General features: G+C 50.3%; 56 protein-coding genes (1 of these 56 running past the window's edge). 24 read left to right on the top strand and 32 right to left on the bottom strand.

What is annotated here, in order from left to right:
• Together gap and ABNT34_RS02120 are read left to right on the top strand one after the other, a co-directional pair.
• Positions 1–173: the 3' end of a type I glyceraldehyde-3-phosphate dehydrogenase gene (gene gap, locus ABNT34_RS02125; protein ID WP_348728393.1), read on the top strand. The gene continues 835 nt to the left of window position 1, outside the view; only the last 173 of its 1,008 coding nucleotides appear in the window; the start codon falls outside the window, past its left edge; the stop codon is at positions 171–173.
• 165 nt (positions 174–338) lie between these two features.
• A complete protein-coding gene (locus tag ABNT34_RS02120; protein ID WP_348728391.1) occupies positions 339–1,160 on the top strand; it encodes a D-hexose-6-phosphate mutarotase in 822 nt (273 codons plus the stop codon).
• A 13-nt stretch (positions 1,161–1,173) separates the two neighbouring features.
• Here ABNT34_RS02120 and ABNT34_RS02115 read toward each other — a convergent pair whose 3' ends face one another.
• The gene (locus ABNT34_RS02115; RefSeq protein ID WP_348728389.1) at positions 1,174–1,614 is read right to left on the bottom strand and encodes a hypothetical protein; all 441 of its coding nucleotides are present in this window, start codon (positions 1,612–1,614) and stop codon (positions 1,174–1,176) included.
• Between the two features lie 288 nt (positions 1,615–1,902).
• Between ABNT34_RS02115 and ccoN the strand changes: the two genes are divergently transcribed.
• The 11 genes from ccoN to ttcA all read left to right on the top strand — a co-directional run bounded on the left by ccoN (position 1,903) and on the right by ttcA (position 11,881).
• Positions 1,903–3,330, top strand: coding sequence for a cytochrome-c oxidase, cbb3-type subunit I (ccoN, locus tag ABNT34_RS02110; RefSeq protein WP_348728387.1), 1,428 nt, complete (start codon positions 1,903–1,905; stop codon positions 3,328–3,330).
• Between the two features lie 10 nt (positions 3,331–3,340).
• Entirely contained in the window at positions 3,341–3,982 is a 642-nt protein-coding gene (gene ccoO, locus ABNT34_RS02105) for a cytochrome-c oxidase, cbb3-type subunit II (protein WP_348728385.1), read from the top strand.
• 5 nt (positions 3,983–3,987) lie between these two features.
• Positions 3,988–4,167 carry a CcoQ/FixQ family Cbb3-type cytochrome c oxidase assembly chaperone gene (locus ABNT34_RS02100; RefSeq protein ID WP_348728383.1) on the top strand — a complete coding sequence of 60 codons (180 nt, stop codon included), beginning with the start codon at positions 3,988–3,990 and terminating at the stop codon, positions 4,165–4,167.
• Positions 4,160–5,134: a cytochrome-c oxidase, cbb3-type subunit III gene (ccoP, locus tag ABNT34_RS02095; RefSeq protein WP_348728381.1), complete on the top strand. Its 975-nt coding sequence runs from the start codon at positions 4,160–4,162 to the stop codon at positions 5,132–5,134. The genes ABNT34_RS02100 and ccoP overlap by 8 nt, the downstream gene beginning before the upstream one ends.
• An 83-nt stretch (positions 5,135–5,217) precedes the next feature.
• Positions 5,218–5,694 (top strand): FixH family protein, encoded by a 477-nt coding sequence (locus ABNT34_RS02090; protein ID WP_348728379.1) that lies wholly within the window; start codon positions 5,218–5,220, stop codon positions 5,692–5,694.
• 16 nt (positions 5,695–5,710) lie between these two features.
• Positions 5,711–8,104: a heavy metal translocating P-type ATPase gene (locus ABNT34_RS02085; RefSeq protein WP_348728377.1), complete on the top strand. Its 2,394-nt coding sequence runs from the start codon at positions 5,711–5,713 to the stop codon at positions 8,102–8,104.
• The gene (gene ccoS, locus ABNT34_RS02080; protein ID WP_348728375.1) at positions 8,101–8,295 is read left to right on the top strand and encodes a cbb3-type cytochrome oxidase assembly protein CcoS; all 195 of its coding nucleotides are present in this window, start codon (positions 8,101–8,103) and stop codon (positions 8,293–8,295) included. Before ABNT34_RS02085 ends, ccoS begins: the two co-directional genes overlap by 4 nt.
• A complete protein-coding gene (locus ABNT34_RS02075; protein ID WP_348728373.1) occupies positions 8,285–8,956 on the top strand; it encodes a sulfite exporter TauE/SafE family protein in 672 nt (223 codons plus the stop codon). The genes ccoS and ABNT34_RS02075 overlap by 11 nt, the downstream gene beginning before the upstream one ends.
• A gap of 36 nt (positions 8,957–8,992) precedes the next feature.
• Positions 8,993–9,712, top strand: a complete 720-nt coding sequence (gene fnr / locus ABNT34_RS02070; RefSeq protein ID WP_348728371.1) for a fumarate/nitrate reduction transcriptional regulator Fnr — start codon at positions 8,993–8,995, stop codon at positions 9,710–9,712.
• Positions 9,713–9,946: 234 nt separating this feature from the next.
• Positions 9,947–10,855 carry a universal stress protein UspE gene (gene uspE / locus ABNT34_RS02065; RefSeq protein ID WP_348728369.1) on the top strand — a complete coding sequence of 303 codons (909 nt, stop codon included), beginning with the start codon at positions 9,947–9,949 and terminating at the stop codon, positions 10,853–10,855.
• A gap of 96 nt (positions 10,856–10,951) precedes the next feature.
• On the top strand, positions 10,952–11,881 hold the full coding sequence (gene ttcA / locus ABNT34_RS02060; RefSeq protein WP_348728367.1) for a tRNA 2-thiocytidine(32) synthetase TtcA: 930 nt from the start codon (positions 10,952–10,954) through the stop codon (positions 11,879–11,881).
• A 52-nt stretch (positions 11,882–11,933) separates the two neighbouring features.
• On the opposite strand, the gene ABNT34_RS02055 is transcribed toward ttcA, so the two are convergent.
• From ABNT34_RS02055 to ABNT34_RS02000, 12 genes are all read right to left on the bottom strand, one after another.
• Entirely contained in the window at positions 11,934–12,338 is a 405-nt protein-coding gene (locus ABNT34_RS02055) for a 3-phosphoshikimate 1-carboxyvinyltransferase (protein WP_348728365.1), read from the bottom strand.
• Positions 12,339–12,343: 5 nt separating this feature from the next.
• Complete coding sequence (locus tag ABNT34_RS02050; protein ID WP_348728363.1) at positions 12,344–13,714, bottom strand: phosphomannomutase CpsG; 1,371 nt, start codon at positions 13,712–13,714, stop codon at positions 12,344–12,346.
• Position 13,715: 1 nt separating this feature from the next.
• The gene (locus tag ABNT34_RS02045; RefSeq protein WP_348728362.1) at positions 13,716–15,134 is read right to left on the bottom strand and encodes a mannose-1-phosphate guanylyltransferase/mannose-6-phosphate isomerase; all 1,419 of its coding nucleotides are present in this window, start codon (positions 15,132–15,134) and stop codon (positions 13,716–13,718) included.
• Between the two features lie 96 nt (positions 15,135–15,230).
• A complete protein-coding gene (locus ABNT34_RS02040; protein WP_348728361.1) occupies positions 15,231–16,247 on the bottom strand; it encodes a GDP-L-fucose synthase in 1,017 nt (338 codons plus the stop codon).
• The gene (gene gmd / locus ABNT34_RS02035) at positions 16,237–17,337 is read right to left on the bottom strand and encodes a GDP-mannose 4,6-dehydratase (protein ID WP_348728359.1); all 1,101 of its coding nucleotides are present in this window, start codon (positions 17,335–17,337) and stop codon (positions 16,237–16,239) included. Before gmd ends, ABNT34_RS02040 begins: the two co-directional genes overlap by 11 nt.
• Before the next feature lie 22 nt (positions 17,338–17,359).
• Entirely contained in the window at positions 17,360–18,172 is an 813-nt protein-coding gene (locus tag ABNT34_RS02030) for a WecB/TagA/CpsF family glycosyltransferase (RefSeq protein WP_348728357.1), read from the bottom strand.
• Positions 18,121–18,822 (bottom strand): hypothetical protein, encoded by a 702-nt coding sequence (locus ABNT34_RS02025; RefSeq protein WP_348728355.1) that lies wholly within the window; start codon positions 18,820–18,822, stop codon positions 18,121–18,123. The genes ABNT34_RS02030 and ABNT34_RS02025 overlap by 52 nt, the downstream gene beginning before the upstream one ends.
• Entirely contained in the window at positions 18,819–19,556 is a 738-nt protein-coding gene (locus ABNT34_RS02020) for a CpsB/CapC family capsule biosynthesis tyrosine phosphatase (RefSeq protein ID WP_348728353.1), read from the bottom strand. The genes ABNT34_RS02025 and ABNT34_RS02020 overlap by 4 nt, the downstream gene beginning before the upstream one ends.
• Positions 19,557–19,558: 2 nt before the next feature.
• Positions 19,559–21,736 (bottom strand): polysaccharide biosynthesis tyrosine autokinase, encoded by a 2,178-nt coding sequence (locus ABNT34_RS02015; RefSeq protein WP_348728351.1) that lies wholly within the window; start codon positions 21,734–21,736, stop codon positions 19,559–19,561.
• Complete coding sequence (locus ABNT34_RS02010; RefSeq protein ID WP_348728349.1) at positions 21,736–22,302, bottom strand: polysaccharide biosynthesis/export family protein; 567 nt, start codon at positions 22,300–22,302, stop codon at positions 21,736–21,738. Before ABNT34_RS02010 ends, ABNT34_RS02015 begins: the two co-directional genes overlap by 1 nt.
• 10 nt (positions 22,303–22,312) lie before the next feature.
• Positions 22,313–23,539 (bottom strand): outer membrane beta-barrel protein, encoded by a 1,227-nt coding sequence (locus tag ABNT34_RS02005; RefSeq protein WP_348728347.1) that lies wholly within the window; start codon positions 23,537–23,539, stop codon positions 22,313–22,315.
• A gap of 16 nt (positions 23,540–23,555) precedes the next feature.
• Positions 23,556–24,956, bottom strand: coding sequence for an undecaprenyl-phosphate glucose phosphotransferase (locus ABNT34_RS02000; RefSeq protein ID WP_348728345.1), 1,401 nt, complete (start codon positions 24,954–24,956; stop codon positions 23,556–23,558).
• Between the two features lie 184 nt (positions 24,957–25,140).
• Between ABNT34_RS02000 and ABNT34_RS01995 the strand changes: the two genes are divergently transcribed.
• Entirely contained in the window at positions 25,141–26,034 is an 894-nt protein-coding gene (locus tag ABNT34_RS01995; RefSeq protein WP_348728343.1) for a hypothetical protein, read from the top strand.
• Positions 26,035–26,266: 232 nt separating this feature from the next.
• Entirely contained in the window at positions 26,267–27,061 is a 795-nt protein-coding gene (locus ABNT34_RS01990) for a DUF642 domain-containing protein (protein ID WP_348728341.1), read from the top strand.
• A gap of 106 nt (positions 27,062–27,167) precedes the next feature.
• On the opposite strand, the gene ABNT34_RS01985 is transcribed toward ABNT34_RS01990, so the two are convergent.
• Positions 27,168–30,353 carry a glycosyltransferase gene (locus ABNT34_RS01985; RefSeq protein WP_348728339.1) on the bottom strand — a complete coding sequence of 1,062 codons (3,186 nt, stop codon included), beginning with the start codon at positions 30,351–30,353 and terminating at the stop codon, positions 27,168–27,170.
• A gap of 49 nt (positions 30,354–30,402) precedes the next feature.
• Complete coding sequence (locus tag ABNT34_RS01980) at positions 30,403–31,641, bottom strand: hypothetical protein (RefSeq protein ID WP_348728337.1); 1,239 nt, start codon at positions 31,639–31,641, stop codon at positions 30,403–30,405.
• 142 nt (positions 31,642–31,783) lie between these two features.
• On the opposite strand from ABNT34_RS01980, the gene ABNT34_RS01975 reads away from it, so the two are divergent.
• Positions 31,784–32,818 carry an acyltransferase family protein gene (locus ABNT34_RS01975; RefSeq protein WP_348728335.1) on the top strand — a complete coding sequence of 345 codons (1,035 nt, stop codon included), beginning with the start codon at positions 31,784–31,786 and terminating at the stop codon, positions 32,816–32,818.
• Positions 32,819–32,846: 28 nt separating this feature from the next.
• On the opposite strand, the gene ABNT34_RS01970 is transcribed toward ABNT34_RS01975, so the two are convergent.
• The 11 genes from ABNT34_RS01970 to galU all read right to left on the bottom strand — a co-directional run bounded on the left by ABNT34_RS01970 (position 32,847) and on the right by galU (position 42,719).
• Positions 32,847–33,236, bottom strand: a complete 390-nt coding sequence (locus tag ABNT34_RS01970; RefSeq protein ID WP_348728333.1) for a hypothetical protein — start codon at positions 33,234–33,236, stop codon at positions 32,847–32,849.
• Positions 33,236–33,784, bottom strand: coding sequence for a hypothetical protein (locus tag ABNT34_RS01965; RefSeq protein WP_348728331.1), 549 nt, complete (start codon positions 33,782–33,784; stop codon positions 33,236–33,238). Before ABNT34_RS01965 ends, ABNT34_RS01970 begins: the two co-directional genes overlap by 1 nt.
• Positions 33,785–33,975: 191 nt before the next feature.
• Positions 33,976–34,662 (bottom strand): WecB/TagA/CpsF family glycosyltransferase, encoded by a 687-nt coding sequence (locus ABNT34_RS01960; RefSeq protein WP_348728329.1) that lies wholly within the window; start codon positions 34,660–34,662, stop codon positions 33,976–33,978.
• Positions 34,662–35,531, bottom strand: a complete 870-nt coding sequence (locus tag ABNT34_RS01955) for a glycosyltransferase (protein ID WP_348728327.1) — start codon at positions 35,529–35,531, stop codon at positions 34,662–34,664. Before ABNT34_RS01955 ends, ABNT34_RS01960 begins: the two co-directional genes overlap by 1 nt.
• Entirely contained in the window at positions 35,524–36,585 is a 1,062-nt protein-coding gene (locus ABNT34_RS01950) for an O-antigen ligase family protein (RefSeq protein WP_348728422.1), read from the bottom strand. Before ABNT34_RS01950 ends, ABNT34_RS01955 begins: the two co-directional genes overlap by 8 nt.
• Entirely contained in the window at positions 36,582–37,553 is a 972-nt protein-coding gene (locus ABNT34_RS01945) for a glycosyltransferase family 4 protein (RefSeq protein ID WP_348728325.1), read from the bottom strand. Before ABNT34_RS01945 ends, ABNT34_RS01950 begins: the two co-directional genes overlap by 4 nt.
• Positions 37,554–37,631: 78 nt before the next feature.
• The gene (locus ABNT34_RS01940; protein ID WP_348728323.1) at positions 37,632–38,801 is read right to left on the bottom strand and encodes a hypothetical protein; all 1,170 of its coding nucleotides are present in this window, start codon (positions 38,799–38,801) and stop codon (positions 37,632–37,634) included.
• The gene (locus ABNT34_RS01935) at positions 38,794–39,312 is read right to left on the bottom strand and encodes a serine O-acetyltransferase (RefSeq protein WP_348728321.1); all 519 of its coding nucleotides are present in this window, start codon (positions 39,310–39,312) and stop codon (positions 38,794–38,796) included. Before ABNT34_RS01935 ends, ABNT34_RS01940 begins: the two co-directional genes overlap by 8 nt.
• Entirely contained in the window at positions 39,309–40,331 is a 1,023-nt protein-coding gene (locus ABNT34_RS01930; RefSeq protein ID WP_348728319.1) for an NAD-dependent epimerase, read from the bottom strand. Before ABNT34_RS01930 ends, ABNT34_RS01935 begins: the two co-directional genes overlap by 4 nt.
• 105 nt (positions 40,332–40,436) lie before the next feature.
• Positions 40,437–41,777, bottom strand: coding sequence for a UDP-glucose/GDP-mannose dehydrogenase family protein (locus ABNT34_RS01925; RefSeq protein ID WP_348728317.1), 1,341 nt, complete (start codon positions 41,775–41,777; stop codon positions 40,437–40,439).
• Between the two features lie 3 nt (positions 41,778–41,780).
• Positions 41,781–42,719 (bottom strand): UTP--glucose-1-phosphate uridylyltransferase GalU, encoded by a 939-nt coding sequence (galU, locus tag ABNT34_RS01920; protein WP_348728315.1) that lies wholly within the window; start codon positions 42,717–42,719, stop codon positions 41,781–41,783.
• A gap of 466 nt (positions 42,720–43,185) precedes the next feature.
• Between galU and ABNT34_RS01915 the strand changes: the two genes are divergently transcribed.
• The 4 genes from ABNT34_RS01915 to ABNT34_RS01900 all read left to right on the top strand — a co-directional run bounded on the left by ABNT34_RS01915 (position 43,186) and on the right by ABNT34_RS01900 (position 47,850).
• Positions 43,186–43,758 (top strand): transglutaminase-like cysteine peptidase, encoded by a 573-nt coding sequence (locus ABNT34_RS01915; RefSeq protein ID WP_348728313.1) that lies wholly within the window; start codon positions 43,186–43,188, stop codon positions 43,756–43,758.
• 81 nt (positions 43,759–43,839) lie between these two features.
• Entirely contained in the window at positions 43,840–45,930 is a 2,091-nt protein-coding gene (locus ABNT34_RS01910; RefSeq protein ID WP_348728311.1) for an EAL domain-containing protein, read from the top strand.
• Between the two features lie 37 nt (positions 45,931–45,967).
• Positions 45,968–46,432 carry a hypothetical protein gene (locus tag ABNT34_RS01905; RefSeq protein WP_348728309.1) on the top strand — a complete coding sequence of 155 codons (465 nt, stop codon included), beginning with the start codon at positions 45,968–45,970 and terminating at the stop codon, positions 46,430–46,432.
• A 299-nt stretch (positions 46,433–46,731) separates the two neighbouring features.
• A complete protein-coding gene (locus ABNT34_RS01900; protein WP_348728307.1) occupies positions 46,732–47,850 on the top strand; it encodes an O-antigen ligase family protein in 1,119 nt (372 codons plus the stop codon).
• A gap of 25 nt (positions 47,851–47,875) precedes the next feature.
• On the opposite strand, the gene ABNT34_RS01895 is transcribed toward ABNT34_RS01900, so the two are convergent.
• From ABNT34_RS01895 to ABNT34_RS01880, 4 genes are all read right to left on the bottom strand, one after another.
• A complete protein-coding gene (locus ABNT34_RS01895) occupies positions 47,876–48,421 on the bottom strand; it encodes a tRNA-uridine aminocarboxypropyltransferase (protein ID WP_348728305.1) in 546 nt (181 codons plus the stop codon).
• 12 nt (positions 48,422–48,433) lie between these two features.
• Positions 48,434–49,105: a DUF2987 domain-containing protein gene (locus tag ABNT34_RS01890; protein ID WP_348728303.1), complete on the bottom strand. Its 672-nt coding sequence runs from the start codon at positions 49,103–49,105 to the stop codon at positions 48,434–48,436.
• Positions 49,105–49,977: a glucosaminidase domain-containing protein gene (locus tag ABNT34_RS01885; protein WP_348728301.1), complete on the bottom strand. Its 873-nt coding sequence runs from the start codon at positions 49,975–49,977 to the stop codon at positions 49,105–49,107. The genes ABNT34_RS01890 and ABNT34_RS01885 overlap by 1 nt, the downstream gene beginning before the upstream one ends.
• A gap of 266 nt (positions 49,978–50,243) precedes the next feature.
• Positions 50,244–50,672, bottom strand: coding sequence for a lecithin retinol acyltransferase family protein (locus ABNT34_RS01880; protein WP_348728300.1), 429 nt, complete (start codon positions 50,670–50,672; stop codon positions 50,244–50,246).
• Between the two features lie 126 nt (positions 50,673–50,798).
• On the opposite strand from ABNT34_RS01880, the gene ABNT34_RS01875 reads away from it, so the two are divergent.
• Both ABNT34_RS01875 and yfbR read left to right on the top strand, forming a co-directional pair.
• Positions 50,799–52,016, top strand: a complete 1,218-nt coding sequence (locus tag ABNT34_RS01875; protein WP_348728298.1) for a pyridoxal phosphate-dependent aminotransferase — start codon at positions 50,799–50,801, stop codon at positions 52,014–52,016.
• A 25-nt stretch (positions 52,017–52,041) separates the two neighbouring features.
• Positions 52,042–52,650, top strand: coding sequence for a 5'-deoxynucleotidase (yfbR, locus tag ABNT34_RS01870; RefSeq protein ID WP_348728296.1), 609 nt, complete (start codon positions 52,042–52,044; stop codon positions 52,648–52,650).
• 76 nt (positions 52,651–52,726) lie between these two features.
• Here the strand turns inward: yfbR and ABNT34_RS01865 are convergent, their stop codons facing one another.
• A complete protein-coding gene (locus tag ABNT34_RS01865) occupies positions 52,727–53,692 on the bottom strand; it encodes a cation diffusion facilitator family transporter (RefSeq protein WP_348728294.1) in 966 nt (321 codons plus the stop codon).
• A gap of 195 nt (positions 53,693–53,887) precedes the next feature.
• Between ABNT34_RS01865 and ABNT34_RS01860 the strand changes: the two genes are divergently transcribed.
• Together ABNT34_RS01860 and ABNT34_RS01855 are read left to right on the top strand one after the other, a co-directional pair.
• Complete coding sequence (locus ABNT34_RS01860; protein WP_348728292.1) at positions 53,888–55,021, top strand: hypothetical protein; 1,134 nt, start codon at positions 53,888–53,890, stop codon at positions 55,019–55,021.
• A 23-nt stretch (positions 55,022–55,044) separates the two neighbouring features.
• Entirely contained in the window at positions 55,045–55,716 is a 672-nt protein-coding gene (locus tag ABNT34_RS01855; RefSeq protein ID WP_348728290.1) for a transglycosylase SLT domain-containing protein, read from the top strand.
• Here the strand turns inward: ABNT34_RS01855 and ABNT34_RS01850 are convergent.
• Positions 55,667–57,124 (bottom strand): alpha/beta fold hydrolase, encoded by a 1,458-nt coding sequence (locus ABNT34_RS01850; RefSeq protein ID WP_348728288.1) that lies wholly within the window; start codon positions 57,122–57,124, stop codon positions 55,667–55,669. The genes ABNT34_RS01855 and ABNT34_RS01850 overlap by 50 nt on opposite strands.
• Positions 57,125–57,671: the final 547 nt, after the last annotated feature.

Here is a 57,671-nt window from a genome sequence, read left to right as displayed (position 1 = left end):
ACGACCTGCCGCTGGTATCAGTTGACTTCAATCACAACCCGATGTCATCGATTTTTGATGCGACCGAAACGCGCGTGAACGGTCGTCTGGTCAAAGTGATGGCCTGGTACGACAACGAGTGGGGTTTCTCTAACCGTATGCTCGACAACACCGTAGAATTGATGAAGTCTTAAGCAGACTTTCACAAACACAAGGCGACCGCGGTCGCCTTTGTTGTTTCTACAGACTCACAAATTTCTCAGCAGCACCGACCAGTGGAATTCTGCAAACCTGCGCTTGCTTAAGCTGAATGTACAGCACACAATCAAAGCGCATTTCACTTCTAAGAGCTTCAATTTATGGCCAATTTTATCCATCTGGACGGTTACGCTCATCTCAGTGCTTTACCCTGCATTCGTTTTACTTTTGCCGACTACAGCGCTGTTGTCTCGCTATACGGCGGACAAGTACTGTCGCTGCAAAAAGCCGGTGAAGAATTACTCTGGTTATCCCCAACCACAAACTGGCAACAGCAGCAGCCCATTCGTGGCGGCGTGCCGATTTGCTGGCCCTGGTTTGGCCCGGCGCACCCGGAATTGACAACACAAGCGGTGCCAAATCACGGGCTGGCGCGCACGGCCATGTGGCAGCAAGTGGCTGATGAAAGCTGCAGCGACCATGCCTTGCTGATTCTGCAGGCTGAATTTGACAATATTCCCTGGCATAGCGGTAAAGTGCGGCTGCAGTGTCAGTATCTGCTCAGTCACAACGGCCTGCACCTGCATCTGCACTGCGCTGATTTAACCGCACAACAGGCGGCGCTGCACACTTACTTTGCCTGCGACGATGTCCGTCAGGCCACTGTGGCGCCATTACCGGCCACATTTATTAATAAAGTGCTGCCGGAAGACAGTAACTCCGCACTGCAATTTGGCTTAGAAATGGATCGTATTTATCAACACACCGCGGCCTTATTAACAGTGCAGACGCCGGCAACTATTTTGTTGCAGCAAGCTGGCCATGATGCTTCGGTGATTTGGAATCCGGGACAGGCCAAAGGCAGTGCTGCGAAAGAGGTAGGCCCGGACCAGTGGTCGAAGTTTATTTGTGCTGAAACCGCGCGGTTGGCGCTCACGGACCAAAGCGCACTGAATTTACAAATGACGATCGCCAGAAGTTGACGGCATACCCGGCTTAGCGCCGGTGCACCTGAAACTCATCAGACAGGCGCTGCACAGCGCCTTTTTCGTCTTTAAATATTAACTCCAGCCGCCAGGTCATCTGTTCATCAGCGCAGGCGCCCAGTAAAAACTGCGTCTGCCAGCGGGCAACAGTGACTGCTGTCGCATTTGTTTTAGTAAAAAACATTGGTAATACAGGCATCTCCATACTGATGCCGACCAATCGCGCTGATTGCAGCTGCCATTCAGCAGGCGTCTGCACATCCAGGGCAAGCGGTGATTCTGTCAGCATCCGCGCGGGCTGGTAGATGAGTTCAATATTTTCTTGAATTTGCTTCTGAACGCTGGTCGTTTGCTTGATCACAGTGCGCTGACTGTCGTCTGCCGGCGACTGTGGCGTACAGGCATGGCAACAGCAAAACAGCAACATCAGCACAACAATTTTCAAATCCATCAGGAATCACCTTTACAGCGTGGACCATTATTCTATCCTAATTCCGACGTGCCGGAAATTGTTGCTTCAATTGAATATTTTCTGAGCAGCAACATTGTTCTAAATCATAAAACCGGCGCATTCGCCTATCTTTTTAGGGGTAAAGCTCGTATGATCCGGCGCAAAGATGGGCTGTGAAAGCGAGCTGAGTCAGTGGTTTGGCGGCAGTTACGGCAAATCTAAAATAAGAAAGGTCGCCCTCGGGTGTTTTCATTTACTAACTAGCAAAAAACTGCAGCGGAACTCAACATGAGCCATACACAATCGTTAAATGTTGACTACAACTACACAGTTGTCCGCCTATTTGCACTCACAACAGTGTTGTGGGGCATAGTCGGCATGAGCGTGGGTGTTTTAATTGCGGCACAACTTTACTGGCCAGCACTGAACTTTGATACTGCCTGGTTAACTTATAGCCGTCTTCGTCCTCTTCACACCAACGCGGTAATTTTCGCGTTTGGTACCAGCGCCTTATTCGCCACGTCGTATTACGTGGTGCAGCGGACCTGCCAGGTTCGTTTGTTTGCTGAAAAGCTTGCCATGTTTACTTTTATCGGCTGGCAGGTTGTGATTATCGCTGCAGCTATCACTCTGCCGCAGGGCATCAGCCAAAGCAAAGAGTATGCAGAACTGGAATGGCCAATCGACTTACTGATTGCTGTCGTCTGGATCAGCTACGCGGTGGTGTTCTTTGGCACTCTGGTGAAACGCAAAACCAGTCACATTTACGTGGCAAACTGGTTCTATGGCGGTTTTATTATCACTGTGGCGGCGCTGCACATCGTCAACAGCATGGTGATCCCGGTATCACTGACCAAATCTTATTCCATTTACGCCGGTGCCATCGATGCGATGGTGCAATGGTGGTACGGTCACAATGCAGTAGGTTTCCTGTTAACGGCTGGTTTTCTGGGGATGATGTACTACTTCGTACCTAAACAAGCTGGCCGTCCGGTGTATTCTTACCGCTTGTCTGTGGTGCACTTCTGGGCCTTGATCGCGCTTTACATCTGGGCGGGTTCACACCACTTACACTACACCGCTCTGCCTGACTGGACTCAGTCTGTCGGTATGGTGATGTCGGTGATTCTGTTTGTTCCAAGCTGGGGTGGCATGATCAACGGTATCATGACGCTGTCTGGTGCCTGGCATAAGCTGAAAACTGACCCTATCTTACGTTTCCTGATTGTCTCTCTGTCTTTCTACGGCATGTCAACTTTTGAAGGCCCGATGATGGCAATCAAATCAGTAAACGCGCTGTCTCACTACACAGACTGGACTGTTGGTCACGTTCACTCCGGTGCTTTAGGTTGGGTTGCGATGGTCTCAATCGGCGCGCTGTATCACCTGATCCCGGCAGTATTTGCGCAAGGCCGCATGTACAGCATCAAACTGATTAACACCCACTTCTGGTTACACACCACCGGCGTAGTTCTGTACATCGTTGCGCTGTGGATCAGCGGTATTATGCAAGGCATGATGTGGCGTGCAGTCAATACTGACGGCACTCTGACATACAGCTTTGTCCAGTCACTGGAAGCTTCTTATCCGTTCTACCTGATGCGCTTCATCGGTGGTTGTTTCGTCGTCGCCGGCATGCTGGTTATGGCCTACAACGTGATTAAAACTGTACGTGCCAAACAAGGTACGTTAGAGCCAATCGCAGAAGCGGCATAAGGAGTCGGTCATGTCTAAGAATTATCACGATAAAGTAGAAAAGAACGTTGGCTGGCTCGGTATTCTGACCGTCGTCGCGATTAGCTTCGGCACTATGGTCGAGATCACACCGCTGATGTTTATCAGCGAAACCAACGAACCTGTGGATGGCCTCAAACCTTACACTGCCCTGCAGCTGGAAGGTCGTGATGTGTTTATCCGCGAGGGTTGTACCAACTGCCACAGTCAGATGATCCGCCCGTTCCGTCATGAGACTGAACGCTACGGTCACTACTCTGTTGCCGGTGAAAGTGTGTGGGAACACCCGTTCCTGTGGGGCTCAAAACGGACAGGTCCTGACCTGGCCCGTGTTGGTGGCCGTTACAGTGATGACTGGCATTATGCCCACTTGATGGACCCACGTTCTGTAGTGCCTCAGTCCAATATGCCTGGTTATCCGTGGTTGGATAGCACAGTGTTGGATGGTCAACTGACCGCGAAAAAAATGGCAACATTTAACGTGCTGACCAAAGGCAAAATGCACAAGGACGATGCCGACGGCGTGATGTACTCAGCAGAAGAAATTGCTGCTGCGCAAGAAGCCGTGAAAGGTAAAACTGAAATGCAGGCCCTGATTGCCTATCTGCAATCACTGGGCACAGCACTGAAGTAATTACCATGGACTTCGTCACTTTACACAGCATTTTCACCGTGATTATTTTTGTGGCTTTTATCGCCTTGGTGTTCTGGCTTTTTGTGTTAAAACGCAAACCAGATTTTGACCAGGCCGCCAATGCAATTTTTGCTGACGAACAAAAGCCACAACAAAAACAACAACAGGAGTCGGATCATGAGTAGCTTTTGGAGTGCTTGGATCATTGTATTAACACTGGCATGTCTGGTTGTATGCTTCGTGTTGCTGACATGGAACCTGAAGAACCATGTTGGCGTTGCAGAAAACGAAACCACCGGTCATGAATTTGACGGGATTTCCGAAATCAATAACCCGCTGCCAAAGTGGTGGACCATTATGTTCTACGCCACCTTCGCCTGGTCGGTGTATTACTTTGCCGCCTACCCTGGTCTTGGCAACTGGAAAGGCCTGTTTGGCTGGACCAGCTCAAACCAGGGTGTCAAATCTCTGGCTGAGTCCAAAGCTGCGGTTGAAGCGAACAAAGCTGCTGGCACTCCGTCACAGCTGGACGCCGAATACGTCAAAGCTGAAGGCACTTTTGCCAAAGAGTTTGGCAAGTACACCAGCCGTCCAATCGAAGAACTGGCATTTGATAAAGATGCACTGAAAGTTGGTCAACGTCTGTTCCTGCAAAACTGTGCCCAGTGTCACGGTTCAGATGCCCGTGGTCAGCGTGGCTTCCCGAACCTGACCGATAACGATTGGTTATATGGCGGCACTGCCGACAAGATCGTCGAAACTCTGCGTCATGGCCGTAAAGCCGCGATGCCTGCCTGGGGCGAAGCCTTAGGTGAGCAAGGCGTGAAAGAGATGACCGCTTATGTACTGAGTCTGTCAGGCCGTAAAGTCAACGACAAAGACGCAGCTGCAGGTAAAGCCAAGTTTGGTATGTGTGCGGCCTGTCACGGCATGGATGGTAAAGGCTCGCTGGCCCATAACCTGCCATTTGGTGCACCAAACCTGACCGACAGCACCTGGTTATACGGTGGTTCAGCCGGTACTATCGAACAAACGCTGCAGCACGGCCGCAATGGTCAGATGCCAGCCTTTGGCGAGCGTCTGGGTGAAGATAAAATCCACGTGATCGCGGCATACGTCTATCGGTTGTCACGTCCGGATGAAGCAAAATAATTTGCTGAGCCCGGCACTGTATTGAAGCCCCCTCGCGGGGCTTCGTTTTATCTGCCTGAAGTTAGATGAGGAAAGAAGTTGTGATGTCAAAACCTTGGTATAAACAAGTCTGGCCCTGGATCCTGATCAGTCTGCCAGTGTTTTCAATCCTCAAAGCCGTCCATACTGTTTATATCATGAACCAGCAAAGCCCGGATTTAGTCGTCGACGACTATTACGCCGAAGGTAAAGCAATTAACCAGAATTTGTCACGCTACCGTGAAGCGGCCGCACGTAATTTGCACGCCAAAGTACTGTTAGCTGGCAATAAAGCCGTGTTGACCTTTGAAGCCAGTAGCGTGCTGGATAAACAACTTGCGTTGGATTTTGTGCATAACACCATCGCCAGTAAAGATTTTAAAGTCATCGCCGAACGCAGCGGTGAATCCATGTACATCGCCGAGCTGCCGGTGACACCGACCGGCAAATGGAACCTGGTTGTACACGACCAGGCAAACCAATGGAAGCTGCGGGCTTCGTTAAGTCTGCCGGCAACAGATGCCATTAAACTGACCTATTGAGAATTCAGACAGTCTCATGCTGCAACAGCGTTGTTTTCATTGTCACGAACCTGTACCGGCCGGTACCGATTATCACTGTGAAGTACTGTCTCAGCCGCAGGTGTTTTGCTGTGCCGGCTGCCAGGCTGTGGCCGAAACTATCGTCGCACAAGGTTTAAGTGATTATTACAAGTTCCGCAGTAAAGCCGCCAACAAGGCCAATGCTGTCCCTGCTGAACTGAAAGCCAAGCTACAAAGTTATGACAGCACAGAAGTGCTGCAGGAACTGACTGAACAAATCGGCGATGCCCAGCGCATTGAACTGTCTGTCAATGGCATGAGCTGCGCGGCTTGTGCCTGGCTGATCGAACGTCAGCTGCAACAAAACCCTGCTGTGAAAAGGGTCAGCGTTAATTCCGGCACCGCCCGCTGCGAGCTGGTCTGGGATGCCAATATCACCCCATTGAGTCTGTTATTAAGCCAAATCACTGAACTGGGTTATCAGGCAAGTCCCTTCGTCGCCGATTTAGAAGAACAGAACTTCCGCCAGGAAATGAACGCTTATCTGAAGCGTCTGGCAGTCTCCGGCATTATGACGATGCAAGTAATGATGCTGGCCTTTGGCCTGTACTTTGGCGAATTCAGCGGCATTGAAGCCCAGTATGAAGGTTACCTGCGCTGGGTCAGTCTGCTAATGACTTTACCTGTGATGGCCTACGCCGCCCTGCCGTTTAGTAGCAGCGCCTGGCGCGCATTAAAAGCCCGCCAGCTTAATATGGATGTGCCTATCACACTGGCTCTTTATTACACCTTTATTGCGTCTTTGTACGCCACAGTGTTTGATACCGGCGAAGTGTATTTTGAGTCGGTCTGTATGTTTGTGTTTCTGCTGCAGCTCGGCAAATTTTTTGAATTTCGTGCGCGCAAACAGGCGCGTGACGCCACCAGTAATTTGCTCAAAGTGATGCCGGTCAGCGCGACGCTGTGGGACGGCGAACATGGCACAGCCACGTCAGCGCGGCGCTTACAAAGCGGTGACCACATCCTGGTCAAAGCCGGTGAAACCATTCCGGCCGACGGCGTGGTCGAAAGTGGCGTCAGCTCAGTGGATGAGTCGATGCTGACCGGTGAATATAAAGCTGTCAGTAAACAAAGCGGCGACATGGTGCTGGCCGGCAGTATCAATCACGACGGCATTCTGGTGGTGCGGGTACGCAGCGCATTGACCGAATCCCGGCTTGGCCAGATCATTGCGCTGCAGCAACAAACTTTGCATCAAAAACCGGCGCTGCTGGAAAAAACTGACCGCATCGCGCGATTTTTTGTGCAGCGCCTGCTGGTAATCGCCACTGTCACATTTTGTGCCTGGTATTTCTGGATTGATGCCGACCGCGCCTTCTGGGTCACATTATCAGTGCTGGTCGCCACCTGCCCTTGCGCGCTGAGCCTCGCCACTCCGACTGCCGTCACTTGTGCTTTGGCCCAGTTAAACCGCAAAGGCATTCTGATTAAAAACCAACATGTGCTCGATGTATTGCCAAGACTCAGCAAAATCTTCTTCGATAAAACCGGCACTTTAACCCAAGGCCGTTTTAGTCTGACTGCGGTGCAAAGCTTCAGCCAGCACTATCAGCAAACCGAGCTGCTGAATCTGATGGCCAATCTGGAACAACAATCCGAACATCCGATAGCCAGAGCTTTTAGCCCATATTTCCAACAGCCTGTTGCCCTGGAACAGGTTAATCTTACAGTCGGTGCAGGTTTGTCTGCCTGGTATCAGCAGCAACTACTACGGATTGGCCGGCCGGAATTTTGTGGTCTGGACCCACAAGACCCACGCTTTGCCGGCGCTCAGGTCTGTTTCAGTATCGATGGCGAGTTGGCTGCCACAGTGCAGCTGGCTGACCAGCTACGGCCTGAAGTCGAGCCGCTGGTCACTGCACTTAAGCAACGCCAGTTAAAGCTCGCCATCCTGACCGGTGATGGCTCTGCCGCAGCGCCGGCTGTTGCAAGCCAGCTCGGCATCACAGAACTGTGGCAAGGCTGCAGCCCGGAGCAAAAAGTTGAAGCCATTCAACAGTCGGTGCAAGCGGGCGAAACCGTGTTGATGGTAGGCGACGGCATTAATGACAGCCCCTGTTTCCACGCCGCTCATGTGTCGGTGGCGCTGGATAGCGGCACTGAATTGTCAAAAAATCAGGCTGATGTGGTGCTGCTGCACAACGATTTGCAACAACTGCAAATGTTGATTGACGGCGCGCGCCGTGCCCGCACGGTAGTGAAGCAGAATCTGTGGTGGGCAGCCGGGTACAATCTGGTTATTATTCCGCTGGCGGTCTGCGGCTTTGTGTCGCCTTATGTCGCAGTGATCGGCATGTCCTGCAGTTCATTGCTGGTGGTGTCTAATTCATTACGGTTGCTCAAAGCATGAGTATTATCTACGTCCTGATCCCTATCGCCATTATCTTCGTGATGATCGGCATCGCAGTGTTTTTTTGGGCGGTACGCTCCAAACAGTTTGATGACCTCGATAAAGAAGGCTTCAGTATTCTGTTTAACGAGAAACCAGCTGCTTCCGCCAAGCCTGACGAACAACAGCCCCCGCAGTCCCGTGAATCCTGAGCTTTTCGCCGCATTTTTTGTCGGTTTGTTTGGCAGCGCGCATTGCCTGCTGATGTGCGGTGGCATGGCCGGCGCCCTGCAAATGCTGATGCCGCCCTCGCGCGCCAGACGGAGCCTGTTACAGCTGACGCTTGGGCTTGGCCGTATCAGTAGTTATGCCCTGGCCGGTGCTTTGTTCGGTGGTGTTGGCGCAGCTATGGTCGGCAGCACCGGCCTGCTGCCGCAATATTTGCAGCTGTTTGCCGGCCTGATGCTGTTAGCGATGGCGCTTTATATCAGCCGCTTGTGGTTTGGCTTACTCAAACTGGAACAAGCCGGTAAACGGCTATGGCGCCTGGTACAGCCGATCAGTCAAAAGTTATTACCGCTGGATTCGCCGCTGAAGGCCTATGCCTATGGCCTATGCTGGGGTTATTTGCCCTGTGGTCTGGTCTATTCGGCGCTGAGCTGGAGCCTTGGCAGCGGCTCAGCGGTCAACGGCGCACTGTGGATGGCACTGTTTGGCCTTGGCACTTTACCGGCGGTATTATTGGCCGGCCAGGCAGCAGACCTGCTACGCCGGTTACAGCAACAGCAGTGGCTGCGTTTTATCCTTGCCGCCCTGCTCGCCGCTTACGCATTTCAGACAATTTACCTTGCACTTCGTGCTGTGGTTTTTTAAGCTGGGCGTACTTTGGATGGAGTTTGGAAACCTGCGATGAGTTCACCTTCAAGTATTAACTGTCAGCACTGTGGCTTCAGCCAGCTGTGTCTGCCATTCACACTCAACGACTCTGAACTGGATAAGCTGGACCAAATCATCCAGCGCAAACGCCCGTCACATAAAGGTGACCATTTATTTGAAGCCGGCAAACCCTTGCAGGCTTTGTACGCGGTGCGCACCGGTTCATTCAAAACCTATACACTGACCGAACAGGGTGAAGAACAAATCACCGGCTTTCACTTACCAGGCGATGTGATTGGCTTTGACGCTATTGGCGATCAACAACATCCAAGCTATGCGCAGGCGCTGGAAACCGCCATGGTCTGCGAAATCCCATTTAATAACCTCGACCAGCTGTTAGATCAGGTGCCTAAACTACGTCAGCAATTGATGCGCCTGATGAGTCAGGATATCCACGGTGATCAGCAGATGATGCTGTTACTGAACCGCAAAACTGCCGAAGAAAAACTAGCTGCATTTATCACCAATCTGGCACAACGTTTTGGCAGCCGCGGCTTTTCCCGTAAAGAATTCCGTCTGACCATGACCCGCGGCGAAATTGGCAACTACCTGGGTTTAACCGTTGAAACCATCAGCCGCCTGCTTGGTCGTTTTCACAAAGACGAATTGATCCATGTGGATGGCAAACTTATCAGCATTACAAATTTCGAAGAACTCAGCCGCGTCGCCGGTATGGCACAAATAGGCCGCTAAGCCGCCATTTCTGAAAAACCGCCGTTTGGCGGTTTTTTTATTCGCTGCCGTCCATGGCACTCACCTTCTAAGGCCAACGCAGTATGTAGTCCCTGCTTTTATTTCCAGATTTTGCTTTGTGTTCAGCATCGGGAACCAATCGCCACCGTATTGATCCAACACAACATCGGCAGTTCCGAACCGGTTTAACTTAGCTACACTGAATCAGATCTGTGAATGCAAAGGAGAATGACGATGGCAACTTATCAGGATGTACTGGTCGTGCTGGACCCCGGCACTGAACAGCAAAAAGCCCTGGCCCGGGCCATTGAACTGGCGGAACATACCGCCTGTAAACTTACCGCCTTTTTATCCATCTATGACTTTTCCTATGAAATGACCACGATGTTATCCGGCGAAGAGCGGGAGTCGATGCGTCAGGCCGTGATCACTGACCGGGAGATCTGGATCCAGGAATTGCTGCAGCAGGCGCGGAGTAAGGGCATCGCCTGCAGTGTCAAAGTGGTCTGGCATAACCGCCCGTTTGAAGCCATAGTGCAAACTGTGACCGAACATGGCTACGACCTGGTTATTAAAGGCACGCACGACCACGATGTACTCAAGTCAATGATCTTCACCCCAACTGACTGGCATATTCTGCGCAAATGCCCTTGCCCGGTGTTGCTGGTGAAAGAACATGCCTGGCCGGAACAGGGCAACATCCTGGCGGCCGTAAATGCCGGCAGTGAAAAAGCCCATCATAAGGCGTTGAATCAACTGATTATCCGCCAGGCTAAAGCCATGGCCGCCATGCTGAAGGCCAAAGTCCATCTCGTCAACGCTTACCCCGGCACACCTATTCACGTGGCGATTGAGATCCCCGAATTTAACCCGGTCGAATACAACGACAGCATGCGCCATCATCATGTGGAAGCGGCCAACGCACTGGCCGGGCAATTTGATATCACCAGCGACGCTGTGCATGTGCTTGAAGGCATGCCGGAAGATGTGATCCCACGCATAGCCAGAGAACTCGATGCTGAGATGGTGCTGATTGGCACTATAGGCCGCACCGGTCTGTCAGCGGCTATTATTGGCAACACTGCCGAACACGTAATAGACCGGCTGGACTGTGACGTACTGGCGCTGAAAACAGAACACTAGATTTGGCAGAAAAACCAGGCCCGCTTGCTGCAAAGGGAATTGGCAAGCGGCGCTGATCCGCTATAATGTGCGCCTTTTTATAGCCTGGGTCCCACCATGTCACATTCTGCCGAAGCCAAAGCGCAATACAATCTGAACAAACTGCATAAAAGACTGCGTCGTGGCGTTGGCCAGGCCATTGCTGATTTTGGCATGATTGAGGAAGGTGACAAAATCATGGTCTGCCTGTCCGGCGGCAAAGACAGCTATACCTTACTCGACATTCTGCTGAACCTGCAGCAATCTGCGCCGATTAATTTCAGCATTGTGGCGGTTAATCTGGACCAGAAACAACCCGGTTTCCCGGCGGAAGTGCTGCCCAACTATTTAAGCGGCATTGGCGTAGATTTTAAAATCGTCACTGAAGACACCTACTCCATCGTCAAAGAAAAGATCCCCGAAGGCAAAACCACTTGTTCTTTGTGTAGCCGGCTGCGCCGTGGCATTTTGTACCGCACTGCTAATGAGCTCGGCGCCACCAAAATCGCGCTGGGTCATCATCGAGATGACATGATTGAAACTATGTTTCTGAACATGTTCTACGGCGGCAAAATGAAATCAATGCCACCGAAGCTGATTAGCGACAACGGCGAACATATCGTGATCCGGCCTTTGGCGTACTGCCGGGAAAAAGACATCGAAAAATACTCGACCGCCCGCGAATTCCCAATCATCCCATGTAACCTCTGTGGTTCGCAGGACGGTTTACAACGCCAGGTGGTGAAAGAAATGCTGCAGGACTGGGATAAACGTTTTCCGGGTCGCATCGAAACCATGTTCCAGGCCATGCAAAACATTGTGCCTTCACACATGGTCGATAAAAACCTGTTTGATTTCGCTGCTGTCAGTAAAGAGCGCGCCGCAGAATTTGCCGGCGACATGGCGTTTGACAAAGAAGCGGTACCGGCCAAACCTGTTGGTTTACTGGCAGAAGACGATGAAGAACAAGATAGCGTGGTGGTACAGCGGCTGGAAATCAGCCTCTAAACCTTTATTCGGTGTCGATGCAACAGAAAAGCGCTGTTGCATCGCCGCACAACTACAAAGACTGAAACCAGCCCCAGATCCCCAGCGAAAAATCGGCAAACAGGTCAATCCCGAGCGCCGACTTTAATAGATACAGCACCAGCAGCCCCAATACGCTACTCAGGATCAACAAAACGCTGAGAAACACCGCTTTGACCAATAATCCGGTTTTATGGCTGCGATACTCACTACGTTTATTACGCCCTGCCACCAGCACATAATAATAACGCCAGCTGCCAAGCCCCAGCGTACCGCGCACGTCCAGCTTGTGTTTGCCCCACTGCCGCGCCCCCAACGCCACCCGTAAGTAGCTCAGCTGCGCCTCAGTGAAGCTTTGCTGCACCTCAGCGGGCATCCGCTCCAGCAACTTTTGGATAGCCGGGTCCTGGCGGATGTCGTCCACAGGTGCGTCAGTCATCTGGCTTAGCCTTGTTGCAACAACGCCGAGAGTTCGGCGGTTTTTGCCTGCATCAGCACCACATCGCCGCGGCTTTCAACATTCAGCCGCACCAAAGGCTCAGTGTTGGAACTGCGCAGGTTAAAGCGCCAGTCGGAAAATTCCAGACTGATACCGTCGGTGGTATCTAGCTTGTCAGCCAAAGGCTGATAGCGCGCCAGGATCTCCGCGAGCTTAGCTTTGGGATCGGCAATAGTGAAATTGATTTCGCCGCTGGAAGGAAAAGCGGCGATGCGTTCAGCAACTAACGCAGACAGTGGCTGTTGTTTCACACACATCAGCTCAGCCACCAACAGCCAGGGGATCATGCCACTGTCACAGTACGCAAAATCACGGAAATAGTGGTGTGCGCTCATCTCGCCGCCATAGACAGCATCTTCGAGCCGCATCCGTTCTTTGATAAAAGCATGACCGGTTTTCGACTGAATGGCTTCACCGCCGGCCTGCTTCACTAAATCGATAGTGTTCCAGGTCAGGCGCGGGTCGTGAATAATGCGTGCGCCCTGATGCTGTTGCAAAAAGGCCTCCGCCAGCAGCCCAACGATATAATAACCTTCGATAAACTGGCCCTGCTCATCAAACAGGAAACAGCGGTCAAAATCGCCATCCCAGGCCACGCCAAAATCGGCCTGATGTGCCAGCACCGCGTTAGAGGTATCAGCGCGGTTTTCTGGCAACAATGGATTTGGGATACCGTTTGGAAAGGTTGCATCCGGCTCGTGATGCACTTTGATAAACTGCAGCGGTAAGCCCAAAGCCCCGCAACGCGCTTCCAGCGCATCCACCACATGACCGGCCGCGCCATTGCCAGAATTCACCACAATTTTCAGCGGCCGGATTAGCGCCGGACGTACATAACCGAGCAAATGCGTGACAAAATCCGCTAACACCGACTGCTGCCGGTACTGGCCGCGTGTGGCGACCGGCGTAAATTCGCCTTGCTCGGCAATGGCTTTGATCTCAAACAAGCCGCTGTCGCCACTGATAGGCCTCGCGCCCTGTTGCACCAGCTTCATGCCGTTGTAATCGAGCGGATTGTGACTGGCGGTCACTTCAATACCGCCGCACACGCCTAAATGGAAAGTGGCGAAATAAACTTCTTCAGTGCCGGTCATGCCGATGTCAATGACATCCACGCCGGCGTCCATCAGGCCATTGGCCAGCGCCAATTTCAGGCTTTCGGAGGTCGCCCGAACATCGCCGCCAACCACCACAGTTTTGGCCTGCTGATATTGACCAAAGGCGCGGCCAATGCGGTAGGCCACATCTTCGTCTAATTCATCACCGAGCCGGCCGCGGATGTCGTACGCTTTGACACAACTAATTTTCCGGTACATGTCAGGCCCGCCCATATCTGTCTTCAAACCGCACTATATCGTCTTCACCGAGGTAAGAGCCGGACTGCACCTCAATCAGCTCCAGCGGCACTTTGCCCGGGTTTTCCAGCGCATGCACGGCAGTGATCGGGATATAAACCGACTGGTTTTCCGTCAGATACTGATCAACCCCATCGATAGTGACTTTGGCGGTACCGGACACCACAATCCAGTGCTCTGCGCGGTGGTGATGCATCTGCACCGATAACTTCGCGCCAGGTTTAACCGTAATGCGTTTGACCTGAAAACGCTCACCGTTATCGACTGAATCGTATTTGCCCCATGGCCGGTATACTTCGCGGTGGAAAGTCACTTCCGGCCGCTGCTTGGCTTTGAGCTGCGCGACAATGTGTTTGACATCCTGCGCCTGATCTTTGTGCGCCACCAGCACTGCGTCTTTGGTGCTGATCACCACAAGATCCTGCACACCAACAGTCGCCACCAGCTGTTGTTCGCTGCGCACGTAACAGTTCTGACTATTCTGCGACCAGACATCCCCCTGATGGCAATTGCCGTCGCTGTCTTTGCCACTGACCTGCCACAGCGCAGCAAAGCCACCCACGTCGTTCCAGCCAGCCGCTAACGGCACCACCACGACGCTCTCTGGCTCATCCCGGCTCAGCGGTTCCATAATGGCGTAATCAATCGAATTGTCCGGACAGGCTTCAAAGGCGGCTTTTTTCACCCGGACAAAATCTAAATCCGGACTCAGTTCCGCCATTGCTGCAGTACAGGCGGCCAGCATCGCACTCTGATATTGCCCCAGTAACGCCAGGTAACGGTCGGCGCGGAACATAAACATACCGCTGTTCCAGTAATATTCGCCGCTCGAGAGATACTGCTGTGCGGTCGGCAGATTGGGTTTCTCGACAAACGCATCCACCTGATAGGCGCTGCCCGTGCTGACGCCACGGCGGATATAGCCATAACCGGTTTCCGGCGTTGTCGGCACTATACCAAAGGTGACCAGTTTACCGCTGGCTGCCAGCGGTTCTGCCTGTTGTACCGCAGCGCGAAACGCTGCCTCATCTTCAATCACATGGTCGGCGGCCAGCACCAGTAGCAATGCATCCGGATCTGTATCCGTGGCCTGTAACGCTGCCAGCGCAATAGCCGGCGCGGTATTACGGCCAACCGGCTCCAGAAGAATCGACGCACCGCTGATGCCTAACTGCCGAACTTGCTCAGCAGCAATAAAACGATGGTCTTCATTACAAATCAGTAAAGGTGCCTGATGTGCCAGGCCTTTTAACCGCAGCAGGGTCTGTTGCAGCATTGTGGTTGTGCCGGTCAGCGCCAAAAATTGCTTCGGATAATTGCCGCGAGAAAGTGGCCATAAACGTGTCCCTGAGCCACCGGCCATAATTACGGGTGTAAACATTGTTGAAATCCTGTCAAAACACTGCGTTAGGGTAGTCTGATGGAGCACAGAATAACTGTCAATTATCCTGGCGTTGTGTCCCATTTTTAAGTTAAATCAACGACTGGAACTGGCGGCGCCCCGGAGTTGCTGCTGATGCTGCTCATACCAATGCCAGGTTTGTGTGAGTCCTTGTCGCAGCGAAATCTGCGGTGTCCATCCCAGTTGACGCAGACGGCTGCTGTCCAGCAGTTTACGCGGTGTGCCGTCGGGCTTCGTCAGGTCAAAGCCAAGTGGCTGGGTATAACCGATAATACCGCAAAGCAGTTCCGCCAGCGCACCAATACTAATCTCTTCCCCGCTGCCGACATTCAAAAAGCCCGGAGTGTCGGCACACGCACGCCAATACTCGGCCGCAGATAATTCGACCACCAGCCGGCAAGCTCGGGCTAAATCTTCCACATGCAAAAACTCTCTCAGGGCCTGACCACTGCCCCAGATTTGCAGTGATCGCTGACTGTCTCTGGCCAACTGCATCCGGCGCATTAACGCCGGCACCACATGAGCCTGTTGAATATCAAAATTATCACCGGGCCCATATAAGTTAGTCGGCATCAAAGCGCGAAAGTCACAACCATACTGGCGATGGAAACTGCTGCAAAGCTTTAAGCCGGCAATTTTTGCAACAGCATAGGCTTCATTAGTGGGCTCAAGCACACCGCCTAACAAATCAGTTTCGTTAATTGGCTGGGGCGCAAATTTCGGATAAATACAACTAGAGCCAAGATACAACACTCGCGATACACCGCTTTGATGTGCTGCTGCCAATATATTTGTCGCGATTTGCAGGTTTTGCAGTAAAAAATCAGCTGGATATTGTCTGTTGGCTGCGATACCACCTACTCTGGCAGCAGCAACCAGGATCCAATCTGGTCGCTGTTGCTGAAGAAAGTTTTCGACATCTGTCTGACGTGTTAAATCCAGTGTGGTCCGGTCTGCGGTAATCAATTGATATTGGCTGCTACTGGCAAACTCCTGATGCAGCGCCTGACCAACCATGCCGCGATGACCGGCAATAAACACCCTCAACGGTTTTTGACCTGCCTGACTGACAGATGTAGCTTCAGCGGGCATAACCATTGGCCTCCAGCAGTGCCTGACGTCTGGCCAGTTCCAGATCATGCGCCATCATCATCTGACAGAGCGCGGCAAAATCTGTTGCTGGTCGCCAGTCAAGCGCGGTTCTGGCCCGCGTGGCATCCCCACATAACGATGGCACTTCGCTCGGGCGCAGATACCGCGGGTCGATTCGCAAAATTACATCCCCCGGCTTTAATCCAGGTGTGCGTGTTGGATCACAACTCAGGACTGTAGCGACTTCTGTCAGGCCACTGCCGCTAAAGCTCAGGCTGATGCCGAGGCTTGCCGCGCAGCTCTGCAAAAATTCGCGCACAGTATGCTGTACGCCTGTCGCAATGACATAGTCATTGGGTGTGTCTTGCTGCAACATGCGCCAGGCTGCATCCATATAATCGGCAGCAAACCCCCAGTCCCGCCGGGCATCCAGATTTCCCAGGTACAGACATTGTTGCTGACCCAGCGCAATCGCTGCCAGGCCCCGGGTAATTTTACGGGTGACAAAAGTCTCGCCGCGTCGTGGTGATTCATGGTTAAACATAATGCCGTTCACGGCGAACAGACCATAAGCTTCGCGGTAATTGACAGTGGTCCAATATGCGCCGACTTTGGCGATCGCGTACGGCGAACAGGGCCGGAATGGCGTATCTTCGTTTTGCACCAGGCTGGTGACATTGCCATACATCTCGGACGTCGCAGCCTGAAAAAACCGACAAGTCAGGCCTGCTAAACGCACTGCCTCTAACAACCGGATAGTGCCAAGCGCGACCACATTGGCTGTGTACTCGGCCGCTTCAAACGACACTGCAACATGGCTTTGTGCGGCCAGATGATAGATTTCGTCAGGCTGAATTTTTTGCAGCAAGCTACACAAGGCAAGACTGTCAGTCATATCGCCATAATGCAAAAATAATGGCAGGTCCTGCTGATGCGGATCCTGATAAATATGATCTATCCGGCTGGTATTCAGTGAAGAGGCTCGACGCTTCAGGCCGTGCACCTGATAACCTTTGGCGAGCAACAACTCCGCAAGATAAGACCCATCTTGCCCGGTGATCCCGGTAATAAACGCCACTTTTTTGTTCAAACACTGCTCTCCAGACACTTATTCACCGGCTGCGTTGCTGCCACCAGGCCCGGCACAAACTGATTAAAAATCGCGGATTATGCCGCAGGTATCGGGGCGCCAGCCGACGTGGTTCCTGCAACCAACGAAACAACCACTCCAGAGCCAACAGTTGCACCCAGCGCGGCGCCTGCCGACGGCGGCCGCTTAGAAAATCGATCACAGCACCCATACCCAACTGAATGGGTGGCAGTTGCGAACTGTACTGATCAATCCAGACTTCTTGTTTTGGACAGCCTAAGGCGACCAGTAAAATATCAAGATCTGCGGCCTGCATTGTGGCAAGTTGCTGGGGATCAGCGCTGGCCGGTAAAGGTTGCCATATCGGAGCGTGCTGATAATAGATTGTAAGCCCCGGCACGACTTGCTTCAATCTGCTGACGGCTCGCTGAACATCTGCCGCATCATGACCACCATAAATTCCGACACGAAGTTCTTCAGCAGCCGCACGTCGGCATAGCGCCAATACCAGATCAATTCCCCGTATCTGCGGGCATACCTCACCATTGACTAAACGCTGCCACCAACACACTGGTTTTCCATCAGCCAAGACAAATTCGCTGCGGGCCAGCACTGCCGCAAAATCTGCGTTGTCATTGGCTTCCATTAACATATGCACATTAGACAAATACAGCCGTGTCGGCTGGCGGCGCTTTGCCCGACTCACCAGCTCGTTTAATAACGACGGTAAGGACTGGATACGAACCTGAGTGGCGAGCACCTTCCCCCAGCCTGAAAGCCCCGTCATGATGCCGGCTTCGCCTCTGAGCACAATCTGGACTGAAGTTGTGGCCACTCATTACGCTCTGCCACCCGACGGCTCAGATATATACAAACCTGCCGCTGCAGCTGAAACTGAGTGACCAGACGAATCGTCTGACCACCAAGCTCACCAAACACTGTTCGCTGCAGGTAGCGAAACACCTCTGCTTTTTGTCCGGCTGACAAATATTGCCAGTACTGAAAACTCAGACTTAGAAACTTCTGATGAACCTGCGGCAAATAAGCGCCGTACCGCAGTGCTAATTGCATTTGCGTCCATGCTTCCGTCAGGCGGAACTGCGTAAATCCGAGATAATAGCCATAGTCCGCATAAGCCACCGGCCAGTCAGGTCTCAGTGCAATGGCCTGCAGATACAGGCTTTCGTTCTTGGCAAGCGCATCGGTGTTCAGATAACCAGTGTGCCAGCCCCATTCGTTTATTTTGGCTTGCATTAACAAATAATGTGGATTGCCCGGCTGTAGTTCTGCGGCTGCAGCGATAGCAGCGGCGGCATGCTGATATTGTGCTGCATCCGGTTTATCCTGCTGCCAGCGTTCCAACGCAAAAGCAGCCTGAAAATAATGCAGACTAGCAACACCTGCCTGAACTGCCAGCCCCATCAGTGCAGCAACAGACACGGCCAGCCCGCAGAGCCACAACCGGCGCCATAGCAGCGCACTCACAGCTCACCGCCGAAATCCAGCGTCGCGGTAATTTGTGCCGGATGACCGCATACCAAAGCTTCGGCATAGTCGTCGTCAGTGAGTTGGGCCAGTGTTTGGCGCGCCAGTCGCAGTTTTGGCGGCCGGCGTTGTAAGTTGTGGCAGTCGGTCGCCATGACCTGATATATCCGCTGGCGAACGAGGAACTCTGCACATTGCTGATGACGATCGCCTAAGTCTCCTAACAATGAACTTGCAGTCAGTTGAAACAGACAGCCGGCATTTTTCAGACTTTGCAGTAATGCAGGGTTCGTTTGAATGTCGCGGTTTCGCTCCGGATGCGCGATCATGGCGATAATTTGCTGACGACCGAGCCATTTTAATAATTTATCCGTGCCGGCGGGCACATGGCTATGTGGCAGCTCTAATAACAATACCCGCTGTGACTGCCAAAGCCCAAGAAATGGCATTTGCTGCTGTTCAATCGCAGGAATGAGCTGTTCGGTCAGGCGGACTTCGGCGGCCGCCGCCAGTTGCAACGGGATCTGATGCTGATGTATTAGTGCACGCGCACTGGCTAATGCAGTGTTGATAGTCAGCTTATTGTTATCAAAATAACCCGGGTTTATATGCGGCGTCGCCACCATCTGCCTTATACCATCGGCAGCAGCAAGACGCAGCAGCGCCAGCGTCTCACTCTCATCTGCAGCACCGTCATCGATATTGGGCAGGATGTGACTATGCAGGTCAATCATGTCTATTCTGACGACTGCGCATAATATTGGTAATAACCGTAGCTCCCGTAACGCTCTGCATTTTTCAAATCCAGGTCGTTCAACACTACCCCCACAACACGGGCATGCGCATTGATCAGTTTCGACAGGGACAACTGCACCAGACCAGAACGGGTATGATCCGCTTTAACAACCATCACGACAGCATCTGACAAGCGGGATAATACCAGCGCGTCACTGACTGCGTGTACTGGCGGCGTATCGATAATAATTTTCTGGTAGCGTCCACGCAGTTCCGTCAACAGTGCCACCAAACGCGGGCTCGATAACAATTCCAGTGGATTCAGCGGGATGGTGCCGGCTGACATAATGTCGATGCCGCTTTGCTCATCTCTGACAATACAATCGTCCAATGTCTCTGTTTCCGCCAGATAATTGGCGAGGCCAGGTTGAAATGCCGGCAGACCAAAACGTTTCGCAATAGTTGGTTTACGCATATCCGCATCAATCAGCAACACAGTTTCAAGCTGGCGACAGGCAAAAGCCAGGTTACTGGAGACCGTTGATTTGCCCTCTTCGGGAATGGAAGAGGTCACCGATAACACCTGCATCGGACGGTCTAAACCAAGCAGCGACAAACTGGTACGTACCGAACGCACCGACTCACTGAACAATCGTGCTTCGGTGGCAAAAAAAGTACGGTTTATTTGTGCCAGCTGTTGTTTACCAACAATTCTGGGTACCACGCCCAAGGCTCGTTGTTGTAGAACTACTTCGACTTCCTGGGTGGTTTTTATAGTGTCGTTCAGCGATTCCATGACAAATGCCACAATAATGCCAAAGCCAATGGCTGCGACAAAAGCCAGTATCACAATCAATTTCCGTTTGGGTTTAATTGGATCAACCGCCGGCATCGCGCGGTCGGTAAAACGGGCCACAGCTGAGTTAAAATCGCCGGTGACTTCAGTTTCTTTTTGACGCGCCATAAATGTATCAAACAACTGGCGATTGGTTTCCACGTCACGCTGTAAGCGCTGATACTCAGCTTCTTTTCCGCTTAAATCCTGATACTGACCTTTGGCGCGCTGCATTTCAGCTTCCAGCGCGGCCAGATTTTGCGACAATGTGTCAGCTTCATTGCTGATGCCAGACAACAGTTTGCGGATTTGTTCGCGCAGGCTCTCCTGAACAGAAGCAAGTTCAGATTTAGCCGCAAGTAATTTGGGATGCTTAGGCCCGTATATTTTACTGAGTTCTGAGACCTTACGTTCCGCTGAAACAGCTTCCATCTTGACGCTTTGCACACCGGGATGCGCGGTGATTTCTGGCAGGCTTTCCAGTTTTGCTATCTGATCAGTGCCATATTGTTTAACAACCCGGACGAATCCGTCGATTTGCGCTTTTTTTGATCTGGCTTGGGTGATTTGCTCACCTAACCGTTCCAGTTCCTGACTGCCGAGACTCCGGACGCCGGCCACATCGACCAGCCCTTCACGTAAACGGAACTCCTGTAATGACTGTTCGGACTGGTCCAGTTTTAACCGCAACTCACCCAGGCGGCCCCCCAGCCAGGTACTGGCTTTTTGTGTGATCCCCATTTTGGCGGCCAGCTGGCCATCTATGTACGCCTCACCAATTGCATTAGCGACGTCCGCCGCCAGTTTCGGATCCTGAGCTTCAAACACAATGCTGACCAGTTGCGTTTTACGCACTGGTTCTATCGACAAGCGTTCAATAAACGCCTGAATCAACTTTTCCCGTTCACGCGCAGCCTGACCTTCTGCTGAAGTCTGTTGCGTCCCGGCAGTTAAGAATGGCAATAACCTGCGCAAGTCATCAAGCAAGCCGGGCTGTGGTACAAATTCGGCATGGCTGGCAATCTGCAGCCGGTCGATAACAGATTCAGCAATAGTCCGTGACTTGAGTATCTCAAATTGCGTCAGGTAATATTCCTGTTGCGCTGAATTGATCCCGTACACTTCATCTATTTTGACCGCTTTGGCTTGTTGAGCTTCGATCAATAACGTCGCTTTGCTGCTGTAAATCTGTTTCATATTCAGCACAACAAAAACAGTCAACGCCGATACGAGTATAGCCAGCAACAAGATCCGCCATTTCGAGCGGTTAATCACCATAAAATACTTACGTAAATCAATCACTTCATCAGCAGTTGCTGCGGTGTTCTCAGCTGAAATCGCCATCAGAAAAATCTCTGCTCAATTGTGATTGTATCGCCGGCACTGATTTGGGTGTTCAGATTGCCTTTTTGTTTAGTGGCTTTGTCGCCCTCCCGCGAAATAATGATGTCTTCGCGAGACGCCCGCTCGGTCATACCGCCGGCTAATGCGACGGCCTGATCCACTGTCATACCGGGCTGATAAGGATAACCGCCTGGTTTTTTTACTTCGCCGTGAATATAAAACGGCCGGTATTGCACCATGCCAACAAATACATTGGGCTCAACAAAATAATCGCCTTTGAGCCCCTGATACAGATGCTGTTCGACCTGCTTCAGCGTCATGCCGGTGACCTTGATCGTTCCAAGAAATGGGTAATTCAATGTACCGCTGTTGGTCAGCTGGGTTTCCAAATCTAGCTCAGGCTCACCAAATACTTTGATTTTGATAATATCGCCCGGCCCCAACACATAATCATCAGCACTTTGCGGCGTCGACGCTGTTGTGGTTTGCGCCATCACACCGAAGCATAACAACAATGAGATGGCGAAAAATCTGCCGATAAATCTGCCCAAGCCTTTGCCCAACATCTGTTTATCCTTACAACGTCACTTTGAATTCAACACCATAGACTGTGCGGTCAAACTCAATGATGCCCAAGGTGGAACTGCGATCTTCCAAATTAACAAAACCGGTGACCTGCAACCAACGCTTTGGTTTTGCAGTTAATTCTGCAGTGATCACCTTATTCGTATCTTCACGGCGAAGCAAACTATTCGCGCTGGTCTGTAACAGGTTGTACGCGTTAGTCTGATATTCATAAGCCAGTTTTGACGTCAGAGTTTCTGACCACTGGTGATTCCAGCCAATGCTGTAACTGGTTTCAACGATATAGTCCGAGTTGATATTGAGCGCATCGACATCTTTGGCGCGGCGACCAGCAGCAAAATCAAAACCAGAATAGGTCAGTGGCTGCCATTGCACTATGGTCTCCCAGGCAAAACCACTGAAATTCTCCCGCTGATCCAGTTCAAAGTCTTTTTTCTGGTACCCAAGCTTCAGAATCCCGGTCGTAATGGCACTCAGCTCCCATTCGGTACCGAGCCGATAATTCGTGTCCTGGTTATCCCGCGCACCACTCAAATCAACAGACTTATAATTGATATCTGCACTGGTAACTTCCGCGACCAGCTTAAAAGCGCCGCCGGTTTGATACACAAAACCACCGCCAAGCTGACGCAGGTCAAAATCCCGATACTGAGTAACTTCGCGGAAATTGTCATAGTCCTTATTAAAGAACTTCGCATTGGCCCGCAGTTTTCCGGTCGACCCCGGACTACCGTATTCATACTCGGTTTCAGCACTCTGGCTGTTATAGCGTGTCACTTCATCCTGCACCAGGCCACGGCCTTCCGACACACCAGTACCCCGATCTTCATGCAACCAGTTGCCGGTCACCTGAAGATTCAACTGGTGTGCACTGCCTGGCGACAACCGGGCTTCGGCATCAACGTAACCGTCAGTGTAATTATCCGCATCGCTGCTGAAATACTTACCATTGCGCAGTGCACTGCTTAGCGTATAACTGTTGGCACCATCGACAAGATTGGCTTTTAATGAAGGTGCTATTGTTGTCAGCCAACTAGACACCGTTTTTGCTTTATCCCTGATCACGTTGTCATCATGGCGCAATGACGTTACCAGTCCCGGAATAAAGTCCACGCCTGATTCAGTCCGGATCACGCCTTCAGGCTCTTGCGCCTGAGCTGCCGTAACGACACCGCATATCAGCATCCCAGTCAGGTGCGTTAACTTTAGCTTCCCCATGCTATTGCTTTCCTTTTTAATACACATGTTTGCCACTGAATCCTTTAAAAATTGTTTTCACGATTATTTTGATATCAAACCACAACGACCAGTGACGGATGTAATACAGATCAAATTCAACCCGCTTCGCCATTTTATCCAAAGTATCAGTTTCACCACGCCAGCCATTGACTTGTGCCCAACCTGTGATCCCTGGTTTTACTTTGTGTCTGAGCATATAAAAAGCCACCTGATTGCGGTACTGCTCATTGTGCGCAACCGCATGTGGTCTGGGCCCGACTACTGACATTTCGCCATGTAACACATTAAAAAACTGCGGTAATTCATCGAGAGATGTCCGCCGCAGAAATGCGCCAAACCAAGTAACCCGGGGGTCATTACGAGTGGCTTGAACGACCAGCTCAGCATTTTCCTGGACTTTCATCGTGCGAAACTTCAGCACACCTATTTTTCTACCATCGAGGCCATAACGATCCTGGCGAAACAACACCGGTCCTCGCGAAGTCAGTTTGACACAGACCGCCAATATCAAAAACAATGGACTCAAAACCAACAGCACAGCAGCACTAAACAATACATCGAAAGTGCGCTTAAAATGGCTTTGTAATCCCAGATGTGGCGATTCAAATACACTGATGGTGTCGATGTCACCAACACTGCTGAGCCGCCCCTGCATCATTTTGAGTGTCAGCATATCGGGCACCAAATAAACATCCAGCGTGGTATCGCCAAGTTGGCTGACTATATGCTGGATCCTGGCTTCGGCGTGTATTGGTAAACAGATATATAAACGTGAATACTCCCCCTGCTGGCCACGCATCACAGCGTCATTTACCGTCCCCAGCAGCATATGTTGGTAGTCTGACGGCATCCGTGATGCATCCCGGTCGTCAAAAAAACCGATGCATTCAAATCCAAGCTCACGTTCCGAGGCAAATTGCTGAGCCAGCTGGATCCCCCGCGAAGTCAGTCCGACGATGGCAACTTTTTGCCGGTGAATACCATGTTCAAGCTGCACCCGCCGCACAACACGCTGAGCCAGACGCCAGCCAACCATCAAAAAGACAGAACCGCTGAACCAGGCGGTCATAATCACACGCGAATAACTGGCACCAACTTTCAGCAAAAATAAAGAAATCAGCTGCAATGCAAAAGAGATCACCATCACAACGACTACCAGCCGAATCATCTGCCGGAAAGCCGATAAACGCCAGGTGCGGTACAACGACATGCCTTCAGCCAGATAAGAAAACAACAGAATTTCGGCAAGTAGTAAAATCAGATAATTTTTGTCGAAACTGACGCCGTAGGTGATACAGCTCAGCAACAAGACAAACATCAGGATGGCATAATCAATAAAGCGATAAAGTGCAGCATAACTACTACCGCTCACTTCAATTGAACTGGACTTCTTCAAACAACACTTCCCTGAAATATTTGAATGAGCATTGCAAGCTCGCTGATTGCACGGAGAATCAGCGCCAATCCCATTCTACTGACTACAAACCAGCCGTGCAATGTTGCACTTTGTAAATGAAACGCTTTTTCTCGTGGTAACATCAACAACATACAACTTTTTCTAATTTTTGTAGAGGACCTTGATGGCGGGTGCAGTAAAATATTTATCCCTGGTCACAGTGGTACTCCTGACAGCCTGTAGTAGTCGCCCCTTGTTGCTGACAGATACGTCATTATTGCCAAAAGACAGCAGCGAAACATCAGGGCTGGTCTGCACAGCAACCGGCTTTATCTCGATCAATGATTCCGGTCACGCTGCCGAGTTGCAGCAACTTGACGCGACACTAAAACTAAGCCGGATACCTCTGCCACTCTCTCAGTTGGATTGGGAAGCACTGACCAGCGATGCCAGACATTTGTATATCGGCGATACGGGCAATAACAGCGGCAGCCGTCAGCACGGTGAAATTCACCGGCTGCTTCACAACCGGATTAATGGTGCTGTGCGGGTTGACGGCACTTTACTTTATCGTTTTCACGATTATCCGTTATCCCCTCCACAACCTTATCAGCATGATTTTGATGTCGAAGCTCTGGCTTACGCAGATGGAAGTTTATGGATGTTCAGTAAGAGCTGGCGCAGCGGCATCAGTCGGGTGTATCAGCTGGATCCGCATGCGCAGACTATGCAAACCCTGCACGCCAAAGCGCTGATACCAGACCTGCCTGGCCTGGTCACCGATGCGGTGTATCTGCCAGAGTCACAACTCTTTTTGCTGACCGGCTATCAGAATTATCAGCATCAACTGCTCCGATTCGCATTGCAAGGCCAGTTTGACGCTTTTGTCGCTGTAACCGACCGTCAGTTTAAACTACTGAAAGTTGTACCTTTGCCGCAAGCGGGCCAGCTCGAGGGGATTTGCGCCCGCGGAGATGAGATTTGGCTGAGTCAGGAACAGTATCAGCATTCGCCCGCCCGCTTATGGCGCGAACCTCTGGTCGAAACGGCATTAAAGCAACTGTCTGCTGTGCGTTGAAAGCTTTAAAACAAATTTCAACAAAAAGCCTTTTGCCCCTGCCAATTTTGTCGCTACTATAGAGATTGTGCTTGTAGCCGAAGTTAATGATGCAAGCCACTGATCTTCTGTCGATTTTATTTACATAGGCACAAAGCTTGAAAATAAAATCGTTAAATTTCAACAGCTTGCGTGATGGCATATTTTTTGCTATCCATGGATGAATGCAAGCGCTAGGTCATCAGGAGTTAAAATGTCTAAGCAGTATTTTGCACGAGCTGTTGCTCTGTTCGCTCTTATCAGTACTTCGGCTGCTCATGCTGCGTTGATCCAAAACGGCAGCTTCGAGACTAAACCGTCTGACATGTCCAAATTCTACCAGCACTCCGGTTTTCAATATCAATCAAGAACATACGACCAACTGGCTGCCAGCGATAAATGGGGTATCTTTGCCACACTGCCAGGCTGGAACAGCCTGTATGGTGAGCAGGTTGAGCTGTCAATCAGCGGCGTGCAATATGATATTAACGGTCAAATTGTTGGTTTTAATGCACAGGACGGCAATAACTTTGTCGAGCTGGACACGCACTTCAACGTCGTCAACGGCAAAATCTCTAACCAATCCAATGCTGGTATTTCGCAAAATCTGACAGGCCTGAAAATCGGCCAAAGTTATGAGCTGAGTTTTTGGTATCACAGCCGGACCAAAGCTGCCGACGACAATACTATGAACGTATTCTGGCTGCCAACTGACAATCTGCCAACTTACGCCGACTTTAAAGTATCAACCGTCGATACTACCTTGGCTAACCACAGCGGTTGGGTTGAATACAAAGTTAAGTTGGTCGCCACATCAACAAATATGACTGTCGGTTTTGGCGCCGCCGGTGACAAAGCCTGGAACTGGAACGGTTTGAGCAGTACCAACGGTAACAAACAAGGCGCGAACCTGGACAATGTCTCACTGGTTGCGGTACCTGTTCCGGCAACAGCGTTGCTGTTTGGCCTGGGTTTAGCTGGTATAGCACTGCGTCGTCGCCAGGTCTAAGCGCCAGCAACCAGCCGTCGCGTACTTACTGTTAAAAAAACCGCCTGTTTCTGGCGGTTTTTTTATGTCTGCATCACCGCACTCATTGCAATCAATGCCACTTTTTTCAGTCAATGCGCTGAACACCTTCCTGTAACGGACCATAGAAACGCCACTGTGCAGCACTGCTGTAAAGTTGCTGATAACGTTGCTGAGCTTGCTGCCTCATTATTGCAGTGGCCTGTGGGTTGGCCAGTAGCTGCTGCAATTTCGCCAGAAAATCGTTGCGATCACCGGTGCGGAAAATCAAACCAGTTGCAGCGGGCAACACCAGTTCCGCCAGCGCCCCACTATTGGCGACCAAAACAGGCGTACCTTCGGCATAAGCTTCAATCACTACGTTGCCAAAAGTTTCCGCTACCAGGGAAGGCACAACGACCAGACAGGCTTGCTGATAGAGCCGGCTCAGTGCCGCCTGGTCCTGCGTTCCCAGCATTCTTACACCCGATGTTGATCCGAGAGATCCCGCGCCAGCACCCGCTATCCATAACTCAGGTAACCCTGAGACTTCGCGCCAAATGTCTAGTAAAAATGGCAGGCCTTTCGCTGGGTCATCACGACCAACAAAAAGTACAAACGGCGTTGCCGGTGTATCCCCCTGCGGCGCCTCCACTGGTAACGATCGCTGTGGTACATAATGTGGTTTAACCAGCAGCGCCCGCCCGTCAAATCCCGCCGCCAGATACTGTCGCCGAACAAATTCTGAAGGACACACCAAAACATCTGCCTGTTGCCACACCTTACGACGATATTGCCACCACAAGGCTAACGCCAATAGTACACTGACGAAGCGCCCTTCCGGCCTGCCCGGCTGGCGCCACTGCTGCCGCAGCAAAGACCAGCCAGGCGCCTGCGCTATCTCACCCGGTAACAAACTAGCAGTCGGCGTTAGCAGCCGGAAATTATGCAGATAAAGTACAGTCCGAATACCGCGCCGGCGGGCGGCGCTGAGCAAAAATGGCGATAGCAGCGGAAACAAATTATGCACCAGCAACACATCGCCGCGACACAAGCCTGTCAGCGGTGTGGTATCAGTCAGCAGACCAAACCAGCCGGCGATGGCTCTGAGCCGGGTCACAACGCTAAGCGCCTGTGGGGTTTGCCGGATCTCGGCAGATAACGTCACGCCATTTGCAGCAAACAACGCCTGCTCACGCGCCACCACCAGATCTTCGCCACCTTGTTGTCGGTAGGCCTGATGCAATAGCCGGTACTGGCACTCAGCCAGCGCCGGTAACTGGCCCTGGATTGCTTTTGCCGCCGCAGCGACCATCTGCGACAGACTATACAGGCCGGCGCTTCGCCGGGCCTGCAGGCTTAACTGCTGGCGCAGCGATGGGTCCTGTTGGAGTGTGGTCACTGCACTAACAATCGCCGCTACTTCGGCCGCCAGCAGATAACCGTTCTCCCCATGTCGCAGGTAACTGATCTCCGGACTATGGTCGGGCTGTTCTGTCGTCAGATATGGCAGGCCGGCAGCAAAGGCGTCAAGGATCGCAAGGCCGGTCAGGCCCGGATTTAACACCAGATCCGCCGCCTGATAGGCCTGAACTTTGTCCGCGCCAAAACAAGACCCCCGATAATCCAGCCAGGGCGCACTAGCCGCCGTTTCTGTCAGCAATGCACGCTGCGGCCCGTCCCCCAGCACAATTAACCGGCTGATGACCTTTGCCTGATAGAGCGCAGCACAGCTTTGTAGCAACAACGGCAGTTGTTTTGCCTGATACAAAGCGCCGCAATATAACAACACCAATGGTCGTGGAGTCAGCTCCAACACCGGATCAGGCAGCGCCAGCAATGCGGTGGTATCCAGACTGTTATTCAGCACCGTGATTTGCGCTGCCGGCATGCCTTGTGCCACCAGCCATTCGCCTACAGCCGCGGTGTACGCCAGAAAATGGTCGCAGCGCGTCAGCCAGAACTGCTTCCAGCGCGCGCGCAGCGTTTTTTTTGCCTGATGATCATAACCATGGCCCCAAAACACCAGACGAAAATCGCGGCGTTGCCGGCGCCACAGCAGCCAATAATTCAGTAAATGCCGGTTCGCCTGCTCGACAATCACCACATCAGCCTGTTCCAGCCGTGCGTGCCATTGCCAGATCAACGGTCCGAACTTCTTGACGCTGACCGCCTGATAATGCGCTGATGGTGCCACGCTGATATTGTCGCCTTTTTGCGCTTCGGCACCGTCCGCCACACCGAATAACACCGTGAGCCGGATTTGCTGCTGCGCCAATGTTGCCGCCAGCTGATCAAAATACGCCAGCCGGTATTGCTTCAGCACTTGTTGGACTATGACAACCTGCCGCACGGGCACCAACTGTGGCTGCGATGCAGGTGCCACGACCGTTGCCAACGTCGGTGGAAAATGGCGCTGTCGTAACCATAAAAACAAACGTGGACAATATTGCCGCAATAAAACCCTGAGTAGGCCCAGGTGGCGAAGTGGACCGCCATGCGCCCGAATGAATTCACGCCATTCGGCAGCCGGTGGCCAGCGATTAGGCAGGTTCAGCAGGCTGAGTCGCTGTGCCATCGGCAGCGCCGCATCCAACACACCGCCACGGCCACTATTCGCGGCGCAGTCACCGAAACTACCGGGCGCCTGATACAGCAAAAAACCTGCCTGCTGCGCGCGCAGTCCATAATCGTAGTCGCCCATGCTATGGGTAAAATCGGGGCTTAAGATGCCAATCTGAGTTACTACTGCCGCCGGGATCAAACACCAGTTGCCGTTGATAAAGTCACAGCGCTGCAATTGATCAGACGCTGCCAGCACGGGCCCGAGCCTGAGCGGCTGCAATCTGCTGTGCCGGCATCTGCCACCATATGACAGCCGCGCCGTACCGGGCTCGCGCATTGCGCCGACCACAGCGCCAACCGGTTGATTGCTGCAGGACTGCGCCAATTCCCAGGCTTTTATCAAACGCAGTAGCGCATTGTCATCCAATACAACGTCATCGTTCAGCCAGATAAAAGCCGCGGCAGCAGGCTGTTGAGCCAGTGCATGCTGCCAGGCCAAACGCATCGCGCCATTCCAATATAATTGACCACTGCCCTGCAGCAAACACACCTGTGGATATAACTTTTGAACAGCGTCGGCCGTACCGTCACTGCTGGCATCGTCCAGCAGAAACACCTGCAGCTGATATGGTGCCGGCACTGTCTGCGCAAATAACGCCGAGAGCGCCGCCAGCGTGCGAGCTTTGCGGTTGTAGCTGCACATTAAGACCACAAGCGTTGAGGCGAACATCAGCAATCAATCCTTTGCAGCATAAAAAAAGGGTATAGAACAGGGTTCATCAGGATTTCTCCGCTGGCTTCACACAAAGGCGCTTTAACTGCAAATACAGACCTGCTTCGGCGACAATTAACAACAATACCAGCCGATCGGCCTGCGACGCCGAAATAGTGCCGGTCGCCAGCAGCAACATGACAAGCGCTGCAACTCCCAGGGCAAATGGCCACTGCGCCCGCGCCAGTATGGCAAATCTGTTTTCTGCCTGTAACAGCAGCACCGGGGTTTGGCGCGCCGCCCGCAGCGCGGTCAGTACCGCCATCAGCATACAGAGCGTAAAAAACTGCCGATCTGCGCCGGCCGGCCAGATCAGCGTCGGCCAGTAGCCCAACAGCAGGGCCGCCAGCAAACCATTCCCCAGCACGGCAGCCAGACTCAGCTGTTGCATGCCCCGCAGCAACGGTGCCTGCACCCGGCCTGTGACCACTGCTTGTCGCAGCTGCGGTCGCCACTGCTGCTGCATGCCTTGCAACAACACGCCAACCGGACGGAATAACAATGCCGCCGCCGCAACCGGCGCCACCGCCGCTGCGCCATGCCAGGCGCCCAGCAAATACAGATAACTGTTGGCCAGCAGCTCAATTGCTAAGACGCCGGCGCAAGCCGCTTTAGCTTGTTGTTGCCAGGCTCGCCACCACAAAGGCCGGTGCCAACGCTGAGCCGACAGTCGCTGCAATTTCCGGATGAGTCTGAGGTCACTCAATAGCAGCAGCGCCAGTAGCAGCGCATTTAACCAGCCCAGCGCCGTCAGCGTCAGCTTTTCGCTGACAAACATCCACAGCGTCAGCGCGCAAACCAGCGAGGCATAACTCAGGTCCTGCAGAGCGACTCGCCGAAACTGCTGCCGTTGTTGCTGTAATTGTTTGAGCAGACTGCGGGCCAAGGCCAGTCCATGCGCCAGAACAAAACCAATTTGAGCAGACAACGGCGCTTGCCACTGCCACAGTAATAAGGCACTGAGCAGCGCACAGCCACAGGCAAAATACAACTGCAGTTGCCAGAACAGCGCACTGGCGCGGCGTGTTTGCCGGATCAGCAGCGGTGCACCAAATAATGCAGAACTCAATGATAACGCCGTGCCAAGCCACAATAGCGACAGGCTGAACTGACCAAAAGCCAGGCTGTTGTCGGCACTGCTGTGCAGCAACAAAAAAGCCTGCAACGCCGTAACAAACGCTAGCGCCGCCTGTGCTACGGCAGTCCCGGCGACACTGCCGGCAAAACGGTGCAATAGTCGCAACATCAGAAGATCCTGCCTGCGAACGGCGACAGACGCAGGCAGGCTGGTGAGGCCTGTTGCAACAGAAACTGCAGCGGCCACTCGTCGCCTGCCATGGCTTGTGTTAGGCTCAGTGCGAACTTATCCATTTGATCCTACATGCGTTATGCCGAATTTCGATGCTATCAGGCTCTTTGCAACTGTCGCAATAGTATTACTGCATACTGCAGCGAATGGTGTGAACCGGCTGGTGCCAGGCAGCCCCGACTGGTGGCTGGCCAATCTGATTGACAGCGCCTGCCGCGCCGGGGTGCCGCTGTTTTTAATGCTGAGCGGTGCATTATTACTGAACCGCACTCATCAGTCCGCGACGCAGTTTTATCACAATCGACTGCAGAAACTAGCATTGCCTTTACTGCTGTGGAGCTTGTTCTACCTGTTGTGGAGCGCGCTGAAAGCACAGGTCAAACATCAGCCTTACAGCCTCGACACCGCTGCAGACCAGCTGCTCGCCGGCGCGCCATATTTTCATCTGTGGTTTATCTATATGCTGGCCGGCGTTTACCTGCTGCTGCCGCCGCTGCGCCGGTTCTGGCAACAGCTGACGCCTACACAACAAACGCTGTTTTGTTGGCTGGCGCTGATACTGCAGCAAAGCCTGCATGGTTTGTATTTTCTGCTGGCATTGCCCGAACCGCCCTGGCCGCTGTGGGCGCTGGGCTATCTGCCCTACCTGCTGTTAGGTGCCTGGCTGACACGGCCGCAGCAAGAAAAACCAACCAGATCTCCGCTATTGTCAGGCACTATGTTGCTGGTGCTGATCGGCATCAGCGCCTTGCTGTATCACTGGCAACGGGATGCCGGCCTCAGTGAACCCTTTTATTACAGTTATCATCGGATGAGTTTGCCGGTTCTGCTTAGTGCACTGCTGTTATGGCAACTGCTACAGCCGTTACCGCCGGTGCGCAGTCGCCTACTGCAAGCCATCCGCCGCCATAGCCTCGGCATCTACTGTGCACACCCGCTGTTTTTGGATCTGACGGAATATGGCCGCCAACAGCTGGCACAAGCCGGATCAACAACATTACTGCCGTATGCAGTCCAGTTGCTGGTGCAAGTCAGTTTGGTACTGGGTGCAAGCTTAGGGATTTGTCTGAGTTATCAATACGCCCGGAGTTACTGGCAGCGACACAGCGACTGACTTTGCCAATTGGCAAGCAGCAACAACGCTAGATGGCAGGCTGACGGCGAAAACTGAGCCAAAGCATCCAGCTACTGCAACCAATCAACCAACCAAGCGCGGAGAAAGCAAAATCGGCCGCGGCAGGTGCGCGCAGTGGTGACAAACCCTGCGCCAGTTCATCCACCGCGAACAGCAGCAGACAACCACACCAAAAGACCGCCTGACGTCGCCACGGCCAGCGGTAGAGCCGCAGCAGAATACCTAAAGTCAGCGGCAACAAAGCACCAACTGTCACATGCAATACCGCATCGCCACCGAGCGTCCGCTCAATCTGCTTGGCCTGCAGTGCCGTTTGTGGCAGATAAAGCGCCACGATCAGCAGCAACATGGCCAACAACGCCAGCAACAGCGACAACCGCATGCCAAGTTTGATCATCAGGCCGGCTTCACCGGCCAACGGTTTTGCACAAACCGGCCAGCGTTATTAAAATTCAGCACCTTGGCTGGCACCCCGGCGACGGTAGCCTGCGACGCAATATCCCGGGTGACCACACTGCCGGCACCAATAGTAACGTCATTGCCAATCTGCACATTCTCGACCAAACAAACACTAGGGCCAATATAAACATTGTCGCCAATCACCGCCGCATTGCCTTCATTTGAGCCAATAGTGGTGAACTGGCTGAGATTGACGTTATTGCCAATTTTCGCCGTCTCGTTAATCACCACACACATATGATGACCAATATACAAACCGTAGCCGATCTCAGTACTGACCGGGATCTCAAGCAAATATTTGCCAGACAAATGCCGATGCATCAGCTTCGCGATGCTGCGGACCAACCCATTATGATGTCTGGCCAGACGCAACCAGAACGAGTACTTAAACGACTTATTGCGCACCAGGTGCTTCAGAAAAAGATAAACCGACACCTTGCCGGCATATCGATAAAGGTCACTCTGAATGTACGGCCAACACGACATAACAACTCCATTCCCATCAAACAACTTATGCCTGTGCAGGCTCCGGCACGACAGTTAGCGCCGGAATTTTTCTTTCAGCAATAACCAGGCAAACTGAATGTTGGTCTGCAGATAGCGTTTCCACATCCGGCCTAGCGGAGCTTCACAATAATACTTCAGCCTATAAGTGTCAGAACTAACTTACTTTTTAGCTATTCTTTATTGTCGAATGATACCCTACCTTGCAATAAGTCGAAAAAAAATGCGATTATAGAAATTGGATAAATACAAAAATATCTTTTTATCGTGTGCGGCTCTTTTATCATTCTATATAAAAACCGCAGGTTGTACTTATTGATTAAATGAGGATAATATTCACCATCAGCTTCGGCTGTCTGAGTAATAAAGCCGCCGCAGGTAAACGCTGTACCCAAGTATCCTGACATCTTTAAACGTAAGAGAAAATCTTCTTGCTTTGGAGTTCCCAAACCAACTATTACTAAGTCACATTTTTCTCTAACAATATTCTCAATCAATTCGAATTCAGAATTTCCACTCAAAAAACCTGAAACAGCCAAGTAAATTTCGCAGTTATAATTAGACTTGACTATTCCCCTAAATTTTTGCACATTTGTCTCCGTAGAGCCAACAACGGCAATTTTTAGACCTCTTGAAGATGCAAAAACCTCAGGTGCTATGGAGGTAAGATCAAAGCTATATCTTCGCACCCCAAGACCGAACAAACGAGATACCAAGCAGAAAATAAAACCATCAGATAAGAATGAAATATTACTATATTTGTCCAGATTATGTCTCAACATGTAATATGAATATGGATTCACAAAAGAAACTAGCTGACCACCGACCTCACTCATCCCTTTAAAGTTAGTGATTATCATCAAAAATACCTTTTCATAAAAAACCGACCAAAAACAGAAAACCCAACTGAATTCTTAGCTACATGTCGTTTCATATCTTTATAACGACTAATGGCCTTTTTATAATTTGAAAATTTATCAATTTTAATAGCGTACACAATCAAATATATAAAATTAAGCAGAAATCTCACCAAAGTATTATCAATAAACTTATAATGAAACAAGAGTCTGTTTGACAACAAAAACTGATTCCTTTCGTTGAAATTCTTGCCCGGAGCTTGGTCATGAATAGCAATGAAATTTTGTCCATATGCTATTTGGAAATGAAAACCAGCAGAGTAGAGCCTAAGTGCTAAATCTTCTTCTTCAAGATATATTCTATAAGCCCCTTCAAAACCACCAAAGTTCAGTAATAGTCTTCGTTTAAATATCGATGTTCCACCAAAAAAATACACAGCAAATACGCTGTCAGGAGCTGATAGTTCTTTTACTTTTTTAAATGTACTGATAGAACCATGTTTAACTGTCGGCAGGTTTATATATGGACAAGATACAGCTGCAACAAACTCGTTTTTTTGCAATTCATTTATGGAAAAATCGATGAATAGCTGCAAATTGTGTATAAATATGTCGTCATCAAGATACAAAACATAATCAGCATCTTGAAACGATTTAATAAGCAACTGATTTCTCGCCTCGATCAATCCTAAATTCATTTCTGACCGAAAAATCCTGATAAATGGGTTATCAGTGTCAATAACCAATGGCACCTCAGATCCATCGTCAAAAACCGTAAGTCGAAGCTTTACGTTAAGCATTGGTGATAAAAAATCAAGTTGTCTCGTTAGGTAGTCTTGCCGATCCTTGATGGTCATAAGAATTTCAATCATCTGACAGCACCTTTTCATAAGTCAAAAGAAGTGTCCAAAACATGCTATACAACCAGACACCTTCATCATAAAAACCATATGAGATATAAAAAACGATCAAGGCTCGCGGAATTGTTGAGCTATTAATGTAGCAAACAAACATAAAAACACAGTAGACTAACAGGCCAACAAGTCCGGATTCAGTAACTATTTTCACATAGTTACTATGCGAAGCAACGTAATTTATCCCATCTGTATAAAAATCTTCAATATATAAGGTTATACGCCATGAGTAGCCTAGCCCTTCACCAAAGATCCACTGAACGCCACTAAAATCATTGAATAAATTATTCCAATGATAAAAGCGCCAGTTTAGACTATTTAACGAGCTTCCGAAAATTTCCTGCATCAAGTCTAAGTTCACACTAAGGTAATAAAAACCAAAAGCAGCTGAAAACACTACGAACATGTGCGCAAATACTGTAATCCGTCTGGACAAATTTAAAATACGTATAATCATCACTGGCAAAAAACCCAATAACACGCTTCGCACTTGTGAGACCAAAACAATTGCTAATAATAAGAAATAGGCAATCCTATTTTTCACAAGCGGTATTAGAACCATCGCTAAGGTCACTAACGTGAATACCTGCGCATGAGCCTGTGGCTTTCCATCATAAAGGTTGATGTTGAAAATATAATTATAAACAAAAAAGGCAAACACAAAAAGCAAGCCGATTTTTAGATCTAACTTATAAACCCCTACTAGCAAAAATGCTGCCGAACATACAATCGTGACGAGCAGATTAAAAACAATTCTTAGAGAATATGAATCTATTTCCCGTAGAAAAAAAACAACTAGAAAAATAGAATACAACAAAAATAACTTGAATTTTAAAGCATTGCTAAATGACTCACGTTTCCAAAACACTAGCAATATGGTCGATGATATTGCCAATAAAATCAGCTTGAAAAAATTATAATATTCATAATCGATGTAAGCTGATGATAACACCATCATGTAAAACAGTGCCGCCGAATAAATACGACGTTGTGTTGTAATCATTTTTATCATATGCACATCATCCTTCTGTATGTGCCTTCATAACTTTCCACACCCAACCTGAAATCAAAACGGCGAAGTGCTTCACAATGCATACACCTGTTTTCTATCGAAACATTTATTAAATCAACATTAAAACAATCATCAAAATCAATATTAAAACCACTAACCCCGTGCGTATATAAATCTTGTGCGATACCGCCTATGTCAGAAGTTACCGGAAAGCAGTTCTCTGCCATCGCTTCCAATACGACGTTTGGCATGCCTTCCTTTTCGGATAAGAATATAAGTACTTTTGCTGTCCTATATATTTCTCTTACCTCTGATTGAGCTATCTTGCCAGTAAATGAAATATATTCGCTCAATGGTGCAGCATATGACATAACTTGCTGGTGATATTCTTCATCTTCTGGAGACTCAAAAATATGATTCGGACCAACAACTAGCATTTTATATCCCAATGGTAAAAAATTATTTTCAAAAAACTTAATTGCTTCTAATGGTTGTTTTCTTTTAACAAGCGCACCTACGAATACTACGATATCACTTTTCACAATTGGACATTCATTTACCATCACGAAATTGGGGCATTTAATTAATTTTTCTTGCTTGATGTATTTTCTATTTATTTCATAAATTGGTGATGAAAGTGCATTATTTATATGAATAGTTTTAGACAAAATAAATACACGTAGCCAACCAAGTGATCTTAACGAAATAGAATAAAAATCATCTTCGCCTAACAATGTACTTTTTAATAAAATTTTGCAAAAAACTAATTTTGCCAGAAGAACTTCTTTGAAAAACATGCCGTGAAAGTGAACAATATCTGATTTATAGAACAACCAGGCTATCTTGGTAAAGTCACGGTTCTTCCGGACATTAAATATCTTAAGTCCATGTCTGAATTCTTCTGAAGAATCTAAAGTATCAGATATATTTATGACCATAGATTGCACTGGCGTGCCAACTTGAAGCATAGCCAGTGTCAACGCCTGATACGCGGCTCCGCTATACCGATCTAAATTCCTTACGACATGTATGACTTTGATCAATTTCTAGAATTTCCTAAATGCAGATACAGTGAAATGTATTCCTATAAGGCTACGTACACATACTAAAGATACTATAAATCCGTAAGCTGAAAAATATTCACACATAGACCATACAAAAATGCACGCAGGAATTGCAATCATAAAAGAATCCCTCTTCAGTATGTGTTCGGTCCTAAGCAATATATGCATTGCATATCCATTAGTTACATACAATGCAGCACCTATATATCCTAGTGAAAGCATCTGGAAGTAATGGACAATAGCAGCCGCATTACTGGCAAACATAAATTCAATCAGATAAGACGCTACAAAAAAAGCCAGAAATATATATATTAATGATAATGACAAGGTGGCAATGTTCATTTTCAAAATAGTTATTTTCTGAAAAATTTTTGCCGATGGGATAATTAATTTAAGAATCATCCACTGAACTGACATCCCCGCATTGTAAAACCTTGTAGCTATTGATGCTGCGGTGTAGAGCTGGTAGTCCCAACTATTTTTAAAAACAATGAGCGGTAAAGTGACATATAGTTGAGGAACAAAATCAGCAAAAAACAGGTGATAATTTTCTACCAATGTGCGCCAACCAGCAAATAAATTGAGCCTGCAATTTACTATTAGTTTTTTATCTAAAAATAATGCCGATAGTAAAAAGCTAGCAATCATTGTGGTTGAATAATAAAGTAATATGAATATCTCAAATCCGAATATAGCAGGAACAAATGAAGCAAAAATAACAAGCGAAAATTTTATATAAAAATTAAACTTTTGAAAAGTATGATATAAATTAATGGCGGAAAAATACCATGAAATAGAAAAAAAGCACGATATTATGCCGAACCATATTGCAAGACAAACAGCCCAACCAGCCATGTCGATCTGAAAAATAATTATTGGTATACTTGCGGTTATACATATTAAAAATAAAACAATTTTTGCACTTACTATGGCGGAAAAACCATCTTCAAGTTCCTGTCTATCCCATCGACCACAAATATAAGTAAAAGAGTAATCAATTACTTGCTGGCTAACAATAATGAAAGTTGTAATCAATAGGTAATCAGCAAGTTCCCTCTCGTTTAAAGTATGCGATAGCACTGGAAGTACGAGAATCGGTATCAACATCCCCAAAACTTCCAACATCCCCACAGACAATATACGTTTAAGCATTTCTTATCTTACGCCCTGGAACTCCAACGTATGTTGAATTCGGTTCACAGTTCTCCGTAACAACTGAATTAGCCCCAATTATAGTATTTTCTCCTATTTCTATTTTACCTAAAATAACAGAACCACAACAAAGTGTAGATCCACAATGAATTGTAGGATATTCAGGAATATCAACACTTCGCCGCCCCAAAGTTACATTTTGATAAATCGTAACATTGTCGAAGATAATGCATCCTTTACCAATTACAACTCCGACAGGATGTGGGAAATACATGCCTTTGCCTATTTTAGCTGATGCATGTATGTCACATGAAGTAAGAAAAAAACTAAACCAATCCAGAAATATATTTACTTTATTAATATATTTCTTTTTGCTTAACAAATGCCTTAGCCTATACAAAAGCACAGTTTGAAAAGACCGTTTAAAAAAAACGTATTTTAGAAACATCCAAAATCCTGGTTTTCTGCATAGGTCTCTCTCAATATCAAACAATAAATCGTTCAACATCATTTTGCTCTCAGCATTTCAATCGTCTTATACCAGTCGATAAATTTTTGCATACCGTCCTGTAATAATGTTTGAGGAGCGAAGCATGCTGCATAATTCAACCTCTCCACATCCGCATAAGTCTGATACACATCCCCCGCTTGCATTGGCAGATAGTTCTTCTGGGCTTTGACGCCGGCGGCCTGTTCTATCGCGGCGATAAAGTCTTCCAATGCCACCGGCTGGTTGTTGCCGATGTTGTAGATAGCGTAATACGGGTTGTCGGCGAGCTGCGTCGGGTAATGTTCGCTGCCAGGTACTTTGTCCTGTATACGCAGCACCCCTTCAACGATATCGTCGATATAAGTGAAATCGCGTTGCAGTTGGCCGTGGTTGTAGACGTCGATGGTTCTGCCTTCGAGAATGGCTTTGGTGAATTTCCATGGCGCCATATCGGGCCGGCCCCAGGGACCGTATACAGTGAAAAAGCGCAAACCGGTGGTGGGCAGTTGATATAAATGGCTGTAGGTGTGCGCCATCAGTTCATTGGCTTTTTTCGTCGCGGCATACAGCGAGATCGGTGTGTCGACCGGATCGGTCTCGCTAAATGGCACTTTCTGCTGATTGCCATACACCGAGCTGGAGCTGGCATACACCAGATGCTGCACTTTGTGATGGCGGCAGCCTTCGAGCACAGTCATCATGCCGACTAAGTTGGAATCGACATAAGCCATTGGATTATCGATGGAATAACGTACACCGGCCTGAGCGGCCAGATGGATCACGCGTTCAAACTGCTCGGCGGCAAATAAGCCAGCCATCGCTTCGCGGTCGGCAATATCAAGGCGGATAAAGCGAAAGCACGCCTTCTGGCCGGTCTGCGCCAGACGCGCACTAATGTGCTCCAGCCGGGCTTGTTTTAACGCCGGATCGTAATAGTCATTCAGATTGTCGATGCCAACCACCATGTGGCCCTGCAGCGCCAGCTCTTCTGCGACTTTACTGCCGATAAAGCCAGCGGCGCCTGTTACCAAAAACTTCATTGTCAGTTCCTTGTAGCCAAATCCATGTAAACATAAAGCCTGCGCAGGCAGGCTTTATGGTATCCGTCTTGTTGCATCAACTGTGCAGCGCACCGGCACTTCGCGTCAATAAGTTTTGATACTGTCGCCGCGGCCAATGGCGTAATAGCTGAACCCGTAGCGGCGAACCACTTCCGGATCATAGAGGTTACGACCGTCAAAAATCACCGCGTGGCGTAAGCTCTGTTTCAGGCTGTCAAAGTCCGGTGCGCGGAAGTTTTTCCATTCGGTGCAGATGATCAGCGCATCGGCGTCTTTTAACGCCGCTTCTTTAGTGCCACACAATACCAAATCGGCGCGCTGACCATAAATGCGCTGGGTTTCTTCCATCGCTTCCGGGTCAAATGCCTGCACTTTGGCACCGGCCAGCCATAAGGCTTCCATCACCACCCGTGCCGGCGCTTCACGCATATCGTCAGTGTTAGGCTTAAAGCTCAGCCCCCACAGCGCAAATGTTTTGCCCTGTAAATCAGCACCAAAATGCTGTTGCACCCGGTTGACCAGCACCGACTTTTGCCGCTCATTGATAGTTTCGACCGCCTTTAGAATGGCAGAGTCAAAGCCGATGCTGTCGGCGGTTTGGATCAGCGCCTGCACGTCTTTGGGGAAACAACTGCCGCCATAGCCGCAGCCAGGATAGATAAAGTGATAGCCAATGCGCGGATCTGAGCCAATGCCAAGCCGGACTTGTTCAATGTCTGCGCCTAAGCGCTCAGCGAGGTTAGCCATTTCATTCATAAAACTGATTTTTGTCGCCAGCATACAGTTGGCGGCATATTTGGTCAGCTCGCTGGAGCGCACGTCCATCACAATCATCCGGTCGTGATTGCGGTTAAACGGTGCATACAGCTCTTTCATTACACTGATGGCGTGAGCCGACTGACTGCCGATCACGATGCGGTCCGGCTTCATACAGTCGTTAACTGCCGCGCCTTCTTTTAAGAATTCCGGGTTCGACACCACATCAAAACCGAGCGTCAAAGAGCGCGCCGCCAGCACCTGACTGACCAAAGCACTGACTTTATCTGCGGTACCGACCGGCACTGTTGATTTGTTCACAATGACTTTGTGACTGTGCATATGGCTGGCAATACTGCGCGCCACCGCGAGCACATATTTTAAATCGGCGGAACCGTCTTCATCCGGCGGCGTGCCAACGGCGATAAACTGAATTTCAGCATGCGCCACGCCTTCTTCTGCGTTGGCGGTAAAACACAACTGGCCATTTGCCACATTGGTTTTTACCAGACTTTCGAGGCCGGGTTCGTAAATAGGGATCACGCCACTACGCAAGTTATTAATTTTCTGTTCGTCGATGTCGACGCACATCACATGGTGTCCCATGTCCGCCAGACAAGTCCCGGTGACCAGTCCAACATAACCCGTTCCGAAGATTGTTACTTTCACAGCTTAATCCTTCAGCAATTGCAGCAGTTTTTCTTTAAATTCAGCCCCGAATGCAGCGCGCAGCGCGTATTCGGCATTGGCCAGTGCATAACCGATCTTGCTGCCACAGTCATGGGACTTACCCTTCAGGTGATAAGCTTCGATGGTTTCGAGCAACCGTAACTGATGCAAACCGTCTGTCAGCTGAATCTCATCACCGGCACCCGGCGGTGTGTATTCCAGCAAGTCCCAAATGGTTGGCGACAATACATAACGACCTGTAATCGCAAAATTGCTTGGCGCTTCATCAATATCCGGTTTTTCCACCATATCGCTGACTGCCACACTCTGGCCTTCGATGAGGCTCTGGCCGGCTAAATCAACCACACCATATTGATTTACCAGCGCTGCCGGCACAGGTTCAACCATGATTTGGCTATGACCGGTTTGTTCGTAACGTTTAATCATTTCGGCCAGATTGTCTTTTTTCAGATTGGCCCGGTACTGATCGATGATGACGTCTGGTAACAACACGGCAAATGGATGGTTCCGCACCACCGGACGCGCGCACAAAATCGCATGGCCAAGGCCCAATGCATGCGGCTGACGCACAGAAATGATGGTGACATTTTTTGGTGTGATGTTGCGCACTTCATCGAGTAACTGGCGCTTAACACGCCTTTCCAGCGTGGCTTCAAGCTCAAACGAGGTATCAAAATGGTTTTCAATACTGTTTTTTGACGAGTGCGTCACCAGCACTATCTCAGTGATGCCAGCCGCAACCGCTTCCTGGACCACATATTGGATCAGTGGTTTATCGACGATTGGCAGCATTTCCTTGGGCATCGCTTTGGTCGCAGGCAACATTCGGGTGCCAAGACCCGCAACCGGGATCACCGCACGTGTTACTGCGCGATCAGAGACAACAGGCACTGCGGCCTTTCTTACGAGTTTAGGTTCCATGTGCGACTCATCTGTCCGGTTAAACTCAAGCCAATGGCGGGCAAACAATCCAGCCTCTGGCTGATTTATAGCAAAAACTGTGACAAACACTGCGGTTGACTGGCTGTAATACAGCGGTGTCTGCATAGCTGAATGTCGCCGTTTTATACCGTTTTTGCCAGAACCACGCAATCGAATCAGCTGTGGTTACCGGTTAAATCTGAACTGCGTCAACCATTTGTCGGTTTTATCCGCACGACAGGCTGAAATTTTACGCAGTAAAAGTAGTTGCGATGCCGAATAACTGTCGGTGGTTTGAGCGCGGCAACCCGCTGTGATACCCTTGATTTAATTCGCGAATGTGTCTTCTTATCGCTGCACATTTGCCTTCAGTACAGGCAAGAAGGAATTCATCATCAGCCGCAGCGCTTTTTGGCTCCCCCTGCTCTATTTGACTCTGACGCCAAAACCTGCGCCGGAGCAAGCGTTGCCAGCCACCTATTTGCAAGAAGCGATAAGCCAGTACGACGAGGCTGGACGTAAAAGACTGCAGGATTTTCAGCTGATGATTGAAAGCGGCCGCTCTGAATCCGACTGGCAACGCCTGCATCTTGCAAACGATTATGCTAACCGCCATATCAGCTACCGCACCGACCTCGAGCATTGGGGTAAAAACGATTATTGGGCAACTCCGCTGGAAAGTCTTGGTACCGGTGGCGGTGATTGCGAAGACTATGCCATCAGTAAGTACTTCAGTCTGCGTGCCATGGGTGTCGCGGATGAAAAACTCAGGCTGATGTACGTGCGGGCGCTGTCTCGTAATGAACCACATATGGTGCTGATTTACTTCGAAACGCCGGATGCGTATCCGCTGGTGCTGGACAATATGGACAGCCAGATCCGTTCAGCGCGGGACAGGTCCGATCTGAAGCCAATTTACAGTTTTAACGCCAGCGGCCTGTGGCTCGCCAAGGCCAATGGCCTGGGCAAAAAGGTCAATAATGGCCGGGGTAACAGCCAATGGACTGCCGTATTAGACAAAATTGAACAAGGCCAATAAGAAAAGGGTTTAAACCCCGCCATCTTATTGATATAACAAGATTAACGACGGCTGGTGCCGCCTTGACAGAGCAAAATAATAATGACTGAACACAGCAAATCCAGCCAGGTAACACCAGCAGAGCCCAAAGGCGTCGCGCTGAGTACACAGCTCAGTATCCTGCTCATTATTCTTGCCATGTTGACCTTTGCCGCCACGGTGTTGGTCAGTACCAGTAATATGCGCAATTATCTCGATTCTCAACTGGCACAAACTGCACAGGACACAGCGAATAGTCTCGGGCTTGCCATTTCACCTTATGTCGGTAGTGACGATATGACAGTCGCAGATACTATGGTATCGGCAATATTTGATTCAGGTGCGTACCTACAGATACGCTTTGCCGACCAGCAGAAAAAACCACTGCTGGAACGTCAGAATGAATTACTGGTGGAAGGTGTGCCGGTTTGGTTTCTTGCCCTGTTCCCACTCGAGCCGCCAGTGATGCAAAGTGAAGTGAATGATGGCTGGCGTATCGCTGGCACTCTTAGTGTTCAGGCACACCCGGGGTATGCCTTTAAAAGTCTGTGGCAGCATACCAAAGCAGTATTCTGGACCAGTTTAATGATTTGCATGCTGGCGCTTGGCGCCGTTCATTTGCTGCTGTGGTATGTGTTAAAACCATTGAAGGACATCGAGAGGCTGGCGCAGCATTTGGCGGAAAAACGCTTTGAACTGCTGAACTATATGCCACTGACCAAAGAGCTGCGCGCAGTCGTGCGGGCTTTAAATCATATGGTCAGTAATGTGAAACGTAATTTCAGCGAAATGACCGACCGGGCTGAGCAACTGAATCAACAAGTCTATCTGGATCCTTTAACCGGCCTGCCGAACCGGCGGGCTTTATTGCAGTCATTCAGCAGTTTGCCGCATACACCGGCACTGGATGCCAACCAGCCTTATTTGACTCTGATTGCCCTGACCTCTCTAAAACAGGTTAATGATCAGCAGGGTTATGCCGCAGGCGACCAGTATGTAGAAAAAGCCGCAGGCTTGTTACAACAGCAGGCCCGCACTCAGGAACTGGCACAGGTATTTCGCATTTCCGGCTCTGAGTTCGCTATCCTGACACAATTTGGTGAGGGCAGCGCCAGCACTTTTTTACTGCAATTACAGCAAACATTTGAAATCGCCAACAGCGAACAATATCCGCAAGGCTTTGCGGCGGTCGTGATGGCACAGCTGCAGGGTGCTGAAGAGCTGAGCTCAGTGCTGGCCCGACTGGATGGATTGCAGGCCAGACAACTGAATCATCCGGCTCCGGCGACTCAAAATCCGGCCGAAACCTTGATCAATCCACTAAGCCGCAGCCACTGGCAGGAAATTCTGCACGAATTCACCCGTTCTGTGGTATCAGACACAACGGCCGGTTTCAGCGATACCTCGTTGCAGATATCAAAAGAAATGGCGACGATGTTTAACCTTGAAGTACAACCGGTGTTTCAGGGCGAGCAGGTTTTATATGCCGAGACCTTTGTGCGTTTTAATTCCCGAGGCGAACAGCTGGCATCGGCTGATGTGTTTGCCATGGCGGAGCGTCTCGGCGTGTCATTGCTGCTGGATAAAGCGCTGGTTACTTATATTCTGAGCCAGCTGCGCGGCCAGAGCGGTCACAGTTTCGCAATTAATCTGAGTAAAAGTGCGCTGCACGACAGCCAGTTCACACGCTGGCTGGTCAATACGCTGGAAGCCAACCGTGCGTGGCTGCCCAAATTGGTCTTTGAAGTCAACGAACAGGCTACGCTCGGTGCTATCGCGTCGGCGAATCAGTTTTTTGGCGCGTTAAAACAAGCGGGCGCAGCCATTACCATTGAGCGTTTTGGCGCCAGCTTCAGCTCCTTCCGGTACCTGCAGGGCCTGAATATCGACTTTATAAAAATTGATGGCAGTTATATTCACGCACTTGAGTCGACCGATACCCGTTTTTTTGTTGAAACGATGACGCAGATTTGCCACGGCATAGGCATCAAAGTGATAGCCGCGCAAGTGGAGCACCACAGCCAGGCGGACATTTGCCAGCAGTTACATGTTGATGCACTACAGGGGCGCGCATTGCACGCACCGGTGAGTTTTCTGCAAATAGCCGAGAAAAGTGACTGCAAATTCAGCAATAATCAGTTATCATCAAAGTAATTGCATTTTTTGTTCAGTTTTTATGCGAGGACCGCATATGAAAATCGTAAAAATCGCGTTGATCTCAATGGCTGTATTCGCAGCTACACATACCACCGCACAACAAGCGGCCGCAGATATCGCAACTCTGTATGCGCAGGCGCAGACCGAAGGTCTTTCGATGGGTGGTTTTGTTGCCAAAATGACTGAATTAAAAACCTGTAATCCAAAACTCGCTGAGCAAGTGATCGATTATGCGCTGGAACAAGCCGGCAACGATCCAGTACTGGTTGAAGAAGTACTGAAATCAGTGAATAACCAGTGCATCGACCAGGATACGCTGACCACATTAGCAATCGCAGCTAATATTGACCCGACATTGATCACAAATGCGTTGCAAACAGCAGCAGCTGCAGGCTCTGCAACCGCAGCTCCGGCTCCTGCCATCGCAGCAACACCTGGCGGTGTTGGCGCAGGTGGCGGCACCGGTACCGGTGATACCAGCCTGGCCAGCGGCAGTTAAGTCGCATTTTTCCACAAAAAGCCCCTTTGATTGGGGCTTTTTTGTTCCAGGCTTTTCAGCACATTTCAGGACCTCATCGCATGCAGCCGGGCACTCTGAACCGTTTGATCTTTATTCTGCTTTGTTGCATTTTGATTTGGGCCCCTATTCCGCTGGGTTCAAACCGGCCTTGGTCATGGGCCTTACTAGAATTGTTGATAGGCACTGCTTTCCTGTTGCATTTGTTGCAGTGTTTGCGCTCTCCACAGTTTGAACTATTACCGCGTCGTTATTGGCTGGCGGTTACTCCGCTGATGCTGATGGTCCTTTGGCTCATGCTGCAGAGTTTTAGTCCATGGCCACTATTTGCTTCTGTTGACCCCTATCAAACCCAGATCATGTTGTTGAAAACAGTATTTTTTGTATTGTGGTTTGTATTGTTACTCAGATACACACAGGGCAATAAACGTCTACGGCTGCTGGCTTTAGCTATTGTGATTGCTGGTGCTTTACAAGCCTTTTATGGCGTAGTGCTGCAGCTTTCTGGTCAGGAGTTGTCGCCAGTGATCGGTATGGATGAAAATAACAAGGCCCGTGGCACTTTTGTCTATCAAAATCACTTTGCAAACTATCTGGCATTAGCATTGTCTGTGGCGATTGGATTGTTATTGTCACAATTGTCCAGCCAGCGCCGCCACAGAGACTGGCGTCAGCTCAGCCGTGAAATTCTGAGCAGTATCTTAAGTGCCAAATTTATGTTGCGCCTGGCGATGGTGGTAATGGTTGTCGGTTTGGTGATGAGCCGATCCCGTATGGGTAATGCCGCCTTCTTTACTGCTTTAATAGTGATGGCATTGGCGGCATTGTGGTTTTACAAACGGCCACCGGCATTATTGAAACCCCTGGTGATCAGCATTTTACTTCTGGATATGGTGCTCATTGGCTCGATGTTTGGCTTGGATAAACTTCAGCAACGCTATCAGGATACTTCGTTTGCCAGTGAAGCTCGGGATAACGTTGTCCTTGATTCTATCCCGTTACTGCAACAGCATTTTTGGACCGGTAGTGGCGGTGGTAGTTTTTACACTATATTTCCGGCGGTACAACCGGGGGCATATAGCGGTTTCTATGACCATGCCCATAATGATTACCTACAGTTTGCGATTGAACTGGGTGTGCCGCTGACCGTCATGTTACTGCTATGGCTGTTGTACCTGGGCTGGACAGCATTTCAGGTAATGCACCTGCATGACGATAAGTTACTGCGTGGTTTGTGTTTCGGCTGCCTGATGGCGCTGTGTCATATGGCGTTGCATTGTACTGTTGATTTTAATTTGCAGGCCCCAGCTAATGCCTTGTTATTATTGAGCATTCTGGCCATCATCGTGCTTGCGGGCCATAGCACGACTTCAGGCCGAATGACCAAGCATCAGGGCTGAGCCAACCATACAGTCACATCAGGCACTATCGCTGATTAAATGCCATAAAACGCGCTTCGAGTTGATCTGCTTGCTCAATCGCGCCCAGATGCCCCCACAACATCATGACTATTTCAGCCGTACACCAGCCCTGCTGCTTCTGATTACGCCTGAGCGTATAGGTGGACGGACGGGTCGATACAATCTGCCATTTTGGCAATGCATGCAGATATGGACTTTGATTATACATTTTTTGCGCCTGCTGCCAGGTCGCATCCAGCAGGATAAAACCAGCGGGGAATGCTGGGACATCGTTTGTAGGGCAATATGACATGTCGACATTTACGGTTCGGGCATCTGTCGCTGGGAATAGCAGCACGTAAGGACGCAGTGGATTGTCGGCCGCCGCTTTGATGCTGGCAATCAAAGCAGGATCGGGGCATTTTCGTTGCCACAGCGGCGTGCGCACTTGCCAGGTAACACTGTCAGTTTGCGCAGCAAGGTTTTCTAAAGCAGTTTGCAGCACTAACCGGCCAGTATTTGTCGGCCGGTCAAATTCCGTCGCGTGGGTCAGCAGAACCAGTTCCGGCACTGCAGGAGCTGCTTAGCGCTGCAGCAACGGCACCAGATAATCTGGTGTCTGGTTAAAACTGACGCTGGCCGCAGTGTTGGCATCAAGTCCGGTCAAATCGATATGGCATTGTTTGCCTTCACATTTTACCCGCTCCAACAGGGCTTGCGACACATCCTCAACCAGCGCGTCACTGCTGAATAACACAGTCACACCTGTCATATCCGGCAGGAAATATTTACCTAAACCCGCCAGGTCTTTTAATAAACCGTCAAACTGCTGATGAGTTTTGTGCAGCTGCGCCAGCGATAACGTTTTATCCAGCGGTAAGCGGCTACGCAGCCGGAAATTTAAATCGCAGGGCACAGCATCCGGTTGTTGTTTCAGTTGGATCAGCGCTTTGCGGCTATTAAGTAGTTCATCATACGGCAGGAGCAATTCACCATTGGCCGCCAGGGTCAGAGGTGCTGAGCTGATATCTGTGGTGATCGCCGCCGAATCGATTTGACAGCGCTCGGTCGCGCCGGCTTTTTGCAACAAAAACGTCAGCGTGATCTCGCTATATTCAGCTTTTTCGCTTTTTTTCATCCGGGCGTAAAAGCCGTCGTAGTTAAATACAGTGTCGGCTAAGGCTGGCGTCAGCAAGGTCACAACAACCAGCGCAGCGATGCTGCTACCGATCAGGCGGTTTAAAAAACTCTGCATCAGCTTTGTCCAATCATTTTGCGGGTTGCGATGATCATCGCAGTGATCTCTTCGACATATTGCTGACCGCGCTCGGAATAACGCGCTAAACCTGCCGCCAGTTTTTCTGCCACTACATGGCCATGTTCACGGCGGGTTTTCGCCCGGATGGCACGCAGCTCTTCGTAGACATAAAAGGTGTTGAGGTTATAGAAATACGCGTTGACACTGTCACCGGCATGGTCAAATACCGCGACTTCGTGATACTTGCCCTGACCGCGTTTGGACGGCACTACACCACAACCGGATTTAAAGCACCATTGGCCAAAGAAGTTGTAGCCTTCGATGGCAAACCTGCTGCTGCCCCACCCTGATTCTTTTGCCGCCTGAGTTAACACCAGGCTGGCCGGGATCACGTCGACGCGGGCGAGTAACTCACGCACGCCATCGAGGTCAGCATCCATCATGTCGATTTTAAATTCATCGAACAGACTGTAAATAAAGGCATATTCCTCGACAGTCAGCTGTTGCTGCTTTTGCAGTTTGCCTTCAAGTTCTTCAATTTGGCTGCGCAGTTTGACGATGCGGGCATTTTCCCGCTCGATAAAGGGCGTCAGGTAATCAAAAAAGGCTTTTTTCCGGCTGTCGGTATCTTTGATAGCAGAGAAATCAGGCACTGCTTTTAATGCGGGCATCGTATCGGGATAAGTCAGACGGGACAGCAACTTCAGTTGATCTTCGGATTCCAGCGCAGACAGTTTACTTGGCATTTGCCAGTCAGCCAGCTGCTGCGCGTCTGCGCGTGGATCAGCCTGCATAAAGGGATAAACCGCAGCACAGCCTACCAGGACGGTAGCCAGGCCGAGGCCGCTCAGTTTAAGCAAGTTGTTCATCGGTAGTTCCTCGTTATCGGGGCCTGTTGTGCAGTCGGGTTTTGGCCAAAAAATCAGCACTTCACCGCAATTCAACGCTACAAAACCCCAGGGTCTGATCGGGCAAAAACACCGGTTCAGGCGTCTGCGTAACATCACGCAGCTGCATAACTCTGACGCAAAGGGGGCGTATTCTAGCTGCTTCCGACGCTTTTTTCGACTAAAAATTCCGTAAAGTACGGTTCAAAAAACTTCAGTAAATTTTATCTTATTGTTTTTAATCTGTTTTATCGAAAACGGTGCGACTCTGTTTGGATAGTTTTAAACAGGATTTTCTGCCCCAACTGCTGCTCCAACACCTGTCGTAAGTCAAAAAAACTGGTGACTGGCCAGTGCCGGCCGCTCAGACAATTACAGCAAAACCGATGGCAGTTATTACTGATCAGGTCGTAGGTCTGATAGGTGAAAATCTGACTGGCGGCGCGTTCAGCCGCTGCCATATTTCCGATAGGTTTACCGCGGCTGTCACAAGCGAGCATCAGCTCTTCGCCGCTGCGGTTATCCATAAAGCGGGCGACGGAGACACTACGCACCAGCCCGGTGCCTTGCAGTTCAACAATCTGACCTTCGCCTATATAGATGCCGGTATGCTCAAACAGGTGGAATATTTCACAGACCACCAGCGCACCCAGTGGAACTTCTGACAATTTAACCATCCAGACTCCCGAATGCTGGTTTTTTCTGGCAGTATGGGGGTGAACAGTGCTGAACACTGTTTCAAGGTGTAAGCAAAAGCTACAGATTATTTAGACTCATGCTGCGGAGGCTGTAAAGTAAGGGTTATGAAACCAATTGAGCGATCGACCAAGTTAGATGGAGTTTGTTATGACATTCGCGGCCCGGTAGCCCGCGAAGCGAAACGGATGGAAGAAGAAGGCCATCGCATTTTAAAGCTCAATATCGGTAATCCCGCCCCTTTCGGTTTTGAGGCGCCGGATGAGATCCTCAAACATGTGATCCATAACCTGCCCACAGCGCAAGGTTACAGCGATTCCCAGGGTATTTATCCGGCCCGGGTTGCAGTGGCACAGTATTATCAGTCGCGCGGCATTCGCGGTGCCGACGCCGACGACGTTTATATCGGTAATGGCGTTTCCGAACTCATTTTGATGGCGCTACAAGGCTTATTAAATAATGGTGACGAAGTGCTGATCCCATCGCCGGATTATCCGCTGTGGACCGCTGCCGTGAACCTCGCCGGTGGCAAAGCTGTGCATTATCGCTGTGATGAAACCGCCGACTGGTACCCGGATATCGCGGATATCCGCGCCAAAATCACCAGTAATACCAAAGCCATAGTGCTGATTAACCCGAATAACCCAACCGGAGCCGTGTATAACGACACTTTGTTGCTGGATATTCTGAGTATCGCCCGTGAACATGGTCTGGTCGTGCTCAGCGATGAAATCTACGACAAAATTCTGTATGACGGCGCCACGCACACGCCGACCGCAGCCCTTGCGGATGATTTAGTGATCCTGACTTTTGGCGGTTTGTCGAAAAACTACCGCATCGCTGGGTTTCGTGTCGGCTGGTTATTTATCTCCGGCGCCAAACAGCGCGCCCGGCCTTATATTGAAGGCCTGAACATTCTGGCCTCAATGCGGTTATGCGCTAACGTGCCGGTGCAACATGCCGTGCAGACCGCACTGGGTGGCTACCAGAGCATCAACGAGCTAGTGGTCCCCGGCGGTCGTTTATACGACCAGATGGATGTCGCGCACCGTCTGGTCAATGAAATCGACGGCCTGAGCTGTGTCAGACCTAAAGGCGCGATGTATTTATTCCCGAAAATTGACCGGAAAAAATTTCCGATTAAAGACGATGAGCTGATGGTGCTGGATTTCCTGCGCCAGCATAAAGTGCTGCTGGTACACGGCCGCGCCTTTAACTGGCCGGAGCCGGACCACTTCCGCATTGTACTGCTGCCACATAAAGAAGTGCTGGAACAGGCGATCGGCAAGCTGGCGCAATTCCTGCCCGGTTATCAGCAGCTGTGAAGTCGATGTGCTACCGGAGGCTGATATGAGCGCTCACAGTCACTTTTTCGCCCATCTGTTTCGGATGAAGCTGATTAACCGCTGGCCGCTGATGCGCAACATCAACACGGAAAACGTCGCTGAACACAGCCATCAGGTTGCCTTGGTGGCACATATGCTGGCGGTGATAGACCGCCAGTATTTCGCCGGCACATTAGACCCTGAACGCGTTGCAACCCTCGCGCTATTCCATGACGCCAGTGAAGTATTGACCGGTGACTTACCGACGCCGGTCAAATACTTTAATCCGCAAATTGCCGATGAGTACAAAAAGATAGAAGCCATCGCTGAGCAAAAACTGTTGTCGATGCTGCCGCCTGAGCTGCAGAGCGTTTATCGCGAATATTTGCTCGGTGAGTGTTACAGCGCCGAGGAAAAACTGCTGGTTAAAGCGGCGGACAATCTTTGTGCTTATTTAAAAACGCTGGAAGAAATTACTGCTGGCAATCGCGAGTTCACTATTGCCAAACGCCGGCTGGAAAAAATGCTGGCGGCCGCACAATCACCGGCCGTACAGTATTTTCTCGATACCTTTGTGCCCAGTTTTGCCTTGTCACTGGATGAGATTAGTCTGGAGCAGGAAGGCTTGCTGTAAGACTGCCTGACATTGGATTAGAAAAACAGGGCACCTCGGTGCCCTGCTTTATTTCGGCCTTAATCTGGCAATGGCGTTAATGCCGGTGCGGATCCGATGCGCCGTGCTGGTGATTACAGCTTTGATGGTCGTGGTCGTGCACAGCATGCGACATGACTGTCCCTTTTTCATCACGACATAACTCAGCCGGTCCTTCAAATTCAACCGTGGTATGCGCCAGCTGATGCGGGGCTAACACGACCCGGACTTCTTCTTTGTAATGACTGAGCTGATGGCTATCTGCATCATGTTTCAGGCGTAAATGCACGGTCAGCACATGTTGCTCGCCGTCCAGCGACCACAGATGCAGGTGATGGGCGCTTTCAACAAAGGGCAATGCGGTCAGCGCCTGTTCAAGCTGCGCCGTTAATTGCGCATCCGGTGTCACCTGTAAAAACAGCGCGATGGTGCGTTTGAGGCTACGCCAGACGTTTAGCAGAATAAATAAGGTAAAACCAATAGACAGCAAAGGGTCAAGAAATGCCCAGCCGGTGAAGTAAATCAGCACGCTGCCAATCAGCACCACGGCCCAGCCCAACACATCTTCCAGCAAATGCCAGCTCAGCACCTGCTCATTCTGGGTTTTGCCGCGTTTAAGCTTCAGTACTGCAGCGCCATTGACCACCACACCGAGCACCGCCAAAGCGATCATGCCGGGCGCATGCGGCAGCACAGGTTCCCATAACCGCGGGATAGCAGTTACCAGCACCAACACAGAACCAACCACCAAGACCACGCCGGTTACCAGTGCGCTTAATAACGACCAGCGTCGGTAACCATAACTGTACCTGCTGTTTGCCTCTTTACCGGCGATTTTACTGGCGACCCAGGCAAAACCAATTGCCAGACTATCACCAAGATCGTGCACAGCATCCGCCAGAATAGCCACGCTGTTGGTCAAAAGACCGCCGACAATTTCAATTAGCGTGAAACTAAAATTCAACCAGAACGCGGTCGCGATATTCTGGCTCTCATGATGGTGATGATGATGGTCGTGCGGCATTCGGGACTCCGTAACGATCAGCTAATGCTTTAACACAAGCGCAGCCTGAGAGCTGTCACTTTAAAAGCTGCCATGGCAGAATACAAGCAATTTTGCCTGTCATTTCAGCAGTTAAACGTCGATAAACCGCTTCTGCCTTGAGCACGGGCTTCGGCTGCGCTAGTCTGCTCGCAAGTTATTTAGCCGAGCCTCTTTATGTCTGGTTTTCATCGCCGCCCTGAATTTGCTGTTTCTTTATTGTTTACTGCACTGCCATTAACTGCCCTGGTGCCCGCCGAGGCGGCAGCCACTTTTACTGTGCAGCAACCGCAATTTGTCGCGGGGCAATGGCCGGATCGCAGTAAAGATCTGTGTCAGGTGGCCACTGAAACGCTGAAATATATCGACAAAGGCCAGAGTTATGACCCAGTCGCCATTCACGGCGGTAAAATTCCGGGGGCGACAGTACCGGTTGCGCAGATCAGAAACACGCTGCTGTATATCTGCCAAATTGCCAAGGAAGACCAGGCTGCCGGGCGCAAATCCCGCCTGACTGATCCGGCTTTTATCCAACAACATTTCCAATTCGTGCGTTGGCTGCCGGACCAGGCCGGCGCGGCCAAACTTGCGAAGAACAAACCTTTACTACAAAAACTACCGGCCGACAAAATTCTGCAAACCAAATATTTTGTCAAAATCGCTGATGGCAGCCTGGTGAAAACCGCGAAACAAAATCAAGCTTTGTATGGGCTGCCATATGATGAGGCCAGCTTGGATCTGGAAACAGCGGATGCGCTTGGCAAAAAAATCACCCGGTTTCAACTGGGCAAACAAGACATAGTACGCGGCGCACTGGAAAAACAACCGCAGCGCGCACCGGCGCTGTTCTGGTTAAGCCGCGAAGATCTGGAAGGTGCCTTATTACAAGGCACTGCAGTAGTACCATCAGGCAAAAGTTATCGTTATTACAACGTGCACCGCACCAATGGCATCCCATATGACCGCACTAAAGCACCGGAGCAACAACAACGTTACTGGTATTTTAAAGAAGTGCAGAGTGTGCTGGGTTATGGCAAAGATGCCGACTACAAAATTCCGATTAAACCAGAAGTGACAGTGGCCGGTGATATCCCGCAGCTGGGGTTAGGCAAGCTGATTCTGTTAGCCACACCAGAATCCGGCGTCATGCACTACAGATTGACGATTCTGGCCGATACGGGCGGCGCTTTTGCCAATAATCTGTTTCAACTGGACTGGTTAAGCGGTTATTATCGGGGCTGGCCAGATTATTTCGCCGCCAATAAACACCGCGGCGATTACAGCCAGGCTTATCTGTTACTGAAAAAATAATTGAACCGGAGACCCGACTGCCAATGCAGCCGCGCTATCTTTTTTTGCTGATTTTATTATTGACGTTATTCGCGCCTGCCAGTTTCGCGTCTTTGGATTATGCTGCCTGGGCGGCGAAAAATCAGGACGGCAGCTGGACCCGCGCCGCCGAGTCTGCCGTTGGCAGTTCGCCGCTGATCCGCTTAAATCCGACGGATATCACGCAGTTTTGCCCCAATTACCCGAAGTTGGCTAAGCCGGAACGGCGAAAATTTTGGGTCGGTTTGTTGTCAGCGATGAGCAAGCCGGAAAGTAACTTTAAACCGGATGCAACCTATCGGGAGCGTTTCCGTGACGGTAAAGGCCGGCCTGTGGTATCGCGTGGTTTGCTGCAAATCTCTATCGAAAGTGCTAATCAGAAAAGGTATGACTGTGATATTCGTCATCCGGCATTGTTGCACGACCCGGTGATTAATCTGGCTTGTGGGGTGCGAATTTTAGCAAAATGGGTGAGTACTGACGGCGTGATTGCCAGTCGCAGCCCACTACAACATCAGGGCGGCGGCCGCTATTGGTCGACACTGCGGGCACAAAACGGCAAAGTCAATGCCATTGCCGAATTTACCCGCAGCCTGCCGTTTTGTGGTCCACGTCAGCAACCACGCTTTAATGGTATTCGTCTGCGTCCAGCCGCTGGCGCAACTGCTGCACGATAAAATCAATAGCTTCCGGGCTTTGATAGGAATCATGTTGTGATGGCACTATGATCTGGGCTTCTGCACGGGGTTCATGCGCGCTGAAAAACGGCACTACCGAGTCTGATAGCTGCACACACGCTTTCTCATCATAACAATATGGTTTATCGTCACTTCCCACTATCGAATACACGGGTCTCTGGTACGGCAATGTCGCTATTTTGCGTAACAGCGGATGCTGTGGTGACAACACCTGCACACTGTTGGGCCCGCCATCTGCCAGGTACGGTTGCATTTGCGGCGTAACAGTTTCTATCGGGATCCGCTGAAACAATTTCCGGTTGAGCCGGGCAAACATCTCAGGGATAGTGATGAGTTTACTCGCCAGCCGGCTGTACCAGGCTTCGGCTATTTCAGCGCCGTGATGCGGAGTATCTAAAAAGAACGCTGAATCAACATCTTGCCGGGCATTAAACAAAAACACATCCCTATAACGTTGCAAATCCTGGTCCTTCCCCGGCCATGCTTCAGGCCGGAATAAGAAAGTTTCGTCCCACAGCGCCATACCGCTGTTAATGATAAAAGTCTTGGCGATAATACCGCCCATACTATGCCCTATCAGCACCATCGGTATTTGTGTGGATAAACCCATGCTTTGCTGCAGCTGATTGCGCATCTGATCAACGTCATGGCGCAGGCGCATCGCGTTAAAAAATGGTGGCGCTCCACTTGGGTAAAACGCATGCCAGACCTGATAGTGTGCTGCAAGTATTGGGTCCCGATAAATCGCATGGCTGAGTTTCAGCCAAATCATCGGGCTTGAATTCAAACCATGGATCATCAGGATAGGCCGGCGATCCGGCCGGATCGACCCAGGGCTAAAGATGCCATAGTCATAGCCGGGTTTATTACCATCCAGCAGCGCAGAAAATGCCGACTGGTCGATACGGGCATCTCTTAATAACAACAGCGTGGCGCTGGCCGGATCATAACTCAGTGCGACTTGTCTGCCTGCGACCTCAATATGCTGCGGCGCGGTCAGATAATGGCCTTTGAGCTTGATTACCAGCTGTTGTCTTTCGATTTGAATGCTTTGCAGGGTCACAGTCACGCTGCGAAATATACCTTCACGCGGATAATACTGATCAAATGCGTTTTTGCTATGTGGACGCTCGGCAACTAAAGCCACCCCGATAGCAGCTGGGTTTTGTGGTGCTGGCTGATAAGCCGCATCAGCAAATTGCAATTGTTGTACCGGTGTATATCGCTTAAATCGCATGCCATGTTCGTCAGTCGGAAGGTCTAGCTGAAGCTGATAGCCTTTGCCTTTTTTGCGCCATTGGCCGTCAACCAGATGATGCAGCACCAATTGCTGCAGTGCGGTTTGCTGTGTCCGTACCAATAATTCGAACTGTACAGAATCAGCCAAAGGCTTCTGCAAGGCGTTGTAGGTACAAATAAGTGAAGTGAGCGGCTCTGACGCATTGAGCCCTGCAGGTAAACATTGCTGCGTATTGTGCTGAGCGATGGCTCTGATAAGTGCCGGTGTAGCAACGATGTCAGCCTCAGAGACAGGCAGTATCACAACTGGGCTTTGCTGACAGCCAAACAAGCTACAAGAGAGCGTAAGAGTGATGCAGATCCGATACAAGAAAAAGCGCATGAATTCAGCAAGCTGTGAGAACAAAACGCATTTATGCCACAAGCAGGCGAGTTCAGCCAGCGTTCTGTGATGTCAATCTCAGAGCTTTTAGATAGATCATCTGTGTTCTTAACCAGTAGTGGTTTGGGGTTCATGATGAAGTTAGGTCTGCTTCGTTGGAGTCAGCACCTTCGCGGAGCTCTAGCTGTTCAGCTGCTTTGTGACAGCAAGCGCGGCCAAACCGTTGGCTCTGGAGCTCCTAAGGCGTCAATATCGCGGCTTCGTGGGTGTCTGCACCCTCGCAGAGCTTCGGGTGTGCTCAGCCGCTGTGTGA

The sequence above is a fragment of the Rheinheimera texasensis genome (assembly GCF_964031785.1).
Classification (GTDB): Bacteria; Pseudomonadota; Gammaproteobacteria; order Enterobacterales; family Alteromonadaceae; genus Pararheinheimera; species Pararheinheimera texasensis_A.
This window is presented reverse-complemented; position numbering and strand designations above follow the sequence as displayed.

Bases quoted from the DNA above. Each gene is read 5' to 3' on its own strand.
- ABNT34_RS02120 (WP_348728391.1), top strand. From the start codon at position 339: ATGGCCAATTTTATCCATCTGGACGGTTACGCTCATCTCAGTGCTTTA.
- ABNT34_RS02115 (WP_348728389.1), bottom strand. From the start codon at position 1,614: ATGGATTTGAAAATTGTTGTGCTGATGTTGCTGTTTTGCTGTTGCCAT.
- ccoN (WP_348728387.1), top strand. From the start codon at position 1,903: ATGAGCCATACACAATCGTTAAATGTTGACTACAACTACACAGTTGTC.
- ccoO (WP_348728385.1), top strand. From the start codon at position 3,341: ATGTCTAAGAATTATCACGATAAAGTAGAAAAGAACGTTGGCTGGCTC.
- ABNT34_RS02100 (WP_348728383.1), top strand. From the start codon at position 3,988: ATGGACTTCGTCACTTTACACAGCATTTTCACCGTGATTATTTTTGTG.
- ccoP (WP_348728381.1), top strand. From the start codon at position 4,160: ATGAGTAGCTTTTGGAGTGCTTGGATCATTGTATTAACACTGGCATGT.
- ABNT34_RS02090 (WP_348728379.1), top strand. From the start codon at position 5,218: ATGTCAAAACCTTGGTATAAACAAGTCTGGCCCTGGATCCTGATCAGT.
- ABNT34_RS02085 (WP_348728377.1), top strand. From the start codon at position 5,711: ATGCTGCAACAGCGTTGTTTTCATTGTCACGAACCTGTACCGGCCGGT.
- ccoS (WP_348728375.1), top strand. From the start codon at position 8,101: ATGAGTATTATCTACGTCCTGATCCCTATCGCCATTATCTTCGTGATG.
- fnr (WP_348728371.1), top strand. From the start codon at position 8,993: ATGAGTTCACCTTCAAGTATTAACTGTCAGCACTGTGGCTTCAGCCAG.
- uspE (WP_348728369.1), top strand. From the start codon at position 9,947: ATGGCAACTTATCAGGATGTACTGGTCGTGCTGGACCCCGGCACTGAA.
- ttcA (WP_348728367.1), top strand. From the start codon at position 10,952: ATGTCACATTCTGCCGAAGCCAAAGCGCAATACAATCTGAACAAACTG.
- ABNT34_RS02055 (WP_348728365.1), bottom strand. From the start codon at position 12,338: ATGACTGACGCACCTGTGGACGACATCCGCCAGGACCCGGCTATCCAA.
- ABNT34_RS02050 (WP_348728363.1), bottom strand. From the start codon at position 13,714: ATGTACCGGAAAATTAGTTGTGTCAAAGCGTACGACATCCGCGGCCGG.
- ABNT34_RS02045 (WP_348728362.1), bottom strand. From the start codon at position 15,134: ATGTTTACACCCGTAATTATGGCCGGTGGCTCAGGGACACGTTTATGG.
- ABNT34_RS02040 (WP_348728361.1), bottom strand. From the start codon at position 16,247: ATGCCCGCTGAAGCTACATCTGTCAGTCAGGCAGGTCAAAAACCGTTG.
- ABNT34_RS02020 (WP_348728353.1), bottom strand. From the start codon at position 19,556: ATGATTGACCTGCATAGTCACATCCTGCCCAATATCGATGACGGTGCT.
- ABNT34_RS02015 (WP_348728351.1), bottom strand. From the start codon at position 21,736: ATGGCGATTTCAGCTGAGAACACCGCAGCAACTGCTGATGAAGTGATT.
- ABNT34_RS02010 (WP_348728349.1), bottom strand. From the start codon at position 22,302: ATGTTGGGCAAAGGCTTGGGCAGATTTATCGGCAGATTTTTCGCCATC.
- ABNT34_RS02005 (WP_348728347.1), bottom strand. From the start codon at position 23,539: ATGGGGAAGCTAAAGTTAACGCACCTGACTGGGATGCTGATATGCGGT.
- ABNT34_RS01995 (WP_348728343.1), top strand. From the start codon at position 25,141: ATGGCGGGTGCAGTAAAATATTTATCCCTGGTCACAGTGGTACTCCTG.
- ABNT34_RS01990 (WP_348728341.1), top strand. From the start codon at position 26,267: ATGTCTAAGCAGTATTTTGCACGAGCTGTTGCTCTGTTCGCTCTTATC.
- ABNT34_RS01985 (WP_348728339.1), bottom strand. From the start codon at position 30,353: ATGTTCGCCTCAACGCTTGTGGTCTTAATGTGCAGCTACAACCGCAAA.
- ABNT34_RS01980 (WP_348728337.1), bottom strand. From the start codon at position 31,641: ATGTTGCGACTATTGCACCGTTTTGCCGGCAGTGTCGCCGGGACTGCC.
- ABNT34_RS01975 (WP_348728335.1), top strand. From the start codon at position 31,784: ATGCCGAATTTCGATGCTATCAGGCTCTTTGCAACTGTCGCAATAGTA.
- ABNT34_RS01970 (WP_348728333.1), bottom strand. From the start codon at position 33,236: ATGATCAAACTTGGCATGCGGTTGTCGCTGTTGCTGGCGTTGTTGGCC.
- ABNT34_RS01965 (WP_348728331.1), bottom strand. From the start codon at position 33,784: ATGTCGTGTTGGCCGTACATTCAGAGTGACCTTTATCGATATGCCGGC.
- ABNT34_RS01960 (WP_348728329.1), bottom strand. From the start codon at position 34,662: ATGATAATCACTAACTTTAAAGGGATGAGTGAGGTCGGTGGTCAGCTA.
- ABNT34_RS01955 (WP_348728327.1), bottom strand. From the start codon at position 35,531: ATGATTGAAATTCTTATGACCATCAAGGATCGGCAAGACTACCTAACG.
- ABNT34_RS01950 (WP_348728422.1), bottom strand. From the start codon at position 36,585: ATGATAAAAATGATTACAACACAACGTCGTATTTATTCGGCGGCACTG.
- ABNT34_RS01945 (WP_348728325.1), bottom strand. From the start codon at position 37,553: ATGCTTCAAGTTGGCACGCCAGTGCAATCTATGGTCATAAATATATCT.
- ABNT34_RS01940 (WP_348728323.1), bottom strand. From the start codon at position 38,801: ATGCTTAAACGTATATTGTCTGTGGGGATGTTGGAAGTTTTGGGGATG.
- ABNT34_RS01935 (WP_348728321.1), bottom strand. From the start codon at position 39,312: ATGATGTTGAACGATTTATTGTTTGATATTGAGAGAGACCTATGCAGA.
- ABNT34_RS01930 (WP_348728319.1), bottom strand. From the start codon at position 40,331: ATGAAGTTTTTGGTAACAGGCGCCGCTGGCTTTATCGGCAGTAAAGTC.
- galU (WP_348728315.1), bottom strand. From the start codon at position 42,719: ATGGAACCTAAACTCGTAAGAAAGGCCGCAGTGCCTGTTGTCTCTGAT.
- ABNT34_RS01910 (WP_348728311.1), top strand. From the start codon at position 43,840: ATGACTGAACACAGCAAATCCAGCCAGGTAACACCAGCAGAGCCCAAA.
- ABNT34_RS01905 (WP_348728309.1), top strand. From the start codon at position 45,968: ATGAAAATCGTAAAAATCGCGTTGATCTCAATGGCTGTATTCGCAGCT.
- ABNT34_RS01900 (WP_348728307.1), top strand. From the start codon at position 46,732: ATGGTCCTTTGGCTCATGCTGCAGAGTTTTAGTCCATGGCCACTATTT.
- ABNT34_RS01890 (WP_348728303.1), bottom strand. From the start codon at position 49,105: ATGCAGAGTTTTTTAAACCGCCTGATCGGTAGCAGCATCGCTGCGCTG.
- ABNT34_RS01885 (WP_348728301.1), bottom strand. From the start codon at position 49,977: ATGAACAACTTGCTTAAACTGAGCGGCCTCGGCCTGGCTACCGTCCTG.
- ABNT34_RS01880 (WP_348728300.1), bottom strand. From the start codon at position 50,672: ATGGTTAAATTGTCAGAAGTTCCACTGGGTGCGCTGGTGGTCTGTGAA.
- ABNT34_RS01875 (WP_348728298.1), top strand. From the start codon at position 50,799: ATGAAACCAATTGAGCGATCGACCAAGTTAGATGGAGTTTGTTATGAC.
- yfbR (WP_348728296.1), top strand. From the start codon at position 52,042: ATGAGCGCTCACAGTCACTTTTTCGCCCATCTGTTTCGGATGAAGCTG.
- ABNT34_RS01865 (WP_348728294.1), bottom strand. From the start codon at position 53,692: ATGCCGCACGACCATCATCATCACCATCATGAGAGCCAGAATATCGCG.
- ABNT34_RS01860 (WP_348728292.1), top strand. From the start codon at position 53,888: ATGTCTGGTTTTCATCGCCGCCCTGAATTTGCTGTTTCTTTATTGTTT.
- ABNT34_RS01855 (WP_348728290.1), top strand. From the start codon at position 55,045: ATGCAGCCGCGCTATCTTTTTTTGCTGATTTTATTATTGACGTTATTC.